At 67.3% G+C, this 57,671-nt stretch carries 45 protein-coding genes and 2 riboswitches (1 of these 47 running past the window's edge); of the genes, 25 read left to right on the top strand and 20 right to left on the bottom strand.

The features are described 5' to 3' along the window. From apbC to dcd, 4 genes are all read left to right on the top strand, one after another. Positions 1–470, top strand: the final stretch of a protein-coding gene (gene apbC / locus DK459_RS18440; protein WP_107316107.1) for an iron-sulfur cluster carrier protein ApbC. The gene continues 619 nt to the left of window position 1, outside the view; 470 of the gene's 1,089 nt are visible here — the last part of the coding sequence; its start codon lies off the left edge, out of view; it ends in the stop codon at positions 468–470. Positions 471–473: 3 nt separating this feature from the next. Then, entirely contained in the window at positions 474–2,366 is a 1,893-nt protein-coding gene (locus DK459_RS18435) for an autotransporter assembly complex family protein (protein ID WP_026384793.1), read from the top strand. A 56-nt stretch (positions 2,367–2,422) separates the two neighbouring features. Then, positions 2,423–6,091: a translocation/assembly module TamB domain-containing protein gene (locus DK459_RS18430; RefSeq protein WP_199234299.1), complete on the top strand. Its 3,669-nt coding sequence runs from the start codon at positions 2,423–2,425 to the stop codon at positions 6,089–6,091. 91 nt (positions 6,092–6,182) lie between these two features. Further along, a complete protein-coding gene (gene dcd / locus DK459_RS18425; protein ID WP_006385856.1) occupies positions 6,183–6,746 on the top strand; it encodes a dCTP deaminase in 564 nt (187 codons plus the stop codon). Positions 6,747–6,789: 43 nt separating this feature from the next. Here dcd and DK459_RS18420 read toward each other — a convergent pair whose 3' ends face one another. Next, positions 6,790–7,641, bottom strand: coding sequence for a VOC family protein (locus DK459_RS18420; protein WP_024070439.1), 852 nt, complete (start codon positions 7,639–7,641; stop codon positions 6,790–6,792). A gap of 160 nt (positions 7,642–7,801) precedes the next feature. On the opposite strand from DK459_RS18420, the gene DK459_RS18415 reads away from it, so the two are divergent. Further along, entirely contained in the window at positions 7,802–9,040 is a 1,239-nt protein-coding gene (locus DK459_RS18415) for a diguanylate cyclase (RefSeq protein ID WP_045953426.1), read from the top strand. Here the strand turns inward: DK459_RS18415 and DK459_RS18410 are convergent. Further along, positions 9,010–9,582: a GNAT family N-acetyltransferase gene (locus tag DK459_RS18410; protein ID WP_054499205.1), complete on the bottom strand. Its 573-nt coding sequence runs from the start codon at positions 9,580–9,582 to the stop codon at positions 9,010–9,012. The two genes, DK459_RS18415 and DK459_RS18410, sit on opposite strands and share 31 nt — an antisense overlap. Positions 9,583–9,698: 116 nt before the next feature. On the opposite strand from DK459_RS18410, the gene DK459_RS18405 reads away from it, so the two are divergent. The 8 genes from DK459_RS18405 (at position 9,699) to gcvP (ending at position 20,574) form a co-directional block, all read left to right on the top strand. Then, positions 9,699–10,151 (top strand): hypothetical protein, encoded by a 453-nt coding sequence (locus tag DK459_RS18405; RefSeq protein ID WP_006385860.1) that lies wholly within the window; start codon positions 9,699–9,701, stop codon positions 10,149–10,151. 254 nt (positions 10,152–10,405) lie between these two features. After that, a complete protein-coding gene (locus tag DK459_RS18400) occupies positions 10,406–12,667 on the top strand; it encodes an arginine/lysine/ornithine decarboxylase (protein WP_006385861.1) in 2,262 nt (753 codons plus the stop codon). Positions 12,668–12,684: 17 nt separating this feature from the next. Beyond that, positions 12,685–13,887 carry an NAD(P)/FAD-dependent oxidoreductase gene (locus DK459_RS18395; RefSeq protein ID WP_110134966.1) on the top strand — a complete coding sequence of 401 codons (1,203 nt, stop codon included), beginning with the start codon at positions 12,685–12,687 and terminating at the stop codon, positions 13,885–13,887. 208 nt (positions 13,888–14,095) lie between these two features. After that, complete coding sequence (locus DK459_RS18390) at positions 14,096–14,710, top strand: superoxide dismutase (RefSeq protein ID WP_020926283.1); 615 nt, start codon at positions 14,096–14,098, stop codon at positions 14,708–14,710. 27 nt (positions 14,711–14,737) lie between these two features. After that, positions 14,738–15,631, top strand: coding sequence for a ZIP family metal transporter (locus DK459_RS18385; RefSeq protein WP_020926284.1), 894 nt, complete (start codon positions 14,738–14,740; stop codon positions 15,629–15,631). Between the two features lie 69 nt (positions 15,632–15,700). Next, positions 15,701–15,793, top strand: a riboswitch (glycine riboswitch). A gap of 33 nt (positions 15,794–15,826) precedes the next feature. After that, positions 15,827–15,949, top strand: a riboswitch (glycine riboswitch). 83 nt (positions 15,950–16,032) lie between these two features. Then, positions 16,033–17,133 (top strand): glycine cleavage system aminomethyltransferase GcvT, encoded by a 1,101-nt coding sequence (gene gcvT, locus DK459_RS18380; protein WP_054517168.1) that lies wholly within the window; start codon positions 16,033–16,035, stop codon positions 17,131–17,133. A gap of 98 nt (positions 17,134–17,231) precedes the next feature. Further along, positions 17,232–17,609 carry a glycine cleavage system protein GcvH gene (gene gcvH / locus DK459_RS18375; protein ID WP_006385867.1) on the top strand — a complete coding sequence of 126 codons (378 nt, stop codon included), beginning with the start codon at positions 17,232–17,234 and terminating at the stop codon, positions 17,607–17,609. Positions 17,610–17,700: 91 nt separating this feature from the next. Further along, positions 17,701–20,574, top strand: coding sequence for an aminomethyl-transferring glycine dehydrogenase (gcvP, locus tag DK459_RS18370; RefSeq protein WP_110134965.1), 2,874 nt, complete (start codon positions 17,701–17,703; stop codon positions 20,572–20,574). 134 nt (positions 20,575–20,708) lie between these two features. On the opposite strand, the gene DK459_RS18365 is transcribed toward gcvP, so the two are convergent. The 4 genes from DK459_RS18365 to DK459_RS30435 all read right to left on the bottom strand — a co-directional run bounded on the left by DK459_RS18365 (position 20,709) and on the right by DK459_RS30435 (position 23,204). Beyond that, positions 20,709–21,380 (bottom strand): C39 family peptidase, encoded by a 672-nt coding sequence (locus DK459_RS18365; RefSeq protein ID WP_232254262.1) that lies wholly within the window; start codon positions 21,378–21,380, stop codon positions 20,709–20,711. An 87-nt stretch (positions 21,381–21,467) separates the two neighbouring features. Continuing rightward, the gene (locus DK459_RS30445) at positions 21,468–21,725 is read right to left on the bottom strand and encodes a hypothetical protein (protein ID WP_131727228.1); all 258 of its coding nucleotides are present in this window, start codon (positions 21,723–21,725) and stop codon (positions 21,468–21,470) included. Between the two features lie 27 nt (positions 21,726–21,752). Then, entirely contained in the window at positions 21,753–22,232 is a 480-nt protein-coding gene (locus tag DK459_RS30440; protein WP_131726752.1) for a hypothetical protein, read from the bottom strand. 57 nt (positions 22,233–22,289) lie between these two features. Next, entirely contained in the window at positions 22,290–23,204 is a 915-nt protein-coding gene (locus tag DK459_RS30435) for a hypothetical protein (protein WP_131727226.1), read from the bottom strand. Positions 23,205–23,431: 227 nt separating this feature from the next. Here DK459_RS30435 and DK459_RS30630 point away from each other — a divergent pair, with 227 nt between their 5' ends. Beyond that, entirely contained in the window at positions 23,432–23,596 is a 165-nt protein-coding gene (locus tag DK459_RS30630) for a hypothetical protein (RefSeq protein WP_155523077.1), read from the top strand. Positions 23,597–23,807: 211 nt separating this feature from the next. Here the strand turns inward: DK459_RS30630 and DK459_RS18360 are convergent, their stop codons facing one another. From DK459_RS18360 to DK459_RS18315, 10 genes are all read right to left on the bottom strand, one after another. Then, on the bottom strand, positions 23,808–25,778 hold the full coding sequence (locus tag DK459_RS18360) for a DUF945 family protein (protein ID WP_058207491.1): 1,971 nt from the start codon (positions 25,776–25,778) through the stop codon (positions 23,808–23,810). A gap of 209 nt (positions 25,779–25,987) precedes the next feature. After that, positions 25,988–27,463 carry a M81 family metallopeptidase gene (locus tag DK459_RS18355; RefSeq protein ID WP_020926288.1) on the bottom strand — a complete coding sequence of 492 codons (1,476 nt, stop codon included), beginning with the start codon at positions 27,461–27,463 and terminating at the stop codon, positions 25,988–25,990. Between the two features lie 52 nt (positions 27,464–27,515). Continuing rightward, a complete protein-coding gene (locus DK459_RS18350; RefSeq protein WP_024070431.1) occupies positions 27,516–28,925 on the bottom strand; it encodes an amidase in 1,410 nt (469 codons plus the stop codon). Between the two features lie 44 nt (positions 28,926–28,969). Beyond that, positions 28,970–30,655 (bottom strand): ABC transporter ATP-binding protein, encoded by a 1,686-nt coding sequence (locus tag DK459_RS18345; protein ID WP_020926290.1) that lies wholly within the window; start codon positions 30,653–30,655, stop codon positions 28,970–28,972. Positions 30,656–30,660: 5 nt separating this feature from the next. Further along, the gene (locus DK459_RS18340; RefSeq protein ID WP_006385876.1) at positions 30,661–31,566 is read right to left on the bottom strand and encodes an ABC transporter permease; all 906 of its coding nucleotides are present in this window, start codon (positions 31,564–31,566) and stop codon (positions 30,661–30,663) included. Between the two features lie 9 nt (positions 31,567–31,575). After that, positions 31,576–32,517: an ABC transporter permease gene (locus tag DK459_RS18335; protein ID WP_006385877.1), complete on the bottom strand. Its 942-nt coding sequence runs from the start codon at positions 32,515–32,517 to the stop codon at positions 31,576–31,578. Positions 32,518–32,543: 26 nt separating this feature from the next. Then, positions 32,544–34,109, bottom strand: a complete 1,566-nt coding sequence (locus tag DK459_RS18330) for an ABC transporter substrate-binding protein (protein WP_006385878.1) — start codon at positions 34,107–34,109, stop codon at positions 32,544–32,546. An 84-nt stretch (positions 34,110–34,193) separates the two neighbouring features. After that, on the bottom strand, positions 34,194–35,699 hold the full coding sequence (locus DK459_RS18325) for a M81 family metallopeptidase (protein ID WP_110134964.1): 1,506 nt from the start codon (positions 35,697–35,699) through the stop codon (positions 34,194–34,196). Positions 35,700–35,777: 78 nt separating this feature from the next. After that, positions 35,778–37,274 (bottom strand): CoA-acylating methylmalonate-semialdehyde dehydrogenase, encoded by a 1,497-nt coding sequence (locus tag DK459_RS18320; protein ID WP_006385880.1) that lies wholly within the window; start codon positions 37,272–37,274, stop codon positions 35,778–35,780. A gap of 98 nt (positions 37,275–37,372) precedes the next feature. Continuing rightward, on the bottom strand, positions 37,373–38,698 hold the full coding sequence (locus DK459_RS18315; protein ID WP_006385881.1) for an aspartate aminotransferase family protein: 1,326 nt from the start codon (positions 38,696–38,698) through the stop codon (positions 37,373–37,375). A 172-nt stretch (positions 38,699–38,870) separates the two neighbouring features. On the opposite strand from DK459_RS18315, the gene DK459_RS18310 reads away from it, so the two are divergent. Beyond that, positions 38,871–40,289 carry a PLP-dependent aminotransferase family protein gene (locus DK459_RS18310; protein WP_024070427.1) on the top strand — a complete coding sequence of 473 codons (1,419 nt, stop codon included), beginning with the start codon at positions 38,871–38,873 and terminating at the stop codon, positions 40,287–40,289. A gap of 67 nt (positions 40,290–40,356) precedes the next feature. On the opposite strand, the gene DK459_RS18305 is transcribed toward DK459_RS18310, so the two are convergent. The 4 genes from DK459_RS18305 to DK459_RS18290 form a co-directional block, all read right to left on the bottom strand. Beyond that, the gene (locus DK459_RS18305) at positions 40,357–40,842 is read right to left on the bottom strand and encodes a dihydrofolate reductase (protein ID WP_020926293.1); all 486 of its coding nucleotides are present in this window, start codon (positions 40,840–40,842) and stop codon (positions 40,357–40,359) included. 114 nt (positions 40,843–40,956) lie between these two features. Next, complete coding sequence (locus tag DK459_RS18300) at positions 40,957–43,020, bottom strand: bifunctional diguanylate cyclase/phosphodiesterase (RefSeq protein WP_006385884.1); 2,064 nt, start codon at positions 43,018–43,020, stop codon at positions 40,957–40,959. A gap of 398 nt (positions 43,021–43,418) precedes the next feature. Then, positions 43,419–44,390 (bottom strand): thymidylate synthase, encoded by a 972-nt coding sequence (locus DK459_RS18295; RefSeq protein WP_024070426.1) that lies wholly within the window; start codon positions 44,388–44,390, stop codon positions 43,419–43,421. 50 nt (positions 44,391–44,440) lie between these two features. Then, the gene (locus DK459_RS18290; protein ID WP_006385886.1) at positions 44,441–44,881 is read right to left on the bottom strand and encodes an OsmC family protein; all 441 of its coding nucleotides are present in this window, start codon (positions 44,879–44,881) and stop codon (positions 44,441–44,443) included. 115 nt (positions 44,882–44,996) lie between these two features. On the opposite strand from DK459_RS18290, the gene coq7 reads away from it, so the two are divergent. The 10 genes from coq7 to DK459_RS18240 form a co-directional block, all read left to right on the top strand. Continuing rightward, a complete protein-coding gene (gene coq7, locus DK459_RS18285) occupies positions 44,997–45,674 on the top strand; it encodes a 2-polyprenyl-3-methyl-6-methoxy-1,4-benzoquinone monooxygenase (RefSeq protein ID WP_006385887.1) in 678 nt (225 codons plus the stop codon). Positions 45,675–46,483: 809 nt separating this feature from the next. After that, a complete protein-coding gene (locus DK459_RS18280; protein ID WP_006385888.1) occupies positions 46,484–47,587 on the top strand; it encodes a glycosyltransferase in 1,104 nt (367 codons plus the stop codon). 97 nt (positions 47,588–47,684) lie between these two features. After that, positions 47,685–48,962: a Vi polysaccharide biosynthesis UDP-N-acetylglucosamine C-6 dehydrogenase TviB gene (gene tviB / locus DK459_RS18275; protein WP_006385889.1), complete on the top strand. Its 1,278-nt coding sequence runs from the start codon at positions 47,685–47,687 to the stop codon at positions 48,960–48,962. 12 nt (positions 48,963–48,974) lie between these two features. Continuing rightward, on the top strand, positions 48,975–50,000 hold the full coding sequence (locus DK459_RS18270) for an SDR family oxidoreductase (RefSeq protein ID WP_006385890.1): 1,026 nt from the start codon (positions 48,975–48,977) through the stop codon (positions 49,998–50,000). A 1-nt stretch (position 50,001) separates the two neighbouring features. Further along, entirely contained in the window at positions 50,002–51,351 is a 1,350-nt protein-coding gene (gene murJ / locus DK459_RS18265) for a murein biosynthesis integral membrane protein MurJ (RefSeq protein ID WP_024070424.1), read from the top strand. Beyond that, entirely contained in the window at positions 51,352–52,497 is a 1,146-nt protein-coding gene (locus DK459_RS18260) for a glycosyltransferase family 4 protein (RefSeq protein ID WP_024070423.1), read from the top strand. A 46-nt stretch (positions 52,498–52,543) separates the two neighbouring features. Next, positions 52,544–54,475 carry an asparagine synthase (glutamine-hydrolyzing) gene (gene asnB, locus DK459_RS18255; RefSeq protein ID WP_006385894.1) on the top strand — a complete coding sequence of 644 codons (1,932 nt, stop codon included), beginning with the start codon at positions 52,544–52,546 and terminating at the stop codon, positions 54,473–54,475. 3 nt (positions 54,476–54,478) lie between these two features. Then, positions 54,479–55,594, top strand: a complete 1,116-nt coding sequence (locus tag DK459_RS18250) for a glycosyltransferase family 4 protein (protein ID WP_006385895.1) — start codon at positions 54,479–54,481, stop codon at positions 55,592–55,594. After that, a complete protein-coding gene (locus tag DK459_RS18245) occupies positions 55,591–56,748 on the top strand; it encodes a glycosyltransferase (protein ID WP_024070421.1) in 1,158 nt (385 codons plus the stop codon). The genes DK459_RS18250 and DK459_RS18245 overlap by 4 nt, the downstream gene beginning before the upstream one ends. After that, the coding region (locus DK459_RS18240) for a glycosyltransferase family 4 protein (RefSeq protein WP_110134993.1) at positions 56,745–57,671 on the top strand (927 nt) is incomplete at its 3' end. The genes DK459_RS18245 and DK459_RS18240, both read left to right, overlap by 4 nt.

Raw genomic sequence — 57,671 nt, 5'->3', positions numbered from 1 at the left:
ACCTGATCGTCGACATGCCGCCGGGCACCGGCGACGTGGCGCTGACGCTGGCGCAGAAGGTGCCGGTGGTGGGCGCGGTCATCGTCACCACGCCACAGGACGTGGCGCTGCTCGACGCGCGCAAGGGCCTGCGCATGTTCCAGAAGGTCGAGGTGCCGATCCTGGGCGTGGTCGAGAACATGGCCATCCACATCTGCTCGCAATGCGGCCACGCCGAGCACATCTTCGGCGAAGGCGGCGGCCAGCGCATGGCCGAGCAGTACGGCACGCCCTGGCTGGGCAGCCTGCCGCTGACGCTGGCGATCCGCGAACAGACCGACGCCGGCACGCCGACCGTGGTGGCTGACCCCGGCAGCGAGGCGGCCGGACTGTATCGCGGCATCGCCAGGAAGCTGGCGGCCGGCGTTGCCGCGCTTCCCCGAGACATGGCCGGGAAATTCCCGTCCATCGTCGTGCAGCAGCCGACCTGACGCATGCGGTGGGCGGCCCGGGCCTTTCTGGCTGGACTTTGCGTAGTGGCGGGCGAGGCTGCGGCCAAGCGCCCGGAAATCATCGTGGACCCGGGCGGCGTGCCGCCGGCCGCGCTGCAGGCGATCACCGAGGCGGTGGGCGCCATCGCGCGCCTGGCTGAAGACCAGGACGGCGGCGAAATCAACCGCCTGCGGCGGCGCGCCCGCGACGCCACGCTGGCGGCGCTGGCCACCCAGGGCTACTTCTCGCCCACCGTCACGCTCGAAGCCGGCACCGATATCGGCGGCGAAACCTGGGATATCGGCATCGTGCCGGGCAAGCGCACCACGGTGTCTTCGGTCGACCTGACCTTCACCGGCCGCATCACGCGGCCGGAATACGCGCAGCGCGTGCAGAAGCTGCGCGAGGACTGGCTGCTCAAGCCGGGCCAGCCTTTCATCAACGCCGACTGGAACAAGGCCAAGTCCTCGCTGCTGGACCAGGTGTCGGAGCGCGATTTCATGCTGGCGCGCATGACGGCTTCCGAAGCCGAGGTGCAGGCCGACAGCGCCGCGGCGGCGCTGCGCGTCACCATCGACAGCGGGCCCCAGGTGCGCATGGGCGAACTCAGCACCGAGGGCCTGGAGCGCGTGCCGCCCAAGCTCATCACCCGTTATGTGCGCTATTCGCCGGGAGCGGCCTACGACCAGAACCGCCTGGATGAATGGCAGCAGGATCTGCAGTCCACGGCGTTTTTCCGCGGCGCCTTCGTGGCGCTGCGCCAGCCTGGCAGCGCGCAGCAGCCTGCGGAGCCGGTTTCGGACCGGGCCCGCGCGCCGGGCGCGGCCAAGGCCGCCGAATCCGCGCCGGCCGGCGATCCGGTGGTATCCGGCGCCGTCGCGCCGCCGCCACCCAAATACGATTCCGATGGCGAAGTGACGCTGCCGGTGCAGGTGCGGGTGGTGGAGGCGCCACCCAAGCGTTTTTCGGCCTCGATCGGCGTCGACGACGAAGCCGGCGTGCGGCTGGAGTCGCTCTACCGCCAGAACGTGGTGTTCGGCCAGCCCGTGACCATGGAATCGGGGTTCAGCGTCGACCGGCTGCAGCAGCGCGTCTACACCGATTTCCTGTTGCCGCCGACCGAGCGCGGCTACAAGGACTCCATTGGCGTGTTGGCCCAGCATTCCGATATCCAGGGCCTGGACGTGACCCGCTATGCCCTGGGCGCCACCCGCAGCCAGGAGCGCAAGGGCGCCGGCGACAGCCGAGTGACCTACGAGACCCGCTGGGGCCTGCTGCTGGCGCACGACGATGTCAAGATCGATGGCGGCGACGAATATTCGCTGCCCACGCTGACCGCCACCGGCGAATGGCTGCGGCGCGACGTGGACAACAAATACGACCCGCGCGAAGGCAACCTGATCGCGCTGGGCGGTGGCGTGGGCGTGACGCTGGACACCGGCGAGCCCTATACCCGGGCCCGCTTCCGCGCGCAGAAATGGTGGCCGATCGGCAAGCTGGACGTGCTGACGGTGCGTGGCGAGGTCGGGCGCGTCTGGGCCAATGGCAATGTGCAGGTTCCGGACGACTTCGGCTTCCGCACCGGCGGCGCGCGCTCGATCCGCGGCTACAAGTACCAGAGCATCGGCCTCAAGCGCGACAAGGCCACCGTGGGGGCGCCCACGCTGGTGGTCGGCAGCATCGAATACGACCATTACTTCAATGAACGTTGGGGCATGGGCGTGTTCGTCGATGCCGGCGATGCCGCCCAATCCTTCGGCGACATGTCGATGGCGGTGGGCTATGGCGTGGGCGCGCGGGTGCGCACGCCGGCCGGCCCGCTGTTTCTGGACGTGGCCTACGGTCAACGCGAGCGCGACCTGCGCCTGCACTTCTCGCTGGGGATCGCATTTTGACCGGGCTGCGCAGATTCCTGCGGCGCCTCCTGGTGTGGTGGCTGCCGGGGCTGGCGATGCTGGCTGTGCTGGCCTGCAGCTTCGTATTCTGGCTGCTGGCCTCGCAGACCGGCACGCGGCTGCTGCTGACCACCGCTGCCCAGCAACTGGACGGCCAGGCGCTGGACGTGCGTGGGTCGATCCTGCGCGGACTGGAAGTGGGTCGGCTGGATCTCGATGTCGGCGGAACCCGCATCGGCATCAGCGACCTGCGGCTGACGGTGCGCTGGCGCGCGCTGGGTGACCGCCTGTTGCACGTGCGCGAGCTTGCCGCCGGCAGCGTCGAGGTCGCGCTGGCCACGGGCGGGGAAACGCCTGCCGACGCCGGCAGCGACGAACCTTTCGCATTGCCCTCCCTGCCGGTGGCGATCGCCGTCGACCGGCTGGCGCTGGGCGAATTCCACCTGTTGCAGGATGGCGAGCCGCTGCCGGTCGAACTCGGCGACCTGAGCGCCACCTTTGCCGCCGGCAGGCAGGGCGCGCAACTGCGCATCGCCAATCTGCGCGTAGGCCACGAAGTTGGACAGGCGCAGGTGAGCGGGCAGGCTGAGCTGCAGGCCTTGGCGGACCCCTGGCCGTTCACCGCGCGCCTGGATGTGATCGCGCGCGGCTCGGGGCCGGATTCGCCGCTGTGCCAGGCCGACCAGTTGAGCGGCAAGTTCGCGCCGCTCGCGCAGGCGCAGGCGCAGACGGAGGCATCCAAGGCGCCGGAGACGGCCAAATCCCGGGCGGGCGCGGGCAAGCCCAAGGCCGCTGCCGCCAAGGCGTCGGCGGAGCCTGTCCAGTCCAAGGACGCCGGCGCGTTCGTCGGCCCGCCTGCGCCCGCCTGCCAGGTGGTGCTGCGCGCGGACGCGGCCGGCTCGCTGGAGGGCATCCAGGCCAAGCTGGACGGCAGCGGCGCCGGCCTGGCGCTGGACGTGATGGCCGACCTGGCGCCACGCACGCCGCTGGTGCTGCGCAGCGCGCGGGCCGATGCGCGCCTGCCGGACAAGTCGACGCTGTCGGCCCGCCTGGACCTGCAGGCGGTGGATGGGCAACCGGGCCGCGATCGCATTGTCGGCAGCCTGGGGGCGCAGCGCCTGAACCTGTCGCCGTGGCTGGGCGACGCGGTTCCGCCGGCGGTGCTCAGCGCCAATGCACAGCTGAGCGCCGAATTCGAGAATCTGAGCCGGTTGCGCCAGGCCGCCATCGACCTGCGTTTCGAGGACGGCACGCGCTGGAACAAGCAAGCGCTCGCCGGCATGGTCAAGGCCCAGGTCGAGGTCGCCGCGCCCGCCGCCAATCCGCCGGCCAGCGCCGATGCCGCCGCCGCGGCCAACGCCGCGACCGCCGAGCTGCTGGCCGGCCTGCGTATCCATGGCCTGGACGTGGACCTGAAGCTCGGACCCAACCGGGTGCGGGCGCAGGGTGAAATCGGCGGCGCCGACGGCGCCTTGACGCTGGACGCGCAGGCGCCGCAACTGGACGCGTTCTGGCCCGGCGTGCCGGGCGGCGCGGACGTGAAGGGCAAGCTCGGCGGCACCGTGGCGTCGCATCGCGGCGAGATCAGCGCCGGCTACAACCCGCCCAAGCCGCGTCCCGGCGTATTGGGGCAGTCGCGCGCCGAGGCCGCCATCACGTTTGCCGGAGGCTGGGGCAAAGGCCCGGCTGGCGAGGCCGATGCGGCCCTGACCGGCTGGCGCGGCACGCTCTCGCGCCTGACGGCCGGTAGCGCGGGCTTTACCGTCTCGGCCGACCGGCCGGTGACGCTGTCGTACCTGCCGGCGGCGGTGGCGCCGCAATGGCAGTGGCAGGTAGGCCCGACGGTGCTGGGCGTGGCCCTGCCGGGCAAGGAAAAACTGGCGATCGCGCACAAGGGCTCGCGCGGCGACGCCAAGCGCTGGGAAACCGCCGGCCAGGCCGACAACCTGGTCATCACCGCCGCCATGGCGCGCCAGGTCATCGCCGCCGTCGATCCCGAGGCCGCGGCGAAGATGAAACAGGGCCCCAAGCGCGTCAATGCCACCGTGGCCGAAAGCCAGCGCCGCATTGCGCTGGACGCCTCCTGGGACCTGAAATTCGACGGCCGCCTGGCCGGGCGCGCCCGCATCGCGCGCCGCGACGGCGATCTGCTGATCCCGGGCGACCCGCCGGTGCCGCTGGGCGTGAAGGCGCTGGTGCTGGACCTGACCGCCACGCCCACCGGCCCTAACGCCAGCCGCCTGGACGCCAGGCTGGACCTGGCCACGGACAAGATGGGCAAGATCGCCGGCAACGGCACGGCGGTGCTGGCGGTCGACGCCAAGGGCGGCATGGCGCTGGATCCGCGCCAGCCGATCCGGGCCAGGCTGGACGCCGATATCGCCGACCTGGCGTGGGTCGGCCTGTTCGTCGGCGACTCCATGGAAATCGGCGGCCAGGTCAAGGCCAATCTCGAGGCCCAGGGCACGCTTGCCGGCAAGTGGAGCGCCAGCGGCGCGATCCGTGGCGACAAGCTGCGCGTGGTGCGCATCGACGACGGCGTGCGGCTGATCGACGGCACGCTGGCGGCGCGGCTGGACGGCGACAAGCTGGTGCTCGACAGCCTGCGTTTCCCGGCCTCGCTGCGCGTGATGCCGGCCGAATGGCGCACCAAGGAATGGATCACCACCAACCCCGAGGCCAAGGGCGGCTATGCCGAGGCCAAGGGGCAATGGAACCTGATCGACGGCGGCGGCAACGTGCGCCTGACGCTGTACCGCTTTCCGGCGCTGCAGCGCTCGGACCGCTACGCCATGGTCTCCGGCACCATCGACCTGAACGCGGCGATGCCGCGCATCGACATCGTCGGCGACCTGAAGGCGGACGCCGGCTGGTTCAGCCTGGAGATCCTGCAGGGCGTGCCGTCGCTGGACGACGACGTCAAGGTGCGGCGCGCGGGCGACGACCCCGGCGCCGTGTCGACGCCGCTGCAGACCAGCATGAACCTGAAGTTCGACATGGGGCCGCGCTTCTACATCACGGGCATGGGGCTGGATGCCGGCCTGCTGGGGTCGATCCAGATCCTGCTGAACGACGGCCGCCTGACTGGCGTCGGCGCGCTGCGCACGCGCGGCGGTGGCATCGAGGCCTATGGCCAGAAGCTGCGCCTGCGGCGCGGCACGCTGACTTTCCAGGGGCGCCTGGACAATCCGTTGCTGGACATCGAGGCCCTGCGCACCGGCGAGCAGGTCGAGGCCGGCGTCAAGGTGGTGGGGACCGCGCAGCGCCCGCGCATCGACCTGGTGTCGTACCCGGACGTCAGCGACGTCGAGAAGCTGTCGTGGCTGCTGCTGGGGCGCGGCCCCGACGAAAGCGGCAGCGACGCCGCGCTGCTGCTGTCGGTGGGCACGGCCCTGCTGGGGGGCGGCGAGCCGTTCTACAAGCAGTTCGGGCTGGACGACGTCAGCGTGCGCACCGGCAACCTGGGCAGTTCGGGCAGCATCCTGCCGGACCGCACCGTGGCCGGCGACGTCAACCGCGACAGCGACAGCCAGCTGGCGACGCAATTCCTGGTGGCCAGCAAGTCGTTCGCCAACGGCATCACGCTCAGCGTCGAGCAGGCGCTGGCCGGCAGCGACACCGTCGGCCGGGCCAGCTACCGGCTGGCGCGCGGCCTCTCGCTGGATCTGAAGGGCGGCTCGGTCAACGGCATTGCGCTGGTGTACCGGACCTTCTTCGGCGATTGAGGCCCGTGACCGTTCCGTCCCCGTTCGGGGACGGAACGGCGCGCTCGGGATAAAATGACGCCCATTCCATTCCCCCAAGCACCTTGCCATCATGAGCATCAAAAGCGACCGCTGGATCCGCCGCCAGGCCGAAGCCGGCATGATCGAACCCTTCGAAGCGGGTCAGGTCCGCACGGCCAATGGCGGGCGCATCGTCAGCTACGGCACCAGCAGCTACGGCTACGACGTGCGCTGCGCCGACGAATTCAAGATCTTCACCAACATCAATTCCACCATCGTCGATCCCAAGAACTTCGACGAAGGCTCGTTCGTGGATTTCAAGGGCGACGTCTGCATCATCCCGCCCAACTCGTTCGCGCTGGCCCGCACGGTCGAGTACTTCCGCATCCCGCGCAGCGTCCTGACCATCTGCCTGGGCAAGAGCACCTACGCGCGCTGCGGCATCATCGTCAACGTGACGCCGCTCGAGCCCGAATGGGAAGGCCACGTCACGCTGGAATTCTCGAACACCACGCCGTTGCCGGCCAAGATCTACGCCGGCGAAGGCTGCGCCCAGATGCTGTTCCTGGAAAGCGACGAGATCTGCGAGACTTCGTACGCCGACCGCGGCGGCAAGTACCAGGGTCAGCGCGGCGTGACGCTGCCGCGCACCTGATGCGCCAGGGCCTGTGCGAGGCTCCTTTTAGCCTGAACAGGCCCTAGGCCTGGCGCCCCGGCGCCGGGCGCAGGTAGTCGATGTCCCACTCGCTTTCCGCCACCGGCTCGAAGCCGTGGCGGCGGTAGAAGCGGTTCGAGCCGCTGCCGCGCAGCGCGCCCACGCGCACAGGCAGGCCCCGAAGGTCGGCGTCGCGCAACAGGCGGCCCAGCACCTGGCCGCCCACCCCCAGCCCTTGCGCCGCGGGCACCACATACAGATGATCCAGCCGCAGGCCGTCGCCGTCGGGGCGCAGGGCATAGAAGCCGATGCGCGCGCCGTCGCGTTCGATGAACCAGGTATGGTCGGGACGGAACGTTGCGCGCAATCGTGCCCGGGCCCGCTCGGGGTCGAACCGGCCCAGGCGTTCCAGGCTGTCGCGCATGGCCTCGATGCGGATCGCCAGCAGGGCGTCGAAATCGGCTTCGCCCACGGGCGCGTCGCGTAGCGCGCCCGCCGCCAGGGCATCGTAGCCCCGCCCCAGGAACTGCATGATGCAGATGCCATGGCCGAATGGATCGCTCAGGTGGGCGATCCGGCCCCAGTCATGCGAAACCGCCGGATCTTCGAGCCGCGCACCCGCGGCCACCGCCCGCGCCACCGCGTCATCCACGTCGTCGACCACCACGTCCAGGTGTACCGGCGTCCAGTGGCGGGCGTAGTCGCGCGGCTGGCGCACGGCGCCCGCGGCCGGCGTGCCGGCGGCCTTTTGCAGCAGGTAGATGGGCGCCGGGGCGCCCAGCATCTCGGCGCCGGTCGCGCCCAACCGGCGGTGCAGCGCCAGCCCGAAGGCGCGGCTATAGAAATCGATGGCCGCCTCGAGATCGGGCACGTCGATATTGACCAGGATGCGCATGAGGTTTTTCCAGGGTATCCGAGCGCTCAACATAGCACGGCGCGCACCCCGCGCCGGCCTCGCTAACGCGCTAAAGAACCCGCGCCCGCGACCGTAAAATGACATATGTGTTTGCCGATTTGGCGACGTCATTTCAGCAAGCGTGAGCAAGGCCCTATCCGTGCGTTACCCCCACATCCCCTGGCTGCCCCTGTTGTTCTATCCTGCGCTGCCGGTGATCGCGGCCGCGGGCTTGCTGCTTTGGCGGGACTGGCCGCCGGCCTTGACGCTGGTGGTGCCTTTCGTGCCCTGGGTGATGGCGCTTATCGGGGCGGCGATCTGCCTGATGTACCAGCGTTCGCAGACGCTGGCGCTGATGCTGGCGGTGCTGGCGCCAGCCGCCGCCTGGCCCACGCTGGCCAGCCAGGCGCCGTGGGCGTTGGCGCCGGCGCTGGTGTGGTGGTCGCTGGCCTACACCATCAACGCGTTGTGGCCCGAGCGCGCCGGCATGTTGCGCGACCTGGCGGCGCGCGTCGGCCTGATGGCCCTGGGCGCGGCCGCCATCGCGCTGGCCGGCAAGGAGGGCATGGCGCAGCTGTTCGGCGCCCTGGCGGTACAGGGCGCGCTGGCGCGGCTGGGCCTGCCGTTCGAGGCGCTGGCGGCGCTGTTGCTGACCGGGCTGACACTGACCCTGCTACTGCTGCGCTATGGCCGTCCGCAACAGGCCGGCCAGTGGCTGGGTTTCGTCTGCATGGCCTGGGCGTTGCCGCGTGGGGCCCAGCACGAGATCGAACTGGCCGTGATGGCCGCCGCTGCCTTGACATCGCTGTCGATCTCGCTGGCGCACGAGGGCTATCACATGGCCTTCCGCGACGAGCTGACGGGCCTGCCCGGGCGCCGCGCGCTCAATGAGCGCCTGCAGCGCATGGGCCGCGTCTACACGCTGGCGATGGCCGACGTGGATCATTTCAAGGCCTTCAACGACACCCATGGCCATGACGTGGGCGACCAGGTGCTGCGCATGGTGGCGGCGCAGTTGCGCCGCGTGCCGGGCGGCGGCTACGCCTATCGCTACGGCGGCGAGGAATTCACGCTGGTGTTCCCGGGCAAGACCGCGGTCGAGGCCATGCCGCACCTGGAGACCGTGCGGCGCGCCATCGAGGCCTACCAGATGCGCTTGCGCGACAAGCCGGCGCGTCCCAAGGCCGACCAGATCGGCTTGCGCCGGCGCGGCGCGCGTGGCGGCCGCAATGCGCGCCCGTTGCGGGTGACGGTGAGCATTGGCGTGGCCGAGCGCGGCGAGACCTTGCGCGCGCCGGACGCGGTCATCAAGGCGGCCGACCAGGCGCTCTACAAGGCCAAGGATGGCGGCCGCAACCAGGTGTGCGCCTACGGGTCGCGGCGCCGGGCGGGCGGGTAAGGCCGGCTGGGGCCGGCCTGCGCGCGGTCCAGCGGCAGCGCCATCAGCACTTCGTCGTACAGCACGCCGTTCACGCACAGGGCCTCGCGCTCGTGGCCGTAGGTCTCGAAGCCGAGGCTGGCGTACAACCGGCAGGCCGCGGCGTTGTTGGCGGTGACGCTCAGCTGCACCGTGCGCACGCCGCGCATGATGCCGGCATGTCCGAGGGCGGCCTGCATCAGCTGCCGCGCCAGCCCCTGGCCGCGCCAGGCCGGCGTCACGTAGACGCTCCAGATATGCGCCTTGTGACGCACCTTCAGGCGGCGCTGCCTGGCCACGCCGATGATGCCGGCCAGCGCGCCTTCGGCGAAAACGCCGAACATGGCGCTGTCGTCCGCGGGCGCGATCCAGGCCTGGAAGTCATCCAGTGTCAGCGTATGTTCCTCTTCGTAACTCGATCCGAATGCTTCCGGGGTTTCGCGCAGGGCGTCCAGGCGCAATTGGCGCAGCGCCGGGGCGTCGGAAGGGGTGAGACGTCGGACAAGCGGGGCGGAGGACGGCATCGGGAGCGAGGCAAGTGTTGGGAATAGGGAACGGTCGGGCCGCATTCGGCCAGTATAGGCAGGGTCGCTGCCTATAATGGGGTCAACGCCGCTTGCGGTTTTCAAAGGAGCCAATGATGTTCGGTTTCCTCAAGATAAACCAGGACGCCAAGCGCGACGAAGTCCAGCAAGAGTTCGTGGCGCGCGTGGCCCACGCCGCGCAGGATTTCGTCCAGGCAGCCGGCCCGGACGGGGCCGGACTCGACTACTCCCTGTCGAGCGTCCACGCGCTCGACGACGCGCTCGAAGCCGCGCACCTGGGCACCTTGCCCCTGACCCCCATGCAGACCGTCGGCGCCGCCGCCTACCTTTACGAAGTGGCCCGGCGCGCCCATGGCGGCCTGTACGAGGTCTGCGATGACGAGGACCCGGTGGTGCTGGTCTGCGGCTCGCCCGAGACCGAAGTCTGCTTCGGCGCCATCGCCAAGGTCGAGCGGCGCATCCGCTATGGCGCCGCCGAAGCCATTCCACCTTACTTCGACCGCTTCCTGGCAGCGTTGGACGCCGGCGCGGCCACCACCATCCGCTAGCCGAGGCGAGCCGCGCGGGCGCGCCGGGATGGCGTCGGCAGGGGGCCGCGCGGCGCCTTCGCCGGCGCCCGGCGCGGCCCTTTGGCGCCGTCCTCGGGAAAACCATAGGGCCTGGGGGAAAACGGCCCTACAATTCCGCCATTCCCGCCGCCGGCGGGAACCTCGCGCCCGCCTGTCATCAGACGGTTTTTCACTAGAAGTACACTCGCGTCCGCCAACCCGGTCCGATTCGCCTTGCCCCCAGGAGCGCCTGCATGAAATTCCGCTTCCCCATCTTCATCATCGACGAGGACTACCGTTCCGAGAACGCGTCCGGTCTGGGTATCCGCGCCCTGTCCGCGGCGATCGAGGCCGAGGGCGTCGAGGTGATCGGGGTGACCAGTTACGGCGACCTGAGTTCGTTCGCCCAGCAGCAGAGCCGTGCCAGCGCGTTCATCCTGTCGATCGACGATGAAGAGTTCGACGTGGATTCGCCCGAGGACGTGGCCAGCGCCATCAAGAACCTGCGCACCTTCATCGGCGAACTGCGTTTCCGCAACGCCGACATCCCCATCTACCTGTACGGCGAGACGCGCACCTCGGAACACATTCCGAACGACATCCTGCGCGAGCTGCACGGCTTCATCCACATGTTCGAGGACACCCCCGAATTCGTGGCGCGCCACATCATCCGCGAAGCGCGCAGCTATGTGGACAGCCTGCCGCCGCCGTTCTTCCGCGAGCTGGTCAAGTACGCGCAGGATGGCTCCTATTCCTGGCACTGCCCGGGCCACTCGGGCGGCGTGGCGTTCCTGAAGAGTCCGGTGGGCCAGATGTTCCACCAGTTCTTCGGCGAGAACATGCTGCGCGCCGACGTCTGCAACGCCGTCGACGAACTGGGCCAGCTGCTGGACCATACCGGCCCGGTGGCCGAGTCCGAGCTGAACGCGGCGCGCATCTTCCACGCCGACCACTGCTACTTCGTGACCAACGGCACCTCGACCTCGAACAAGGTGGTGTGGCACGCCAACGTCGCCGCCGGCGACGTGGTGGTGGTGGACCGCAACTGCCACAAGTCGATCCTGCACGCCATCACCATGACGGGCGCGATCCCGGTGTTCCTGCGCCCGACGCGCAACCACCTGGGCATCATCGGCCCTATCCCGCTGGAAGAGTTCCATCCGGACAGCATCCGCAAGAAGATCGAGGCCAACCCGTTCGCGCGCGAAGCCGTGAACAAGAACCCGCGCATCCTGACGCTGACGCAGAGCACCTACGACGGCGTGATCTACAACGTCGAGATGATCAAGAAGGAACTGGGCAGCTACGTCGACACGCTGCACTTTGACGAAGCCTGGCTGCCGCACGCGTCGTTCCACGAGTTCTACCAGGACATGCACGCGATCGGCCAGGACCGTCCGCGCAGCAAGGACGCGATGGTGTTCGCGACCCACTCCACGCACAAGCTGCTGGCCGGCATCTCGCAGGCCTCGCAGATCATCGTGCAGGAATCCGAGACCCGCAAACTGGACCGCAACGTCTTCAACGAAGCCTACCTGATGCATACGTCGACCTCGCCGCAGTACGCGATCATCGCGTCGTGCGACGTGGCCGCGGCCATGATGGAGCCGCCGGGCGGCACCGCGCTGGTCGAGGAAAGCATCCGCGAAGCCATGGATTTCCGCCGCGCCATGCGCAAGGTGGAATCCGAGTTCGGCAAGAACGACTGGTGGTTCAAGGTCTGGGGCCCGAACCGCCTGGTGTCCGAAGGCATCGGCAACCGCGACGAGTGGATCCTGGAGTCGAACGACCACTGGCACGGCTTCGGCGACCTGGCCGAAGGCTTCAACATGCTGGACCCGATCAAGGCCACGGTCATCACGCCGGGGCTGGACATGTCGGGCAGCTTCGGCGAAACCGGCATTCCCGCCGCGCTGGTCTCCAAGTACCTGACCGAGCACGGCGTGGTGGTCGAGAAGACCGGCCTGTATTCGTTCTTCATCCTGTTCACCATCGGCATCACCAAGGGCCGCTGGAACACGCTGCTGACCGCGCTGCAGCAGTTCAAGGACGACTACGACCGCAACCAGCCGCTGTGGCGCATCCTGCCGGAATTCTGCCGCGACCATCGCCGCTACGAGCGCATGGGCCTGCGCGACCTGTGCCAGCAGATCCACGAAGCCTACCGCGAGCGTGACGTGGCCCGCCTGACCACCGAGATGTACCTGAGCGACATGGTGCCGGCGCTCAAGCCGTCCGACGCCTTCGCCCGCATGGCGCACCGCGAGGTCGAGCGTGTCGACATCGACCAGCTCGAAGGCCGCGTCACCGGCGTGCTGCTGACGCCGTATCCTCCGGGCATCCCGCTGCTGATTCCGGGCGAGCGCTTCAACCGCACCATCGTCCAGTACCTGCAGTTCGCGCGCGAGTTCAACGAACGCTTCCCCGGCTTCGAAACCTACATCCACGGCCTGGCCGACGAAGTGGGGCCGGACGGCGAGAAGCGCTACTACGTTGATTGCCTGATCGAAGACTGATCAGGTCCGGAGTCCCGATGTTCGATGTCGCCGTCCTCGGTGCCGGCGCCGCCGGCATGATGTGTGCCGCGGTCGCCGGCCAGCGCGGCTTGCGCGTGGTGCTGGTGGACCACGCCGAGCGCCTGGCCGAGAAGATCCGTATCTCGGGCGGCGGCCGCTGCAACTTCACCAACATCGGCGCGGGACCCGCCAATTTCCTCTCCGACAACCCGCATTTCTGCCGCTCGGCGTTGTCGGGCTACACCCCGCAGGACTTCCTGGCGCTGCTCAAGCGCCACCGCATTGCCTGGCACGAGAAGCATCGCGGCCAGCTGTTCTGCGACGATTCCAGCGAATCCATCATCGAGATGCTGCGCGCCGAATGCGATGCCGGCGGCGTGCAGTGGCGCATGGGCTGCCAGGTGGCCGAGGTGGCCCATGGCGAGGCGGGCTTCGAGCTGCGCACCGGCCAGGGCGCGATCCGCGCGGCCAAGCTGGTGGTGGCCACGGGCGGCATGGCGATCCCGCAGTTGGGCGCCACCGACTTCGGCCTGAAGCTGGCGCGCCAGTTCGGCCTGAAGGTGGTCGAGCCGCGGCCGGCGCTGGTGCCGCTGACCTTCGACGCGGCGCACTGGCAGCCGCTGGCCGAACTGTCCGGCGTGGCGCTGGAGGTCAACCTGGCGACGGGGCAGGGCAAGGCGCGCGGCGAGTTTCTCGAAGACCTGCTGTTCACCCATCGGGGCCTGTCGGGCCCGGCGATCCTGCAGATATCCAGCTACTGGAAGCCGGGCGAGCCCATCGTCATCGACCTGGCGCCGGGGCGCGACCTGGCGGCCGAACTGCTGGCGGCCAAGTCCGGCAACCGGCAGCAAATGCATACGGTGCTGGCCGGCCTGTGGCCCAAGCGCCTGGCCGACCGCTGGCTGCAACTGGCGGAGCAGGCCGGCAAGCCGGGCCTGGCGGCGCTGCGCCTGGCCGATGCGCCGGACAAGACCCTGCGCGCGCTGGCGCAGGACATCCACCAGTGGACCCTGGTGCCCAGCGGCACCGCCGGCTACAAGAAGGCCGAGGTCATGCGCGGCGGCGTCGATACGCGCGGCCTGGACCAGAAATCGATGCAGGCCCGCACCATGCCCGGCCTGTACTTCATCGGTGAGACCGTGGACGTTACCGGCTGGCTGGGCGGCTACAACTTCCAGTGGGCCTGGGCCTCGGGCGTGGCCTGCGGCAAGGCGCTCTAGGCGTTCCTGGCGCTTGATCCAACGCTTTTCCCGTCCGTCGGGCGCGGGCACGCTTCGTGCTGCCCGCCAAGGCCTGCCCGGCCCATAGCCTGACTGCATGACGGGCACTGCAACGTTGTCGTTGTGATATCAAATAAAAATACCTATCATTTGTATTTCATAAATTCGGCCGTGCCGCATCCGGTGGCGCCGCCTGATGGAGACCGCCTTGGCCTATACCTTGCCGCCCCTGCCTTACGCCTATGACGCGCTCGAACCGCACATCGACGCGCTGACGATGGAAATCCATTACAGCAAGCACCACCAGACCTACGTCAACAACCTGAACGCCGCGCTCGAAGGCGCCGGCATCGCCACCGACGAGCCGGTCGAGGCCCTGGTGGCGCGCATCGACCAACTTCCCGAAGCCGTCCGTGGCGCGGTGCGCAACAACGGCGGCGGCCACGCCAACCACAGCCTGTTCTGGTCGGTCATGTCGCCACGGGGCGGGGGCGAGCCCGACGGCGCGCTGGCCCGCGCCATCGACACCGAACTGGGCGGACACGCCGCCTTCCGCGAAGCCTTCACCAAGGCGGCGCTGACGCGCTTCGGCAGCGGCTGGGCCTGGCTCAGCGTGACGCCCGCCGGCAAGCTGGCGGTGGAAAGCAGCGCCAACCAGGACAGCCCGCTGATGCAGGGCAACACGCCGATCCTGGGCCTGGACGTGTGGGAACACGCCTACTATCTCAAGTACCAGAACCGCCGCCCGGAATACATCGGCGCCTTCTACAATGTGATCGATTGGCCCGAGGTGGCGCGCCGCTACGCCGCCGCCGTGGGCTGAGCCGGCATTGCGCGGGGGCAGCGGTCCATGAATACCTTCAGCCGTCATCGCATCCGGCCCGCGGCCACCAGCGTCAGTGTCTGGACGCTGGCGGTGCTGGTCGCCTGCCTGGGCCTGCACCAGATGTGGGTCTATTTCAACGACCACGCGCCGCACGTGGCCGACGCCCTGCTGGGCGGCATGGTCGCCGCGGGCGCCACCGCGGCGGGCACGCTGCCGATCCTGTTCGCGCGCACCATCCCGCAGAAGATGCAGGACAGCATGTTCGGCTTCGGCGCCGGCGTGATGCTGGCCGCCAGCGCCTTCTCGCTGGTGGCGCCGGGCATCGCGGCGGCCGAGGCGCAGGGCGCGGGGCCGTGGGGCGCCGGCCTGACGGTGGGCGCCGCCATCCTGCTGGGGGCGGCGGCGCTGTTGCTGATGGACCGGTTGCTGCCCCACGAGCATTTCATCAAGGGCCGCGAAGGCATCGAGGCCCACCGGCTGCGCCGTACCTGGCTGTTCGTCTTCGCCATCACCCTGCACAACCTGCCCGAAGGCCTGGCCATCGGCGTCGGCTACGCCGGCAACGATCCGGTGCGCGGCACGGCGCTGGCCACCGGCATCGCCATCCAGGACATCCCCGAAGGCCTGGTGGTGGCCGTGGCGTTGATCGCCGCGGGCTACAAGCGCGCGTTCGCGGTGGCACTGGGCATGCTGTCCGGCCTGGTCGAGCCGGTGGGCGCGGTGCTGGGCGCGGCCGTGGTGGGCTGGTCGGCGGCGCTGCTGCCGTGGGGCCTGGGCTTTGCCGCGGGCGCCATGTTGTTCGTGATCAGCCACGAAATCATTCCCGAATCGCACCGCAAGGGGCACGAGGTCTACGCCACCTGCGGGCTGATGCTGGGCTTCGTGCTGATGATGCTGCTGGACACCGCGCTGGGCTGAAGCGGCGCCCGGGCGGCGATCGCGGATCAACAACGGAACCGCGTTTCGCGGTATGCTTTCGGCGCTGTCACGCATGTTGCGGGAGAGAGCGGCCGTTCGCGGCTGCCGCCGAAGGCGCAATTCGCCCGGAATCGCTCAGGTATCCCATACCGCGCATGCTTGCCCTGTCCCGGTTTTCACCGCGCGGACTCGGCAAAGCAGCACTCTGGAGAGACCTGGCGCCGCTGCCCAATCAGGGACATAGCGAGCAGCCCAGGCGCCGAAGGTGCAAACCCGTCACGCGGGGCAACTCTCAGGCAAAAGGACAGAGGGGCGGAAGATTCAGCCGTTGCGTGGGCGCATCCCGTCCGCCGGCGGCATTCCGTAACCCTGGCACCGCTGCCGCTCCGGAGTACCCGCGCATGTCCGCACCCCTCAAACGCACCCCGCTGGCCGAAGAACATATCGCCTCCGGCGCTCGCATGGTCGATTTCGGCGGCTGGGATATGCCCCTGGCCTACGGCTCGCAACTGGAAGAGCACCACGCGGTGCGCCAGGACGCCGGCATGTTCGACGTCTCGCACATGCTCAACGCCGACGTCACGGGCCCCGACGCCTACGCCTTCCTGCAGCGCCTGGTGGCCAACGACGTCGCCAAGCTGACCGTACCGGGCAAGGCGCTCTACACCTGCATGCTGAACCCGCAGGGCGGCGTCATCGACGACCTGATCGTGTACTTCTTCGCGCTCGACGAATGGCGCGTGGTGGTCAACGCCGGCACGGCCGACAAGGACATGGCCTGGATGCAGCGCGTCAAGCAGGCCGGCAAGTTCGACGTCACCATCACGCCGCGCCGCGACCTGGCCATGATCGCCGTGCAGGGCCCCAACGCCCGCGCCAAGGTCTGGGCCGCGCGCCCGGCCTGGCAGGCCGCCAGCGAGCCGCTGACCCCGTTCGTGGCCGCGCGCGTCGGTGACGACACGCTGGTGGCGCGCACCGGTTACACCGGCGAAGACGGCTTCGAAATCGTGCTGCCCGCGGCCGAGGCGGTGCAACTGTGGCGCGACCTGGCGGCCCAGGGCGTGCGTCCGGCGGGCCTGGGCGCGCGCGACACGCTGCGCCTGGAAGCCGGCATGAACCTGTATGGCCAGGACATGGACGAACTGACCCAGCCCGGCGAAGCCGCGCTGACCTGGACGGTGTCCCTGAAGAACCCCGAGCGCCGCTTCATCGGCCGCGACGCGCTGGAGCAGTTCGCCACGCCCGCCGCCTTCGTCGGCCTGAAACTGCAGGAACGCGGCGTGATGCGCGCCCACATGGCGGTGCGCACCAAGAACGGCGTGGGCGAACTCACCAGCGGCACCATGTCGCCGACGCTGGGCGTTTCGATCGGCTTTGCCCGCCTGCCGCAAGGCGTGGTCGCGGGCGACACGGTCGAGGTCGACATCCGCGGCAAGTGGGTGCCCGCCCTGGTCTGCAAGCTGCCGTTTGTCCGTAACGGCAAAGCCGTCGAACACTCGTAAACTCGAAGCTTCGCGCCGGTGGCCGGCCCTGCGGGGCGCGGCCGCCGGCGCGAGGCGCGCAACACCATTTCCTTATCCGAATCCCCCCAGGAGTCCTCATGAGTCTGCCCACCGATCGCAAGTACACCGAGTCCCATGAATGGGTCAAAGCCGAAGGCGACGTGTTCGTCGTCGGCATCACCGATACCGCCCAGGACCAGCTGGGTGACCTGGTCTTCGTCGGCGACGTCAAGGTCGGCGCCAAGCTGAACGCGGGCGAGACCGCCGGCGTGGTCGAGTCGGTCAAGGCCGCCTCCGACATCTACGCGCCCGTGGCCGGCGAAATCGTCGCGTTCAACGACGAGCTGGAAAGCAACCCCAACCTGATCAACGAATCGGCCTTCACCGCCTGGATCTTCAAGATCAAGCCGGTCAACGCCGCCGATGCCGACAAGCTGCTGGACGCCGCCGGCTACGAAGCCGTGGCCAACGGCTAAGCCCGTCAGGGCGGGCGCGGCGCTGGCGCCGCCGCCCGTCCATGCATCACCGTCCGTCCCTTCCGACGACACCGCCATCTCGAGATCCCCCATGTCGCGCGCCCTAGACACCCACACCGACTTCATCCCCCGCCACATCGGCCCCTCCGACGCCGACCAGGCCGCCATGCTCGCCGCCATCGGCAGCCCCAGCCTGGACGCCCTGATCGAAGAAGTCGTGCCGCCCAAGATCCGCAGCCAGGCGCCGCTGGCGCTGCCGCCGTCGCGCAGCGAAGCCGACGTGCTGGCCGAGTTGAAGCAGATCGCCGGCCGCAACAAGGTCTTTCGCAACTACATCGGCCAGGGGTACTACGGCACGCAGACGCCCAACGTGGTGTTGCGCAACATTCTCGAGAATCCCGCCTGGTACACGGCCTACACGCCGTACCAGCCCGAGATCTCGCAGGGCCGCCTGGAGGCCCTGCTGAACTACCAGACCATGGTCGCCGACCTGACCGGGCTGGACATCTCCAACGCCTCGCTGCTCGATGAAAGCACCGCCGCCGCCGAAGCCATGACGCTGGCGCGCCGCAGCGCCAAGTCGCAAAGCCCGGTGTTCTTCATCTCGCGCCACGTGCATCCGCAGACCATCGAGGTCGTGCGCACGCGCGCCGAGGGCCTGGACATCGAGATCGCCGTCGGCGACGAGGCCGAAGGCCTGCCGGAATGCTTTGGCGTGCTGCTGCAGTACCCGCACAGCACCGGCTCGGTGGCCGACTACCGCAAGCTGGCCGAAACCGCCCACGCGCAAGGCGCGGTGGTGGCCGTGGCCACCGACCTGCTGGCGCTGGCGCTGCTGGCAGCGCCCGGCGAGTGGGGCGCGGACATCGCCATCGGTTCGGCCCAGCGCTTCGGCGTGCCGTTCGGTTTCGGCGGCCCGCACGCCGGCTTCATGGCCTGCAAGGACGCCTTCAAGCGCAACATGGCCGGCCGCCTGGTCGGCGTGTCCAAGGACGCCCAAGGCAACCCGGCGATGCGCCTGGCGCTGCAGACGCGCGAACAGCACATCCGCCGCGAGAAGGCGACCTCGAACATTTGCACCGCGCAGGTGCTGCTGGCCGTGATGGCCGGCATGTACGCCGTCTGGCACGGCCCGGCCGGCATCCGCCGCATCGCCGAGCGCGTGCAGCGCTACACCGCCATCCTGCGCGCCGAACTCGGCAAGCTGGGCATCAAGGTCGCCAACGACACCTTCTTCGACACGCTGCTGCTGGAAACCGGCCCGGCCACGCCCGCCATCATCACCGCCGCCGAGTGCGAGCACATCAACCTGCGCCGCGTCGACGGCGCCCGCCTGGCCGTGTCGCTGGACGAGACCGTCACCGCCGCCGACCTGCAGGCGCTGGTGAACGTGTTCGCCGCCGGCCTGGAACGCGATGACGTCGAACTGGACATCGACGCGCTCGACGCCGCCGCCGCCAGCGGCATCCCCGCCGCGGTGGCCCGTGAAAGCGCCATCCTCAAGCACCCGGTGTTCTCCAGCGTGCAGTCGGAAACCGACATGCTGCGCTACCTGCGCAAGCTGGCCGACAAGGACCTGGCGCTGGACCGCACCATGATCCCGCTGGGTTCGTGCACCATGAAGCTGAACGCCACGACCGAGATGATCCCCATCACCTGGCCCGAGTTCGCGCTGGTGCATCCGTTCGCGCCCGCCTCGCAGAGCAAGGGCTATGACGAGCTGATCACGCGCCTGTCGGCCGCGCTGTGCGAAATCACCGGCTACGACAACATCAGCCTGCAACCCAACTCGGGCGCGCAGGGCGAATACGCCGGCCTGCTGGCGATCCGCGGCTACCACCAGGCCAACGGCCAGCACCAGCGCAACATCTGCCTGATCCCGTCCTCGGCCCACGGCACCAACCCCGCGTCGGCGCAACTGGCCGGCATGGACGTGGTGGTGGTGGCCTCCGACGCCAACGGCAACGTCGACCTGGTCGACCTGCGCGCCAAGATCGAACAGGTCGGCGACAAGCTGGCCGCGCTGATGATCACCTACCCGTCCACGCACGGCGTGTTCGAGGAAGCCGTGACCGAGATCTGCGACCTGGTGCACCAGGCCGGCGGCCAGGTGTACCTGGACGGCGCCAACATGAACGCCATGGTGGGCGTGGCCAAACCGGGCAAGTTCGGCTCGGACGTGTCGCACCTGAACCTGCACAAGACCTTCTGCATCCCGCACGGCGGCGGCGGCCCGGGCGTCGGTCCGGTCGCGGTGCGCGCGCACCTGGCGCCGTACCTGCCGGGCGTGGTCAACGAGCAGGGCAAGCTGCCCGGCGAAGCCAAGGTTGGCCCGGTCTCGGCCGCGCCGTTCGGCTCGGCCGGCATCCTGCCGATCCCGTTCGTGTACATCGCGCTGATGGGCGCCGACGGCCTGCGCCGCGCCACCGAAGTCGCGATCCTGAACGCCAACTACATCGCCACCCGCCTGCGCGACCACTACCCGGTGCTGTACGCGGGCCGCAACGGCCGCGTGGCGCACGAGTGCATCCTGGACGTGCGTCCGCTCAAGGAAACCAGCGGCATCAGCGCCGAGGACATCGCCAAGCGCCTGATGGACTACGGCTTCCATGCCCCCACCATGAGCTTCCCGGTGGCCGGCACGCTGATGGTCGAGCCGACCGAATCCGAAGGCGTGGCCGAGCTGGACCGCTTCATCGACGCGATGATCTCGATCCGCGAGGAAATCGCCCAGGTCGAGCGTGGCGAGCGCGATCGCGAGGACAACGTCCTGAAGAACGCGCCGCACACCGCGCAGATGCTGCTGGCCGAGGAATGGCTGCACGACTACCCGCGCCAGCAGGCCGCCTACCCGGTGGCTTCGCTGCGCGACGCCAAGTACTGGCCGCCGGTGGCGCGCGTGGACAACGCCTATGGCGACCGCAACCTGGTGTGCGCCTGCCTGCCGGTCGAAGCCTACGCCTGATGCCGCTGACGGCTTGGCAATCTGATTGAGTATGGCGGCGTGGCGAGGCTACGCCGCCTAAATGCTCTTACTCTAGGCGAACCTTGGTTTCGTTGGGAGTGGCGGCTACGGGGCGATAGATCCGTTTTGCCTTTTCAACGGAACCTCTTTCGATTTAGTCCGGAAGGGATTTGTATAACGGCAGGGTGTGATTGTCTCTTCGGATCTAAGTCGAAGAATTGCTCGCCATTATCGATACCGGATTTTAACGGTAGTATCGCCAGAAACCGGCCCCGCCTGACTCCGTTGTCGTTCTGTGTTAAGTCAGTTTCCCACATTTCTAAAAACTGGTGGCGGCTTAACGTCTGATTGCCGACACTGGGATCAGCAAGCCAGATCGTATCCTGGTTTATCCCGCGTAGGACAGTGAAGTGATCATATTTTCTGTTCTTCACATAAAGAATTACAGGAATCTTCAAGCTCTTGAGTTGGGAAAACGTGGCCGAATATCCTTGTGCCTGAAATCCGAGCGCCTGTAGCGCTTGTGCCATGTCTTCAAAAGATGCCCTGCCGTTCTGCTTGTCCATCAATTGCAGCAACTGCAACTCAGTAATAGAAAAGCCAAATGCGCCTTGAAGTAGCGTGGCCATTGATGCGGCGCCGCAGGAAAAATCGAAATCTTGCTTGGTGATGTCTCTGTCTCGCTGGCTTTTCCAATCTTGCACTCGTCGGTGGAGATACAGATGCCCGTTCGGGCCGACCAGTAGAATTTCTGCATAAGCCGTACGGCAAGCGATTGCAATAAAAATGATGAGGCAGGCTTTCAAGAATATTGTCTTTGCTGGACATTAATCTGCCGAGGCTGTTGAGGTAGTCTCTGCAGTAATTTTGATGTTGTTGGTTTTCTATGGTGGCTATAATTTTTTTTGCTTTCGCTTTATATTTTCGAAAAATTTTAATGTAAATAAAATTAATATATAAAGTGCGCTTGATATCAATGCGATAATGGAAACGCTTTGGGGGTTGAGGGAGCCGTTCCAGGCATCTTCTAATACGGCAGAAAAAAATAATAGGCCTGCTGCAATGGCTGCCAGGGTGTGGCATCGCATTTGTGGTTTTGAATTCTCCAGTCCGACTAGAAATCCCATGATGGCGGCGATCAGGTCCCCCATAGCCAATTCCCTTTCTATAAGTCCGCGTCAGCAGCGTAGCTTTTGATTGAGGCGGCACTCGCTGCTGCGTAAATACTGATTGGCTCCGAAGTTGGCGAAGGCGCCATTTGCGCGCCACACGTTTGCCCCTGCGGTGAGTCCGCCACCTGCTGCGGCACCAAGCCCTCCCGTCGTCGCGCCAATAAGGGCGCCGCTTGTCATATTCGCTACAAGAGCCCCTGTCGAGTATGGGTATTTATCTCGTGCTACGCCCACCATATATGTCCCCCCGTTTACCAGTGCTCCCAATGCCGCACCAACAATAATGGGAGATACGGCCCCTTCCGTGTCCTTCATCTCCTCTTTGGAAAGCGCTACAAGCTGGCGAAGATCAGCTGATTCGCGAAATAGTCCAAGCTCCTGTGCGTCGGTAAAATTAGACATGCTGGGTGGTGCAGCGTGAGCGGGGAGCGTAAACGCGAACGCTAACGCCAGCGACGCGAGATAACTTGCGGTTCTTGTCTTCATCGTGCTCTTCCAAAAAGTTTGAGGCAAATGATTGCTGTTTGATCACTAAGAAAACTTCTAAAATGCATATGACCAAGCGAGATTCAGGTCGGCCCCTTTTCGACCGGAAATGGCGGATATCATTGATATATTGACTATGCTTTTTGCAGTGACGCCATAGCCCACGCCGAGGAGCAGGTCGGTGCTGGTGGTGCGGAAGCCGCTTTTCTCTCCGGCGACTGAGTCGGGTTGTTTGTTTGTCCATTGCGCTCCGCCGCTGAGGCTGACTCGATCATTTGCAGCAAATGCAACGGAACCGCTGATCAGGAATAGCGATCCGGGGGTATGGCGGTTTTCTCCTTCGCCTCTTGCGGTACTCATGCTTAAAGCGGTGTTCATAGAGAACACAACTGGATCTATAGCTTTGTATGCTGCCAAGCCGATCATTGCTGATTTAAACTGACTGCTCGTATTGTGCGTTTTTTCCATGAGCGCAATTTGAGAGAAGCCTATTAAACCCGGCGACTCATCATCGTCCTTGATCTGGTAGCTGGTTCCAAACCATATGTCTGATAGACCTTTGGAAGAAGCGCTATAGACAGATTCTGCGGCTGCGGATCGCGTGTCGCTCCAAAAGGCACTAGCCCGTACGTAGAGTTCAGTGCGAGTCGTGAGGCCATATCTCAATCCCACAGTCCCAACCACTATGTCAGTGTTTTTCCGTTCTTCGCCTACGTCTGTATATACGGATACAAAAGAGGTTGGGCCGGTTTGTATGATTAAGGGGTTGCCGATTTGCAGCCCCTGATCTTCACGATTCCCGTAAGCTACCGAGGTGTCGAGCTTCCATGTTCCCGCTTCTGGGACCAGACCTTCCACATACAGCGGCCGTTCAGCTAACGTTGGGGAGCAAAACAGCGAAATCAAACTGATAATGGTACTTTTCGCGCAGACGCATAGCGTCTTATGAAAATAAGGTCTGTCATTTTTCATCGAGTTAATGCTGTCTCAATATTATTTTGTGGTAATTTTTTGGCGATTCTATCAGCCGGATTTCGTTGTGCGCGCGTTGCTCGAAAAATAGGAATCGTCCTAGTTGTCGTGGGAGAGGAGGGGGCCAACGTGTGCCGGGAATACCCAAACTGATGGTGCTAGGCCTAGGGCTTTCTCAACTTTGGGAATGGATTCGAGCGAATCGGGTGCGATATCGGAGCGCGGCAATGACACAGGACAAGCAGACTGCTGCTAGTCAGAAAGAGTCCAGTGGTGTAGCCGAATTCCGTGCGTGTGACGAACGGCTGTGTCTGCCGCTCATCAGGACTATCCAAAAATGGATATTTCGCAATGGGAAAGAGCAGCCGCTGGCTGCTGTTTCTACAGGTTGACGGCATGTTGAAGAGGGCGCTGGCCCGGCTCAGGCCAACATGCCGTCCCATATTCCAGACCGCACAGGCTTGGCTGTATTAACAGGCCCGTACTGTTAGATTAAATAAAAGGCCTGAGTCCGGTGTTGAACCGAGCTCAGGCCTTTTGACTGCGGACTGTACGATTTGGGACGTCAGTTCATAAGATGAGGGGTGTTTTTGCGCGGCCGCCTTACTTCCTGGCCGGCGCCGCCGTGATGGCGGTGGCGAATTCCTCGGTGATGCTGAAGTAGGTGTTCAGCAGGATCTGCAGGTTCTTCTTGCCAATGCCGCCTTCGGCGTTCATGTCCATCTGCAGCACGGCCTGGTTCTTGTCGTCCAGGTAGGCGCGGGTCCAGCGGTATTGCTGGTTCCAGGCGTTGATGGCCTTGAGCGTGGCCGGCTTCTTGCCGGCGTAGGTGGCGGTGGCGACCAGGTCGTAGCACTTCTCGGAGAAGTCGTTGCACAGGAATTCCAGGCGCAGGTCGGTGGCGCCGGTGTTGCTGGCATCCAGGATCAGCACCGGGCCTTCATCGCCGTCGGTCTTGCGCGTGGTGTAGCCCATGTCGTCCAGCATGCCGACGACCATGTCGACGTCGAACTCGTTGACCACGTCGGCATTGCTGGTGGCGGCCATGTCGTCGTCCATGGCGGTGGCGCCGACGGCCGGCTCGGCTTCGTCTTCATCGTCCATCATGTCCTCGTCCATGCCGGTCGCGCCCAGCAGGCCCGAGAACAGTTCGTCGGCGGGGATCTTCTTGCCGTTCAGGTCGCCCATGCCGTCGGCGAAGTGGAACTTGCCGACGATGTTGTCGCCGTCATTCTTGCCGACGTTGAACATTTCGGCCATGCCGGACATGCTGCGGATGTTGTCGGCGGCCTCGGCTTCGGCCTTGTCGGCGGGCATGCCGTCCTTCTTGATGGCGTACTGCACCATCAGGTCCTGCACCATCGGCTTGGAGATCACCAGCGTGGCGTCGATCTGCTTGATGGCCTTGACCACGATTTCCTGCGGCGTCAGGTCCTTGACGTTGGGAGGATTGGCCAGGTCCAGCGTGACGTTCAGCTTGCTTTCGCCCTTGGCGGTCTTCCAGCTGATCGGGTCGATGCTGAACGACGGATTGCCGGCCAGCAGCTTGCCGGCGTTATCCAGCAGCACCTGGAACTGTTCGTCGTTCAGGCCCTCGTCGTGGGCATCGGCCATGTATTGGCGTATCAGCTGGTTGTAGGTATCGGACAACTGCTTGACCGCGGCGCCGTCCAGCCGGGCCAGCTTGATGACGGCCTGGCCGTTGCCCAGCGGCACGTCGTTGACGTTGATGTCGCCGGTCTGATAGGCGGCCTGGATGTTGATGTTCTTGTCGTCCTCGGCCAGCTTGACGGTGTAGCTGAAGTTGTCGAGGATCACCTTGGCGTCGGCGTCCGGCTTGATCACTTCGATGCGCTTGATCTTGATGCCCGAGTCGCCGACCGACAGGCCGAACTTGCCCATGCGGCTGTCGACGTCCATGGTCAGGCCGGACATCGCCATCTTGATCGGATCGCTGCCCTTGGTGCCGTCCACCGCCAGGATGTCGGTCTTGGCATTGGCGGTGATGGCGGCCAGGCCGCGGTCGAACGTGCCGGTGATTTCCATGCCGCTGAAATCGACCGAATTGCCTTCATGCGTCACCTTCACCGGCGCGATGCGGGCGGTCGATGCCGTGCTGCCGCCAAAGCTGACCATGGCATCGGTGACCAGGGGCGAGACGTCCTTGGTCAGCTCGAACACCGGCTTGACGTTGTCCGTCTTGGCCATTTCGGTGTGGACGAAAGCCAGCTTGGGCGCGATGGCGCCGCGCGCCAGCGCGCTCTTGGGGAACGGGCCGTGCTCGATTTGGGCATCGAATTCCAACATGCCGTCCGGCATGTCGCTCAGGCTCTTGTCGCTCTTGACGAACGACACGCCGTAGCGCGCCTGCGTCGAGAACAGGCCGCGTTCGTATTTGATCTGGTCGATGCGCAGGCCGAACAAAGGCGTGATCTTGGCCAGCTTCTCGTTGGCCTCGGCCAGGCGGCGCTGCGCGCCTTCCTCGATGCGCTTGCCGGTGTACCAGGTAGCACCCACCCAGCTTCCCGCTCCCACTATGACCACGGCTAAGGTGATCGCTACGCTCTTTTTCATGTTTTGCTTTGTCGTTGATTGTCGAGTCTTGTCCCTGCGGCGCGGCGCCGTCGAGCGGCGCGGGCAATGGGACATATTCATCGGCCTGTCAGGACCCGCGGCGAGTATACCGAGGCGGGGTAGCCAGTTGCAGTGCGCGCCGTTACCGAAGATTTCAAAATGAAAGCCGGCGCCCTCGGGCGCCGGCCATATTGTCGACAACGCGTGTTTTACAGGGGATCGAGCGGGTAGATCGGCCGGCGCACATGCTTGAAGTCAAGCTGGCCGTAGTCGGAGGTGGTGACGCCCACGCCGGTGCACTCGATGATCTCGGTGGCCATCTCGGAGAAGCCGGCGCGCCAGTGGACCCGGCTCTTGAGCACCACATAGCGCTTTTGCAGCGGATCGATGCCGGCCGACAGCAGGCAATTGATGTCGAAGGGCTCCTGGTGGCGCGACACCACCACGATCTCGACCCGTCCGGTATCGATCACCACCGTCAGGCCGGTGTCATTGCGCACGCCCCGATACATGGGGCCGCGGTTCAGGTAGACACCGTCGAACACCAGCTTGACCCGGCCGGTCACCGTCAGCGGCTCGCCGGCCCGCTTGATGGCGGGCATGTCCACCTTGCCGCCCAGGGGCAGGGTGACGGTGCTGCCCACGCCCGCCGTGGCGGCCTCGCGCGCCGCCTGGGGATCGCAGATGGCGTAGAACACCACGTCGTCCAATTCCTGGCGCAGCACCTCGGCCAGCACCGCGGTGGTGTCCATGGTGCCGCCGGAGCCGGTGTTGTCGTAGTGGTCCAGCAACACCACCGGGCCTTGCTCGATGGCCTTGGCCCGGGCGATGGTGGGCGCCAGCGGCTCGGAATGGAACACCCATTTCGCCCGGTCGTTCCAGGCGCGCTCCAGCAGTTCGTCGCGGTATTGCTGCGCCTGGGCCAGGTTGGCGTCCGTACAGACCACGGCGCTAAGGCCCGCCTCGCGGATGTCGGCGTGGGGGAAACCCACGAACACCGAGGCCGCCAGAACGCCATCGGCCTCCAGCTGGCGGCAGCGCTCCTGCAGCGATTTGTTGGGATCGGCGTGGGTGCCCTGGCACATGACGTGCGGCAGCATGGGCTTGCCGCCCCAGGTCATCACGGGCTTGATCTCGCCCTTGAGCGTGCGCACGATGACGTTGGCCGCGCGCACGCCGGCCTCGCGGATGTCCACGTGCGGATAGGTATGGAAGCCGCTGATGACGGTGGCGTTGTCGACGATGTCGGCGTAGATGTTGGCGTGCATGTCCAGCGTCACCGCCACCGGCGTCTTGGGATCGATCTCGCGCAGGCGGCGCAGCAGGTCGCCCTCGGCGTCTTCCACGCCCTCGGCCACCATGGCGCCGTGCAGGTCCAGCAGGATGGCGTCGTAGCCGCCCTTGCGGACCTCGTCCAGCACCCGCTTGCACAGCAGCTCGTGGGTCTCGGCGCTGGCCGGGCCGCTGGGCCAGGATTCGGCGGCCACCGGCACCACGATCTCGGCGCCGACGCGGCGCGCCACCTCGATGTAGCCGCCCAGGCCGCTGTCGGTGTTCTCGTAGGCGCGGATGGCGCGGTCGCCGGCCAGGATTTCAGGATTGCCGCGGAAAAAGCGCGCGAGCGGGGTCGGCACGGGCGAGAAGGTGTTCGTCTCGTGCTTGATCATTGCCAGAAGCCAACGCATGGGAATTCCTGTGGTTGCCAAAGGGGAAGGGGATCGGGCCGGTCAGCGCGGGTTAGACGGCCCGGGGCGGCTGCGGCCAGGGCTGCTGGGCCGGGCGCATGCGTTCCCAGGCGCGGGCCACGCGCAGCACGCCCAGATCGTCGAAGCGCGCGCCGGCGATCTGCAGGCCGATCGGCAGGCCTGCCCGGGTATAACCGCAATTGACCGAGGCGGCCGGCTGCTCGCTCATGTTGTAGGGCAAGGTGTAGCCGATGTGGTGCATGGTCGTGGCGACCTCGTTGGTAGGCGCGGCCCACTCGGCGTTGTAGGCCACCACCGGCGCCACCGGCGACAGCACGTAGTCGTAGGGGGCGGTGGCGGCCACGGTCTTGGCGCGCACGTTCAGGGTTTCGTAGTAGCTGCGGAACACGGCCTCGCCGGATTGGCCGCCGCCGCTTTCGGCCCAGGCGCGGATGAACGGCAGGATCTTGTCGCGGCGCGCTTGCGGCAGGGCCCCCAGGTCGATGGCCGAGCGGGTGCGCCAGAAACGGTCGACGCCGTCCAGCATCTCCGGCGTCATCCACGGCTTGAGCGGCGTGACGATGGCGCCGGCCGACTCGAACAGTCGGGCCGCGGCTTCGACGGCGGCGCGGATCTCCGGGTCCAGCGGCAGGCCGCAGCCGGCTTCGAGCTGCAGGCCGATGCGCAGGCCGCGCACGTCGATATCCAGGTTGAGCCAGTCGAAGTCCTGGAACGGCAGGCTCATGTGATCGCGCGCGTCGGGCTGCGACAGCACGCCCATCATCAGCGCGGCGTCAGTGATGTCGCGGGTCATGGGGCCGGCGCAGCGGCCCATGAAGGGAGGGTCGATGGGGATGCGGCCCAGGCTGGGCTTGAGCGTGGCGATGCCGCACCAGGCGGCCGGCAGGCGCACCGAGCCGCCGATGTCGGTGCCGATGTGCAGCGGGCCGTAGCCCGCCGCCGCCGCCGCTCCGGCGCCGGCGCTGGAGCCGCCCGGGTTTTTGCTCAGGTCCCAGGGGTTGCGCGTCAGCGCATGGAAACTCGACAGTCCCGAGGACAGCATGCCGTAGTCGGGCATGGTGGTCTTGCCCAGCACTACCGCGCCGGCCTCGCGCATGCGCGCCGCCGGCGGGGCGTCGGCCGCGGCCGGCGTCAAGTCGGTGGCGGCCGTGCCCAGCGGCACCGGCACGCCGCGGGTGGCGATGTTTTCCTTGATGGTGGCGGGCACGCCGTCCAGCGAGTAGCCGCCGCAAGCCTGCGGCTCGCCCTTCATCCAGCGCGCCTCGGAAGCGCGCGCCTGCGCCAGCGCCTGGTCGGGATCGAGCGCATAGGTGGCGTGGATGTGCGGTTCCCAGCGCGCGATGTGGTCGAGCACCGAGCGGGTCGCCTCGACCGGCGACAGGGTCTTGTTACGGTAGGCGGCCAGCAGCTCCTGGGCCGAGAGTTCATGCGGTTGCGACATGGCGGATTCCGATTGCGTGGGATGCCTGGGTTGATTGGGACGCCTCAGGCGGCGGGGGCCGCCAGCCCGGCCGCCACGGGCCGGAAGTTGCGGAAGTCCCAGTCGCGCCCGGGCGCCGCGTCGATCAGGGCGCGGGTGTACTCGTGGCGGGGATCGGTCAGCACGGCCTGGGCGGCGCCGGTCTCGACGACCTTGCCGCGCTGCATGACCATGATGGTGTCGCAGATCTGCGCGGCCACGCGCAGGTCATGCGTGATGAACAGCACGCCCACGCCGGTGCGCTCGCGCACCTGCTCGAGCAGTTCCAGCACCTGCGCCTGCACCGACACGTCCAGCGCCGACACGGCTTCGTCGGCCACCAGGATCTCGGGGTCCATCACCAGCGCGCGGGCGATGCAGATGCGCTGGCGCTGGCCGCCTGAGAACTGGTGCGGGTAGCGTCGCATGGCGTCGGGGCTCAGCCCGACCACCGACAGCGTCTCGCCGGCACGTTGCAGCGCCTGCTCGCGCGGCACGCCGAAGTTGAGCAGGCCTTCGATGATGGACTCGCCCACGGTGCGGCGCGGGTTGAGCGAGCGGTAAGGATCCTGGAACACGATCTGGATGCGGCGCCGCACCGGGCGCAGGGCCGCGCCGGACAGCGTGCTGAGGTCTTCGCCGCCCATCATCATGTGGCCGGCGGTGGGTTCGATCAGGCGCACGATGCAGCGCGCCACGGTCGACTTGCCCGAGCCGGACTCGCCCACGATGCCGAGGATTTCGCCCTTGCGCAGCGTCAGGTTGACGTCTGCTGCCGCGATCACGTTGCGCGGCGCGCTGCGCGAGAACAGCGAGCGCTTGCCGCCGTAGGTGCGCCCCAGGCCCTTGACGTGCAGCACCGGCACGCCCGCGGGCGCTTCGCGGTGCAACGGCACCAGGCTGGGCACCGACGACACCAGGCGCCGCGTGTACGACTGCTTGGGTTCGGCCAGGATCTCGTCGCGGGTGCCGCTTTCGATCAGGTCGCCGCGGTTCATCACCACGATTCGGTCGGCGATCTCGGCCACCACGCCGAAGTCGTGCGTGATGAACAGCACGGCGGTCTGGTGCTTGACCTGCAGTTCCTTGATCAGCAGCAGGATCTGCTTCTGCGTGGTGACGTCCAGCGCCGTGGTCGGCTCGTCGGCGATCAGCAGCTTGGGCTCCAGGATCAGCGCCATCGCGATCACGATGCGCTGGCGCTGGCCGCCCGAGAGCTGGTGCGGATAGGCATCGTAGATGCGCTCGACGTCGGGCAGGTGCACCGAGCGGAACATGTCCAGTACCTTGGCGCGGCGTTCGGCGGCCGACATGCGGCGATGCAGGCGCAGCACTTCGTCGACCTGCTTGCCGACGGTGTGCACGGGGTTCAGCGCCGTCATGGGTTCCTGGAACACCATGGCCATGCGGGTGGCGCGCAGTTCGCGCAGGCGCCGCGGCGTGGCGTTGGCCACGTCCTCGCCTTCGACGCGGATCGAGCCCGCGCTGATGCGCAGCACGCCGGCCGGCAACAGGCCCATGACGGCCAGCGATGTGACCGACTTGCCCGAGCCGGACTCGCCGACCACGCACACGGTTTCGCCGGCGTGCACGTCCAGGCTCAGGTTGCGCACCACGCGGTTGCCGGCGCCGCCGACCTCCACCGACAGGTTGCGGATCGCCAGCACGGCGGACGAGGTATCGCCCGCGGGGGGAGTGGGAGAGTAGGTCATCGGCATCAGATCCTGCGCACCATTTTCGGATCGAGGGCGTCGCGCAGCGCGTCGCCCAGGATGTTCACGCTGAGCACGGTCAGCGACAGGAACAGCCCCGGGAACAGGATCAGGCCAGGCAGCATGCGGAAGTACATGCGGCCTTCGGACATGATGTTGCCCCAGGAGGCGATCTCGGGCGGGATGCCCGCGCCCAGGAAGCTGAGGATGGCCTCGGTCAGCATGGCCGAAGCGAACACATACGTGCCCTGCACGGTCAGCGGCGCGATGGTGCTGGGCACCATGTGGCGCCACAGCAGCAGCGGCAGCGGCGTGCCCAGCGCCAGCGCCGCTTCGACGTAGGGCTCGCCGCGAACGGTCAGGATCTGGCCGCGCACCAGGCGCACCACCCGTGGAATCTCGGGGATGGTGATGGCCACCAGCACCGTCATCAGGCTGGCACCGGTGACCGACACCAGGGCAATCGCCAACAGGATGCCGGGGATCGCCATGATGGCGTCCATGGTGCGCATGATGATGCCGTCGAGCGAGCGGAACCAGCCGGCGATGACGCCGACCACCAGCCCGATGGTGACGCTGATGACCGCCGCGCCCAGCCCCGCGATCAGCGAGACGCGCGCGCCGTAGGCCACGCGCGACCAGACGTCGCGGCCGAAGGCGTCGGTGCCGAACAGGTAATCGGTGAACGGCTGCTTCAGGCGCGCGCCGGGATTGATGGACGTCGGGTCGACCGTGCCCAGCAGCGGGGCGAACAGGGCGATGGCGACAATGATGAGCAGCACCACCAGGGCCAGCATCACCGGCCAGCTTTTGAGGCCCTGGCGGATCTGGCGCCAGGCGGTGACGTGGGGCGTGCCGCCGCCGGGAAGATCGGCGGCCGCTTGCGCGGCGGCGTCGGTTGGCGTTTGCATGGCGTGGCCTCAGTATCGGATACGGGGGTCGAACACCGTGTAGGCGCAATCGACAACCAGATTGATGAACACGTAGACGAAGGCGAAGAACAGCGTCAGGCCCTGGATCACGGGGTAGTCGCGCGCCAGCACGGCTTCGACCACCAGCCGGCCCAGGCCGGGGATGTTGAACACCGATTCGGTCACCACCACGCCGCTGATCAGCAGCGCGATGCCCAGGCCCACCACCGTGGCGATGGGCACCGCGGCATTGCGCAACGCGTGGCCCAGCAGCACGCCGGTCTCGGTCAGCCCCTTGGAGCGCGCGGTGCGGATGAAGTCCTCGCCCATCACCTCGATGACGCTGGTGCGCGTGATGCGCGCGATCAGGGCGATGTACACGGTGGACAGCGCCAGCGACGGCAGGATCAGCCGATGCAGGAACAACCAGAAGCCATTGGCCAGCGGCGTGTAGCCCTGCACGTTGAACCAGCCCAGCTTGATGGCGAAGGCCCAGATCAGCAGGTAGCCGGTGACGAACACCGGCACCGAGAAGCCCAGCACCGAAAAGCCCATGACCGCGCGGTCCAGCAGCCGGCCCTGGCGCCAGGCCGCCAGCACGCCCAGCGGGATCGCCACGATCAGCGTGAAGACCAGCGTCAACAGCGCCAGGCTCAACGACGGTTCGAGGCGCTGGCCGATGAGCTGGGTGACCGGCACGCCGGACATCAGCGAGGTGCCCAGGTCACCCTGAAGCAGCTTGCCGCCCCAGATGAAGAACTGCCTGGCCATCGGCTGGTCCAGGCCCATCGTCTGGCGGATCTGTTCGATCCGCTCGGGAGTGGCGCCGTCGCCGGCCATGATGATGGCCGGATCACCCGGGCTCAAACGCAATATCGCAAAGACCACCACCGCGACCATCACCAGAACGGGGATGGTCGCGAGGAGCCGGCGTGAGACGAATGCCAGCATGTATTTCCCCCTGAACTACTTGCCCGTCAAGGGGCTTTTTTCACATTCCAGAACGCGAACACCGGCGCATGCACCAGGCCCGAGAGCTTGGCCGTATACACGGTGGGCACCGACATCTGGCCCAGCGGCACGTACAGGCCCTCGTCGATGCCGATGCGCTGCAATTCATCGGCGATCTTCTTCTGCTCGGCCGGATCGGAGGTCAGCGCGAACTTGGTGCGCAGTTCCTCGACCTGGGGGAAGTCGGGCCAGCCGAACCAGGCGTTGTCGCCGTTGGCCGCGGCCGGGGCCGAGCGCACCGGGTCCATCACGTCGGTGGCGTACCAGTTGGTGTTGTGGATGTTCCAGCCGCCTTCGGCCGGCGCCGCCTTGGAGGCGCGGCGGGTCGCCACGCTCTGCCAGTCCATCGCCGCCAGGTTGACGTTGAAGCCGGCCTTGCGCAGGGCCTGGGCCATCACCACCGGCTGGGCCGACAGCGTGCCGACGTCGGTGGCGTGCATCACCAGGATCGGGGTGTTGTCATAGCCGGCTTCCTTCAGCAGGGCCTTGGCCTTCTCGATGTTCGAGGGCACCACCACGTCCTTGCCGATGTCCGATTCCAGCGGCGTGCCGCAGCCCCACAGCGAGGCGCAGGTCTTCCAGTACTTGGGATTGCCCACCAGCGCCTTCATCACGTCTTCCTGGCCGATGGCGTACATCGCGGCCTGGCGGATCTTCTTGTTGTTGAAGGGCGGGTACTTGAAGTTGAAGCGGTACATCGTGAAGTAGCCGACCGGGCTGAGCGACTCTTCCTTCAGGTCCTTGTTGCCTTCGATCATCGGCAGCAGGTCATAGGGGAACTGCTCGACGAAGTCGATTTCGCCGCCCAGCAGGGCGTTGGCGGTGGTCAGGGCGTCGGGCATCACATCCCATTGCACCTTGTCCACGTTCACCACCTTGCCGCCGGCCAGGCCGCTGGCGGGTTCCTTGCGCGGCACGTAGTCGGCGTTCTTGGCGTAGACGGTCTTCACGCCTGGCTTGAACTCGATGACCTTGAACGGGCCCGAGCCGGTCATGTCGGTGATCGGCTGGCCGATGGGCAGTTCGGCGATGCGCTTGGGCATCATGAACGGCGCGGTGCCGGTCGGCTTGGACAGGGCGCGCAGCGCCAGGTCCGTGGGTTCCTTCATGACGATGCGGAAGCTGTTGTCGTCGATGACTTCGATCTTGTCGGTGAATTTCAGCAGCGTGCGGCCCATGCCGTCGCCGGCGGCCCAGCGCTTGATCGACGCGACGCAGTCCTCGGCCGTGACCGGCTTGCCGTCATGCCATTTCTGGCCCGGGCGCAGCGTCATGGTGTAGGTCTTGCCGTCGGCCGAGACATCCCACTTTTCCAGCATCTGCGGCTGGATCTTGTTGTCGGCGTCGGTGGCCAGCAGGGTGTCGTAGATCATGTAGCCGTGCCACGTGGTGATGTACGCGGTGGTGGCGTGCGGATCGGTCAGGCGCAGCGGCGAATGCATCACCGCCTTGATGACGGTGTCGGCGTAGGCGCCATGGGCCATCAGCAGGGTGGCGCCGGCGAACGCGGCCGCGCGGACGAACTTGAGCATGAAATTCCCCTTTTATGCGTAGTGAGCGGCGCGGATTGCCGCTACGTCGTTGACGCGCCGCGCCCCGGGCGCGGCGTGCGAGGGTCAGTCGCTTGCGGCGCTGGAAAAAACCGGGCCGCAAGGCGCCATTCTGATGCCGGGACGCAACCGTGTCCATGGTTGTTTTGCCGCATCCATCAGCATCGATCCCGGCGCGGCGCAAACCAGGATGGCGTGGGCGATGGGGGTGAAGTCGGCGCGGAAATGCGCCGAGCTTTTCACCGCCAGGATGGCCGCGCGGCGCGGCTCGATGCCGGCGAAACGGAACATTTCCTGGTCCGCCATCTGCACCTTGTTGGACGCCACCACGATGCGCACGCCGCCGATGCGCAGGCAGGCGCTGGGGCCCAGGTCCATATGGAAGCCGCGGTAGAACGCGCCATGCGTATCGAAGCGCCCATCCGAAGTTTTCTCCACGATGAACTCGGCGTCCAGCGGTTCGTCGTCGGGAATACCCGAATGTCCACCCAATGCAATGCGGACCGATTTACCCACGCCGGCGCGGTGCGCGGCCAGCGCCGCTTCCGGATCGACGATCAATCCGATGGCGGCATCGCGCGCCTGGTGGCGGATCAGGGCGCGCAGCAGGCCCGTGGTGTCGGAACTGCCGCCGGCGCCGGGGTTGTCCTGCGCGTCGGCGATGACCACCGGCGCGTTGGCCTCGCGCGCCAGTCGCATGGCGGTGGTGACCGCGTCATCGGGTGAATACAGGGTGCCGCCAAAATCCCGTTCGGCATCGAGCACCGCGCGCGCCAGCGTGTCGGCGGCCGCGTCGGCCTCGGCCTGGGTGGCGCCGTAGGCCCATACCGCGGGCAGGCAATCGGGGAAATCCGCCGCCGGAAAACCGGTGGCCAGCGACACGCTCTGGGCGCCGCGCGCCTCGATGTCGCCCACCATCTGGTACAGGCTGCGCGCCGGCTCGATGTCGGTCGATTGCCAGCACAGCGGAATCAGGTAGGGCAACTGTCGCAGGGCCACGCAGGGACGGGGCGCGCCGGCCAGGCGCCGCGCCAGCAGCGCGGCGGCGCGCTGGCCGGTCTCGGCCATGTCGATGTGCGGATAGGTGCGGTAGCAGACCAGCGCGTCGGCGTGGCGCACCATCGCCGCTGTCATGTTGGCGTGCAGGTCCGGGCTGGCCACCACCGGCACGTCGGGGCCGACCAGCGCGCGCACGCGCTTGAGCAGTTCGCCTTCGCCGTCGTCCAGGTGCTCGGTGACCATGGCGCCGTGCAGGTCCAGGTACACGCCGTCCAGCGGCAGGGCCGCTTGCAGGCCCTGCAGGATCAGGGCGCTGATGCGTTCGAAGGCATCCTCGGTGACTGGACCGGAAGGGCTGGCCGCGGCCCACGTGGCCGGCAGCAGCGTGTGCTGTTGCATGGCCTCGATGAAGCCGGCCACGGGAATGTTGGCGCCGGCCACGGCCTGGAACATCGCCGGACCGCTGACCAGCTTCGGCCAGCCGCCGCCCTTGTCGGCAAAGTCTTCCCACGCCGCGCGCGAAGGCGCGAAGGTATTGGTTTCATGCTGAAAGCCGCCGATCCCGATGCGCATCAGGATTCCCCTTGTTGTGTGTCTTTCGGCAAAACCCCGGCCGCCTGGCGGCTCGGGGCGGTGAACGCGTCTACATGGTCACTTGGCCACCGGCATGGTGAATTCCGCGCCCTTGGCGATGCTGTCCGGCCAGCGCTGCATCACGCTCTTGTAGCGTGAGTAGAAGCGGATGCCTTCTTCGCCGTAGGCATGGTGGTCGCCGAACAGCGAACGCTTCCAGCCGCCGAACGAATGCCAGGCCATCGGCACCGGGATCGGCACGTTGATGCCGACCATGCCCACCTTGATCTGGCGGGCGAAGGCGCGCGCCACGCCGCCATCGGACGTGAAGCAGGCCACGCCGTTGCCGAATTCATGGGCGTTGATCAGCTCGACCGCGGCGGCGAAGTCGGGCACGCGCACCACGCACAGCACCGGTCCGAAGATCTCTTCGCGATAGATGTTCATCGCGGGCTTGACCTTGTCGAACAGCGTGCCGCCCAGGAAGAAGCCTTTTTCGGCGCCCGGCACCTTCAGGCCGCGGCCGTCGACCACCAGCTCCGCGCCGGCGGCGACGCCGTCCTCGATGTAGCCGATGACCTTGTTGCGGTGCTGCGCCGTGACCAGCGGGCCCATTTCGGCGTCGCCCTGCATGCCGTCCTTGACCACCAGCGCCTTGACGCGCGGGACCAGGCGTTCGATGACCTTGTCGGCCACGTCGCCCACCGCCACGGCCACCGAGATCGCCATGCAGCGTTCGCCGGCCGAGCCGTAGGCCGCGCCCATCAGCGCGTCGGTGACCTGGTCGAGGTCGGCGTCGGGCATCACCACCAGGTGGTTCTTGGCGCCGCCCAGGGCCTGCACGCGTTTGCCGCGGCGCGTGCCTTCGGCGTAGATGTATTCGGCGATGGGGGTCGAGCCGACGAACGACAGGGCCTCGACGTCGGGGTGCGCGATCAGCGCGTCCACGGCCTGCTTGTCGCCGTGCACCACGTTGAACACGCCCGGCGGCAGGCCGGCTTCGGTCAGCAGCTCGGCCAGGCGCAGCGAGGCCGAGGGATCGCGTTCGGACGGCTTGAGCACGAAGGTGTTGCCGCAGGCGATGGCCACCGGGAACATCCAGCACGGCACCATCATCGGGAAGTTGAACGGCGTGATGCCGGCCACCACGCCCAGCGCCTGGCGCATGCTCCAGTTGTCGATGCCGCCGCCGATCTGGTCGGAATACTGGCCCTTGAACAGATGAGGAATGCCGCAGGCGAATTCGACGATCTCGATGCCGCGCATCACTTCGCCCTTGGCGTCCGAGAACACCTTGCCGTGCTCGCGCGTGATCAGTTCGGCCAGCTCGTCCTGGTGCTTGTCCAGCAGCGCCTTGAAGTTGAACAGCACCCGGGCGCGCTTGAGCGCGGGGGTTTCCGACCAGGCCGGAAAGGCGGCCTTGGCCGCGGCCACGGCCAGCGCCACTTCGTCGGTGGAAGCCAGCGGCACGGAAGTGATGATCTCGCCGGTGGCCGGGTTGAAACCGTCGGCGTAGCGGTTGCTGCGGCCATCGTAGGGCTGGCCGTTGATGTAGTGCGAGAGGTTCTTCTTCATGGGAAAGCTCGGAGCGGGGTTCTTTGAAAACGCCGGAGGGCGGCCCGGGGCCGCCCGCCGTTGTGTGCGATGCGCGGCGCCTGCGCCGCGCCGGGGGGTTACGCGACTTCCTTGAGCACCTTGCCGATCTGCTCGAAGATCTGGCCGATCTGGGCCTCGTCGATGATCAGCGGCGGCGAGACGGCGATGATGTCGCCGGTGTAGCGCACCATCAGGCCGCTGTCGAAGCACTTCTGGAACACTTCGGCGGCGCGCGCGCCCGGCGCGCCGGCGCGCGGCGCCAGCTCGACGCCGGCTACCAGGCCCAGGTTGCGCACGTCGATCACGTGCGGCGCGCCCTTCAGGCTGTGGGCGGCCTGCTCGAAGGCGCCGGACAGCTTGCGGGCGCGGCCGAACAGGTCTTCGCGGCGGTAGATGTCCAGCGTCGCCAGGATGGCGGCGGCCGCCAGCGGGTGGGCCGAATAGGTGTAGCCGTGGAAGAACTCGATGCCGCCGGCCGGGCCGTTGACGATGGCGTCATGCACCTCGCGGCGCACCGCGACCGCGCCCGCGGGCACGGCGGCGTTGCTGACGCCCTTGGCCATGGCGATCAGGTCCGGCGTCACGCCGAAGAATTCCGACGCGGTGGCCGCGCCGAGGCGGCCGTAGGCGGTGATGACTTCGTCGAAGATCAGCAGGATGCCGTGCTTGGACGTGATCTCGCGCAGCTTTTCCAGGTAGCCCTTGGGCGGGATCAGCACTCCGGTGGAACCGGCCATCGGTTCGACGATGACGGCGGCGATGGTCGAGGCATCGTGCAGCGCGATGATGCGTTCGAGTTCGTCGGCCAACTGCGCGCCCCAGGCCGGCTGGCCCTTGGAATAGGCGTTCTGCTCCAGGTTGTGGGTGTGGGGCAGGTGGTCCACGGCGGGCAGCAGCGCGCCGGAGAAGGTCTTGCGGTTGGTCGAGATGCCGCCGACCGAGATGCCGCCGAAGCCCACGCCGTGGTAGCCGCGCTCGCGGCCGATCAGGCGGGTGCGCTGGCCTTCGCCGCGGGCGCGGTGATAGGCCAGGGCGATCTTCAGCGCGGTGTCGACCGACTCGGAACCCGAGTTGGTGAAGAACACGCGGTCCAGGCCCTGCGGCATGAAGCCGGCGACCGCCGTGGCCGCTTCGAAGGCCAGGGGGTGGCCCAGCTGGAAGCCGGGGGCGTAATCCATGGTGCCGGCCTGGCGCGAGATCGCCTCGACGATCTCCTGGCGGCCGTGGCCGGCGTTGACGCACCACAGGCCGGCGGTGCCGTCCAGCACCTGGCGGCCGTCGACCGAGGTGTAGTACATGCCCTTGGCCGACGCCAGCATGCGGGGATGCGCCTTGAACTGCTTGTTGGCGGTGAAAGGCATCCAGAGATGGGACAGGTCGGGCAACTCGGCGGGGGCGTTCATGGCGGCTCCAGGGGGAAGGACAAGCGCCGGAGCCTGCGCGCGTTTCGGGCGGGCGGCCGGCGGGATGCGATTGATTCTGGTACGTCCGGCCGCGAATGAAAATATACAATCCGTGCAAACCGGGCTAACTGTATAGTTGCAGGCATGACAACTGTACAGATAGCGTAGCGCCGTGATCGATTTCCAGCCCGTGCGGGCCCGTGGCCAGGCGCCGACCCTGGTGGACCAGGTGGTGGCGGCCGTGTTGCGCGCCATCGAAGCCCAGTCGCTGCGTCCGGGTATGTCCCTACCTTCGGTGCGCGACTTCGCGCGCCAGTACCAGGTCAGCACCTTCACCGTGGCCAGCGCCTACAGCCGCCTGGTGTCGCTGGGCTGGCTGGCGGCGCGCCCGGGCGCCGGCTATCGGGTGGCCGCGCCCGACGCGCCGCCGCGCCGGGGCGCGCCGCAATCCTGGGAGCCGCCGCGGCTGAACGCGGCCTGGCTGCTGTCGGATATCTTCGCGGACCATTCCATCCCCATCAAGTCGGGCTGCGGCTGGCTGCCGGGCGAGTGGCTCAACGAGGAAGGGTTGCACATGGCGCTGCGCCACATGGGCCGGGTGCCGGCCATGCGCATCGCCAACTACGGCCATCCCTATGGCTATGCGCCGCTGCGCGAGACCATCGCCGCCACGCTCAGCGCCCAGGGCATGGAAGTCGAAGTGTCGCAGGTGTTGCTGACCCAGGGCGTGACGCACGGCCTGGACATGGTGATCCGCACGCTGCTGCGGCCCGGCGACACCGTGCTGGTCGAGCAACCCGCCTACGCCAATCTGCTGCAGATGCTGCGCCTGGCCGGACTGCGCGTGGTGCCCGTGGCGCGCACGCTGGACGGCCTGGACTGCGAGGCGCTGGAGCAGGCCGCGTCGCAGCACCGGCCGCGCGCGCTGTTCGTCAACACCGCCTTGCAGAATCCATCTGGCGCGAGCATCAGCATGGCCAACGCCTTCCGCATCCTGCAACTGGCCGAGCGCCACGGGCTGTGGGTGGTGGAGGACGACATTTCGCGTGAGCTGGCGCCGGGCGTCACGCCCATGCTGGCGGCGCTCGATGGCGGCCGGCGGGTGGTCTACCTGGGCGGGTATTCCAAGGTCATCAGCCCGTCGGTGCGGGTCGGCTACGTGGTCGCGCACCGCGACCTGGCGCGCGATATCGCCCGCACCAAGATGGCGGTGGGCCTGACCTCGCCGGAAATCATGGAGCGTATCGTCCACCAGGTCATCCGCGAAGGACGCTACCGGGCGCACATCGAGCGCACCCGCGAGCGGCTGGCGCAGGCGCACGCCACGGTGGCCGAATTGATGGCGCAACACGGTTTCGAGATCTACGCGCAGCCCCGGGCCGGGCTGTTCCTATGGGCCAAGGTGGCAGGGCAGTGGCGCGAGCGGGGCGCCAACGGCCTGGCCGGCCTGGCATTGAAGGACGGCATCTGGCTGGCGCCGGGGTCGTACTTTGAAGCGGACGAGGCCGATACGCCCTGGGTGCGCTTCAACGTGGCGTACTCGGAAGCGCCGGCGCTGTGGCGCTTCATGCGCAACGAGGGCGCGGCCTAGCCTGCTGTCAGGGGGGCGGCGCGGCGTTGGCACCGCGATGGCAGCCATCGCGCCCGGGCGGGGCGGCTCAGGCGCGTTCGTACGTCACGAAATCGTAGCGGTAGCCGTTTTCCTCGGGCTGCGCCGCGCGCGCGGTTTCGCGCCACTGGAAGCCGGGCAGCAGGGGGAAGAAGGCGTCGCCCTCGACCTCGGCATGGACCTCGGTGGCAAGGACGCGGCTGGCCAGCGCCAGGGCCTGCGTGTAGATCTGCGCGCCGCCGATGACGAAGGCCTCGGCGCTGTCGCCGCAGGCGGCGATGGCGGCCTCCAGTGTCGGCACCACGGTGGCGCCGGCGGCCTCGAAGGCCGGGTTGCGGCTGACGACGATATTGGCGCGGCCGGGCAGGGGGCGGCCGAGCGAATCCCAGGTCTTGCGGCCCATGATGATCGGATGGCCCAAGGTGCTGCGCTTGAAGTGCGCCAGGTCGCCCGGCAGTTTCCAGGGCAGGGCGTTGTCTCGGCCGATGGCGCGATTGGTGGAATAGGCGACGATCAGGGTCAGGCTGGCGGGCATTCGGACAGGTACGCAAGGAGGCGGCCGGCGGCGCCGGCGGGAAGATTCCAAGCGTAGCAAATTTGGCCGGCGGGGCGGGGATGCGCCCGGCCGCGCGGGTCGGCTGGCGTGGATTCAGCCCGCGGCGTGTTCCAGGAATTCGTCGGCCGGCATCGGTTTGCCCAGCAGGAAGCCCTGCAGTGAATCGCACCCCAGTCCGGTCAGGAACTTCTGCTGGGCCGCGGTCTCCACCCCCTCGGCCACGATGCGTAGATTCAACTGCTGCGCCAGCGCCACGATGGCCGAAACGATGGCAGCGTCCTCGTTGTCGTTTTCCAGCTGGTTGACGAAACCGCGGTCGATTTTCAGTTCGGTCGCGGGAAGTCGCTTGAGGTACAGCAGGCTGGAGTAGCCGGTGCCGAAGTCGTCGATCGAAATGGTCACGCCCAGTCCCGACAGGCGCTTGAGCACTGTCAGGCTGGCTTCGGCGTCGCGCATGGCGGTCGATTCGGTCACTTCCAGCGTCAGGCAGGATGGTGGCACATCGTGCCGCGCCAACGCGGCGCGCACGGTCTCGACCAGGCTGGCGTGGGCGAACTGCAGCGCGGAAATGTTGACCGCGATGGTCCAGTGGCCCTGCCCGGCGTTGATCCATTCGCGCATCTGGCGGCAGGCTTCATTGATGACCCATTCGCCGATCGACAGGATCAGCCCGGTCTTTTCCGCCGTGGGGATGAACTGGTCCGGACCCACCAGGCCGCGCGTCGGGTGGTTCCAGCGCAGCAAGGCCTCGGCGCCCATGATGGGGCCGGCCGGCGCCTCGTACTTGGGCTGGTAGTGCAGCACGAACTGGTCGCGTTCCTGCGCCAGGCGCAGGTCGTGCAGCAGCTCGATCTGTTCATGCGCGTCGGCGTTCATCGACGGCTCGAAGAAGCTGTAGCCCGTGCCGCCCAGGCGCTTGGCGTGGTACATCGCGGCGTCCGCGTTGGTCAGCAGCGCATGGGTGTCCTCGCCGTCATTCGGGTAGATGGCGATGCCGACGCTGGAGGTCACCAGCACCTCGTGGCCGTACACCATCACCGGCCGCGCGATGGCTTCGATCAGGCGGTCGGCCACATTGGCGGCGTCGGTTGGTTCCACCACTTCGCTGAGCACGATGAATTCGTCGCCGCCCAGGCGCGCCACCGTGTCCTGGGTGCGCAGGGTCTGGCGGATGCGCTGGGCCAGGTCGATCAGCAGGGCGTCGCCGGTATGGTGGCCGTAGGCGTCGTTGACCGCCTTGAATCCGTCCAGGTCGAAGAACAGCACGGCGAAATAGCCCTTGCGGCGGCTGGCGCTTTCGATGGCCTGTTCCAGCCGGTCTTCCAGCAGGATGCGGTTGGGCAGCTTGGTCAGCGTGTCGTGCAGCGCCAGCTGCACCAGTTCCTCGTTGGCCTCGGCCAGCGACGAGGCCAACGCCGAGGTGCGGGCTTCGAGGCGGTTGTCCAGCACCGCCACCACCAGGGCGATGGCCAGCACGCTGAGGGTGACGGCGGTGACCGCGATGGCGAGCCAGCCGGCCGAAATGCCGGCGTCCGCGGCCATGCAGATGCTGCCGTCCGGAAAGCCCGCGGCTTCCATGCCGGTGTAGTGCATGCCGACGATCGCCAGCCCCATGACCACGGCCGCCAGCGGCCGCGACAGCGCCACCCGCGGCCCGTCGTGGCGCAGGCGGTAGGTGATCCAGAGCGCCGCGCCCGAGGCCGCCACCGCGATGGCGATGGACAGGGCGAACCAGGCGGGGTCGTAGACGATGCCCGGCATCATGCGCATGGCCGCCATGCCGATATAGTGCATGGCGGCAATCCCCGCGCCCATCAGCAGGGCGCCGCTGAGCAGGCGGGCCCAGGGCAGGTCGTCCTTGCAGACGATCCACAGCGCGAAGGCGGAGCAGCCGATGGCGATGGCCAGCGACAGCACGGTCAGCGGCAGGTCGTAGCCCATGGGAATGGGCAGGTTGAACGCCAGCATGCCGACGAAATGCATGGACCAGATGCCGATGCCCATCGCCAGCGCGCCGCCGCCCAGCCAATAGCGCGCCGCCGGCAGCCCGCTCGCCGCCCGCACGCGGTTGGCCATGCCCAGCGCCGTATACGACGCCAGGATGGCGACCCCTAGGGATACGAGGACGAGCGAAGGGTTATATGTTCCAACGAGCATTTTTGGGGTCCTGTCCTGAGCGCATACAGCCGCCGCGCCGGCCTCAATTCAAATCAATTAGTAGTCAACAGTTGCAACTGGGCCGCAAGGGAATCCTGCTGTCGACGCTGGCGATTCACGTACTCTCTTGTCTGGATGGGGGGTGCGGCGCGGCACTGCAGGCGGGCGGCGGACCGGACGGACTGCCCGGTTACGCGGCGAGGGCCAGGCACGGCGCGGCATGGGCCGTTCGGAAGCAACGGCGCGCAGGGCTTGCTGGACGCGCGTCCGGGGCTAAGGGATGGGTTATACCGAAAACGGGCTTCCAGAAGCTCACCAATCTTCACTTGCGCCGGACGGGGGCGCACCCGGCGCCGGATGGCGGCCGCACGCGACCCGCGAAATGCCGGCGGTGGGTTCTAGACGGCCATCGGCGCCGTCAATGGCGCGTGGTGCGTGTATCCGGCCAGCGAAAAATCGCCGGGCTCGACCTTCTCGAGCCATTCCGGCTCGTAACGGCCGGTCTGGGCGAAATCGGGGATGCGGTCGGACAGCACCAGGCGCGGGGCTTCCAGCGGCGTGCGCGTCAGTTGCTCGCGCAGCATCGGCAGGTGGTTTTCGTAGATATGGGCATCGCCGATGAAATACGTGAACCAGCGCGGCGTGTAGCCGGTCAGTCGACCCACCAGGTGCAACAGGGCCGCGCCCTCGGTGAGGTTGAACGGCGTGCCCAGCCCGACGTCATTCGAGCGGATATACAGGCACAGCGAGATTTCGCGGGTGGTCGCGTTCGGCAGGAACTGGTAGAGCAGGTGGCAGGGCGGCAGCGCCATTTCCTCGATCTGCGCCCAGTTCCAGCCGTGGAACAGGATGCGGCGGTCGCCCGGCCGTTCGTGGATGGTGTCCAGGCACTGGCGCAACTGGTCGACCGCCTTGTACAGCAGCACCTTGGACACGCCGCCTTCCTGCAGGTCCGCGACCTTGGTGTAGCCGCGGCCCAGGGCGTCGGCGATCTGGCCGTCGCGACCGGCGTCCAGCAGCTTGTAGGCCGGCCACTGGCGCCATTGCACCCCATAGACCGGGCCCAGGTCGTCCGGGCCTTCGCGGTAGGGGTTGGCCAGCCACTGGGCATTTTCGTTGGCGTTCTGGTCCCAGACCTTGCAACCCAGTTCGCGGAACTCGGCGGCGCTGCGCACGCCACGCAGGAAGCCAACCATTTCGCCGATGGCGGACTTGAAGGCCAGCTTCTTGGTGGTCACGGCCGGAAAGCCCTGCTGCAGGTCGAAGCGCAGTGAGGCGCCCGGCATGCTCAGCGTGCGTATGCCCGTCCGGTTTTCCTGCCACGCGCCGGTGTCCAGGATGGATTGAACGAGGTCCAGGTATTGTTTCATGGGTACAGAATCAGAAAAGGCTGAAATGGCGGCGTGTCGGCCGGGGCGCGCTAGGCAGCGGCGGCGTCCCGGGTGTCGACGATGTCCACCGAAAACGTCAATTCGGCGGTTTTTTCGAGCATCGCGGATGCCGAGCAGTATTTTTCGTGCGACAGCTGCACCGCGCGCTCGACCGCGGCGCGCGGCAGGTCGCGGCCGGTGACCGTGAAGGCAAAGTGGATGCGCGTGAACACCTTGGGGTCGACATCGGCGCGGTCGGCCTGCAGCTTGACGCTGCAGCCGGTCACGGCGTGGCGGCCACGCTTGAGGATCAGCACGACGTCATAGGCGGTGCAGCCGCCGGTGCCGGCCAGCAGCATTTCCATCGGACGCGGCGCCAGGTTGTGGCCGCCGCCGTCCACGGCGCCGTCCATCACGGCCACGTGGCCGCTGCCGGTGCTGGCGGTAAAGAGCATGCCGTTGGGGCCGCCCCAGTCGATCGTGCATTCCATTTGTCAGGTCCTTGTGCTTGAGCGCAGTCAATGGCTGATGATACCCGTTGCGTACAATTCCAGGCACGAGAGTCCCACCCCGGATGAGGGGTGTGTGCCCATTCAGGAGTCGTCTATGTCCCTCACGCTGTCTCGATCCGGTCCCGCTGCCTTCCTGCGCCGCGCCAGCCCGCTGGATGCCCTGCTGGCCGAAGCCGACCGGGCCCTGCGGGTGTTGTCCGGCAGCGCCAGCGCTGGCCGGCCCAATCCAGCCACCGCCGAGGAGGCGCCGGATACCCTGTCGGCGCAGGAAAAGCGTCACGCCGCCGGCTTGATGCGGGTGAACCACGTGGGCGAGGTCTGCGCCCAGGCCCTGTATCGCGGGCAGGCCGCCGTCTGCCGCGAGCCGGGGCCGCGCAACTTGTTGCTGGAGGCCGCCGGCGAGGAAGTCGACCACCTTGTCTGGTGCAACCAGCGCCTGACCGAACTGGGCAGCCGCCCAAGCCTGCTGAACCCGGTCTGGTACGCCGGCTCGTTCGCGCTGGGCTTGTTGGCCGGCTATGCGGGCGCGCCGCGCAACCTGGGCTTCATGGCCGAAACCGAAAAGCAGGTCGAGGCGCACCTGGAAGGGCATTTGCGGACGCTGCCGGAGCAGGACGCCCGTTCCCGCCAGATCGTGCAGAAAATGAAGGACGACGAGGCCCAGCATCGCGCCAGCGCCGAGGCTGCCGGCGGCGTGCCGCTGCCTGGGCCGGTCAAGGCCGCCATGCGCGCCATGTCCAAGGTCATGACCACCACCGCGTACCGGATCTAGGACTGCCCGCGCAGGGCCGGCAAGGCCCGGCATCAGAATGTTGCAGTGCGCAATATTTGCCGCATATTGGTGCCGCATGCACCTTTCCGGTGCAAATCATAGGGCGGGATAACCCGATCGTGGCTAGGGTAATTCCGCAAGGGGTTAACCCGTTCGGCAATAACCCTCCATTTTTGCAACGCATTGCTGGGTGCGGCTTTCCGGGGAGGGAGGCGCGACGTTGCGGCAAAAATGCAACGCAACATCGGACAACGCGACTGCTCAAAAAAAATTCTTGCAACGCACAAAAAAAACCGATACTATGCATCTCATCGGATGTTGAAACGCAGTCGGCGCGGTGCCAAACCCCGACAGCGCAGCGAGCGAAACGCTCCCAACATGCCACGGTTGTCTCCTCCACCCTCCTCCTTTGGTGGATTTAGCCCGAGATCTCACGATCTCGGGCTTTTTTTTGAGCGCATTTGAACTGTCCCTTTTTGTTCGAGGCGTCGGCGCGTGATCCCGCCGGCGGGTGGCCGTAACCCCCGGAAATCGCTCCACCATCGTCTCCGTGTTTTCCCTTGGATATTTCGCGTGTGTCGGGGCGGAAAGCTCTACAATCGATTCATGAATTCGGTCTTTCCGCGCGTCTCCGGTCGCGTTGCTGTCCGGCCCCGTCATAGCGGGGTTCGGCTTGTGCACGGGTCCGGAGCGCGGACGTTACGTTCTGTCCCGGTGAATTGCACTTCCTTATCCCTCCCATATATGGGCGTTACACCTGCCATTGATAATGGCGGGCCTGTCTCGATAGACCAACCCGAGGTGACCCAGTGACCTGGCTGTACATTTGCGTGGTCGCGTTCATGGTGGGGGGACTCATCGTGGCGTCGGAGCGCTGGCATGGCGCCTTCACCGGCGACAGCGATCTGAACAAACCGCAAGCGAATCACTCTCGCGCCACGCCCCGCGTGGGCGGACTGGCCGTGCTGGCGGGCACGCTGATGGGCCTGCTGGTGCTCGGCCCCGACAACATGACCCTGACCTGGCTGTGGCCGGCCTTGTTCGTGTCGGCGTTGCCAGTATTCGTGGCGGGCCTGCTCGAAGACATCACCAAGGATATCGGCGCGAGCAAGCGCCTGCTGGCGGCCTTCGCGTCGGCCGCGATCGCCTGGTGGCTGCTGGGCGGCGTCAGCCGGGTCGGCATGGCGCCCGTGGACTACGTCCTGTCGTATTGGCCCGTTTCTCTGATTTTCACCATGTTCGCCGTGGGTGGCTGTACCCATGCCCTGAACATCGTCGACGGCATGAACGGCCTGGCCGGCATGATCGCCACACTGATGGCGGTGTCCATCAGCCTGGTGGCGCTGCAAGTGGGCGATGTGCCGATCTTCATGGTCGCGGCGGCGCTGGCGTCGGCGACCCTCGGCTTCCTGGTCTGGAATTTCCCGTTCGGGCGCGTTTTCCTGGGCGATGGGGGCGCGTATTTCCTTGGTTTCATGCTGGCTGAACTGGCCGTGCTGCTGGTCGTGCGCAATCCGTCGGTGTCGCCGTTCTACGCGTTGGCGGTGTTGTTCTATCCCGTATTCGAAACCGGCTTTTCCATCTGGCGCCGCCGCTTCAAGCGCGGCGTGCCGGTGGACCAGCCGGACGCCCTGCACCTGCACCAACTGGTCTTTCGCCGCTTGGTGCGCGTCACCTTCAGCCGCGGCCGTCGCCACGCGGTGCCGGCGTTGTGCAACGCCCTGGCGTCGCCCTACATGTGGGTGCTGGCCCTGATCGGCCTGGTGCCGGCCACCATCTGGTGGGACAACGCCTGGGTGCTCAGCGCCAGCCTGGTGGTGTTCGCCAGCGTCTACATCTGGCTGTATGCGCGGCTGGTCTCCTGGCGCCGTCCGGGATGGCTGTTGCTGCCATCCGTGCTGCGGGCAGACTAAGTTTTGGGCGCCCCGGTGATCACCGCCGGGGGCTCGGTTATCCATCACCCCGACCATATTTAAAATGCCGTAATCGTCTTACGGCAAAGGGAGAGTTATGTTGCGTATTCAGGATGTGAAACTCGCAGTCGTCGGCCTGGGCTATGTCGGCCTGCCGCTGGCGGTGGAATTCGGCAAGAAGCGCTCGGTCATCGGCTTCGACATCAACACGCGCCGCATCGAGGCGCTGAAGGCCGGACACGATCACACGCTGGAAGTCAGCGACGCCGAACTGGCCGAAGCCAAGCAACTGACCTATACCGCCGACCGCGCCGAGCTGGGCCAGGCCAACGTCTTCATCGTCACCGTGCCGACGCCGATCGATGAATACAAACAGCCCGACCTGACGCCGCTGGTCAAGGCCAGCGAGACCATCGGCGCGGTGCTCAAGCGCGGCGACATCGTCATCTACGAATCGACCGTCTACCCCGGCGCCACCGAGGAAGACTGCGTGCCCGTGCTGGAGCGCGTGTCGGGCCTGAAGTTCAACGTTGACTTCTATGCCGGCTACAGTCCCGAGCGTATCAACCCGGGCGACAAGGCTCACCGCGTCAGCACCATCAAGAAGGTCACCTCGGGTTCGACGCCGGAAGTGGCCGAACTGGTCGACCAGCTCTACAAGCAGATCATCACCGCCGGCACTCACAAGGCCTCCAGCATCCGCGTGGCCGAAGCGGCCAAGGTGATCGAGAACACCCAGCGCGACGTCAACATCGCCCTGATCAACGAACTGGCGCTGATCTTCAACAAGATGGGCATCGACACCGAAGCGGTGCTGCAGGCCGCCGGCACCAAGTGGAACTTCCTGCCGTTCCGCCCGGGCCTGGTGGGCGGGCACTGCATCGGCGTCGATCCGTACTACCTGACGCACAAGGCGCAGTCGATCGGCTACCACCCCGAGATCATCCTGGCGGGCCGCCGCCTGAACGACTCGATGGGCGGCTACGTGGTGTCGCAGCTGGTCAAGGCCATGACCAAGCGCCGCATCCACGTGCAGGGCGCGCGCGTGCTGGTGATGGGCCTGGCGTTCAAGGAAAACTGCCCCGACCTGCGCAACACCCGCATCGTCGACATCGTCAAGGAATTGGGCGACTACAACGTTGAAGTCGACGTATACGATCCCTGGGTCGACGCGGAAGAAGCCGTGCACGAATACGGCATCACGCCGGTCGCCAAACTCGAGGAAGGCAAGTACGACGCCGTGATCCTGGGCGTCGCGCACCATCAATTCGCAGACCTGGGTGCCGCCGGCATCCGCAAGCTGGGCAAGCCGGAACACATTCTTTATGACCTGAAGTACGTGTTGTCGCCCGCCGAATCCGATCTGCGCCTGTAAGGAGGACGTTGCATGACTACACGCTTCGAGACCGTCACCCAGGAACTGGCCGCCGCGCCGCGCAAATGGCTGGTGACCGGCTGCGCCGGCTTCATCGGCTCCAACCTGCTGGAAACGCTGCTGAAGTTGAACCAGACCGTCACCGGCCTGGACAACTTCGCCACCGGCCATCAGCACAACCTGGACGAAGTGAAGGCCTCCGTCACGCCCGAGCAGTGGGCGCGGCTGACCTTCATCGAGGGGGACATCCGTGACCTGGATGCCTGCCGCCGCGCGGTGCAGGGCGTGGACTTCGTGCTGCATCAGGCTGCCCTGGGTTCGGTGCCGCGTTCGCTCAAGGACCCGATCACCACCAACGAGGTGAACATCGGCGGCTTTCTGAATATGCTGGTGGCGGCGCGCGATGCCGGCGTGAAGTCATTCGTGTATGCGGCTTCCAGCTCGACCTACGGCGACCACCCGGCCTTGCCGAAGGTTGAGGAGAACATCGGCAAACCGCTCTCGCCATACGCCGTGACCAAGTTCGTCAATGAGTTGTACGCCGACGTGTTCGCGCGCTCCTACGGTTTCGAAACCGTGGGGTTGCGCTATTTCAACGTGTTCGGCAAGCGCCAGGATCCCAACGGCGCCTATGCGGCCGTGATCCCGAAGTGGACCGCCGCCATGATTCAGGGCGAGGACGTCACCATCAACGGCGATGGCGAGACCAGCCGCGATTTCTGCTTCGTCGACAACGCTGTGCAGGCCAACATCCTGGCCGCCATGGCGCCGGCCGAGGGCCGCAACCAGGTGTACAACGTGGCGGTCAGCGGCCGCAGCACCCTGAACCAGCTGTTCGAATTCCTCGTGAAGGCGCTGGGCAACCAGGGCGTGGTTTATGCCAAGAAGCCGGTCTACGCCGACTTCCGCGCCGGCGACGTGCGCCATTCGCAGGCGGACGTCAGCAAGGCCGGCCGCCTGCTGGGCTACCAGCCCACGCACACGGTGCTGCAGGGCCTGGAAGTGGCGATGCCCTGGTACACGCAATTCCTGCGTTGATTTGAAAGCACTTATCCGCAAACTCGGCAGCATCCACCCGGACCACCAGCGCATCTTCAAAGGCGCGTTCCGGGTGGCGGTGTTCCTGCTGCTGGGCAAGGCCGCCGGCGCCATCAAGGAGATGGCGGTGGCGTACCGCTACGGCGTCAGCGACGCCGTCGATGCCTACCAGTTCACGATGACCATGGCCACCTGGCTGCCGGTCACCATCGTGGGCGTGCTGTCGGTGGTGCTGATTCCGGTGCTGGTGCGGCTGCGCCGCGCCGAGGACGCCGAACGCGAGCAGTTCATCCGTGAGTTGCAGGGCTGGGTGGCGGCGGGGGGTGTTGCGCTGGCCGCGCTGACCTGGTTCGCCTGGCCCCACGTGCTTGGCGCGCTGGGGCAAGGCCTGTCGGCGCGCGTCGGCGAGATGACCGGCGAGCTGCTGCTGGCCTTCGCGCCGGTGGCGGCGTTGCTGCTCGTCGCCGGCATCAGCGCCGCGCGGCTGCGCTCGCACGAGCGTCACGTCAATACCTTGCTGGACAGCGTGCCGGCCGTGGCCACCTTGGCATGGGTGATGCTGGCGGCCAGCGCCGAGAGCGTCGGGCCGCTGCTGTGGGGCACGCTGGTCGGCTACGCGATCCAGACCGTTTGGCTGGCCTGGCTGGCGGCGCGCGCCGACGGCGGTTTCTGGGGCGCGCCCAGGCTGACCCTGCAATCGCCGCACTGGCCCGAACTGATGAGCGCCGCCGGCGTGATGCTGATCGGCCAGGTGGCCATGAGCTTCGTCGGCCCGCTGGACCAATACGCCGCCGCCAACCTGGGCGCCAATGCCAACGCCACGCTGGGCTACGCCAGCCGGCTGCTGTCGCTGTTGCTGGGCATCGGCGCGGTGTCGGTGGGCCGCGCGGCGCTGCCGGTGCTGGCCGACGTGCAGGCACGCGGCGACACGGCGCGCGCGCGGGGCATGGCGCTGAAATGGTCGGTGCTGATGGTGGCGGCGGGCGCCGCCGCGGTGGCGGTGGGCTGGGTGCTGGCGCCGTGGGGCGTATCGGTGTTGTTCCAGCGTGGCGCCTTCACCGCCGAGAACACCGAGGCCGTGGCGCACGTGCTGCGCTGGGGCCTGCTGCAGTTGCCGTTCTATTTCGGCGTTCTGATCCTGGTGCAACTGCTGGCCAGCCAGAACCGCTATCGCATCATGGCCGCCATCGCGGTCGGGAATTTTGCGCTGAAGGCGGCGCTCAACACCGTCCTGGCGCCCCGGATGGGGGCCGCCGGCATCATGCTGGCCACCAGCCTGATGTACGTGCTGTCCTATGCCTGCTACCTGGTGGTGGCCCTGCGCCGCGCCGAACCCAAAGAGGCCGACTGAATGCCCGCCGCTTCCGACTCCGGCCGCCCGTTGCGCGTGCTGCTGTTCATCCATTCGCTGCATGGCGGCGGCGCCGAACGGGTCGCCGCCGACCTGAGCGCGCATTGGGCCGGCATGGGGCGCGAGGTCATGGTGGTGACGCAGGCGAGCGCCGACGGCGATGTCTACACGCTGCACCCCAAGGTGCGGCGCGAGGTGCTGCATACCGCGGGCGAGGGCGGCGGGCTGCGCGGCATCTGGAGCAATGTGCAGCGGGTGCGCGCGCTGCGGCGCGTGATCAAGGCGTTCCGGCCCGATATCGTGCTGGGCATGATGACCACGGCGTCCGTGCTGTCGGTACTGGCGTCCACCGGCCTGGCGTGCCGCGTCATCGCCACGGAACATACCCATCCGCCGTCGCAGACTTTGTCGGGCTTCTGGCAGCGCCTGCGCCGCCTGACCTATCCCCGCGCCGCGCGCGTGGTGGCCCTGACCCGCGGCACCGCGCAATGGATCGAACAGCATGTGCCGGGATCGCGGCTGGCGGTGATCCCCAACCCGGTGCATTGGCCGTTGCCCAAGGGCGAACCCGTGCTGGCGCCGGCTTCGAACGATGGCCGCCGGCGCCTGCTGGCGGTGGGGCGGCTGCACGCGGACAAGGGCTTCGACCTGCTGCTGCAGGCATATGCCCGGCTGGCCCCGTCGCATCCGGACTGGGATCTGGTTATCCTGGGCGAGGGCGGCGAACGCCGCGCGCTGCAAGCGCAGGTGCGAGAGGCCGGCCTGCAGGACCGGGTCAGCCTGCCGGGGCGCGCGGGCAACGTGGGCGATTGGTACCAGAGCGCCGACCTGTACGTGCTGACGTCGCGCTTCGAGGGGCTGTCCAATACGCTGCTGGAATCGATGGCCAGCGGGCTGGCCGCGGTGGCATTCGATTGCGATACCGGGCCGCGCGAAATCGTGCGCGAAGGGGTGGACGGCGTGCTGGTGCGGCCCAACGGCGATGTCGACGCGCTGTGCCGCGAGCTGGGTGCGGTGATGGGCGACGAGGCCGTCCGCCTGCGCATGGCCGAGGCGGCCACGGCGGTGCGCGAGCGCTTTTCCGCCGAGCGGGTGCTGGGCCTATGGGAAGAACTTTTTGACGGTGTGCGCGGATCGGGCCGCTAGGCCGCGCGCCACACCGTTGCTGCGGTGACCACGAGAACCTGAAATCATGTGTGGAATTGTCGGAATTTGGGGCCCCCTGGGCGATAAGGCGCAAGTGCTGGCGGAAAGCTGCCGCCGCATCCGCCACCGCGGGCCGGACAGCAATGGCTTCTGGGAAGACACCGGCGCCGAACTGGCGCTGGCGCACGTGCGCCTGGCGATCCAGGACCTGACCGAGGCCGGCCACCAGCCGATGGTGTCGGCCTGCGGCCGCTACGTCATGGTGTTCAACGGCGAGATCTACAACCACATGGACATGCGCCAGCAGCTCGAGGCATCGGGCCTGGCGCCGTCCTGGCGCGGCCATTCCGATACCGAGACGCTGCTGGCCGGCTTCACCGCGCTGGGCATCGAAGCCACGCTGCAAGCGGCGGTCGGCATGTTCGCCATCGCCCTGTGGGACCGCGCCTCGCGCAAACTGGTGCTGGCGCGCGACCGCATGGGCGAAAAACCGCTGTACTACGGTTATTCCGGCGCCGAGCTGGTGTTCGCCTCGGAACTCAAGGGGCTGACGCCGATTCCCGGATTCGGTCGCAACCTGAACCGCAACGCGTTGGCGTCGTTCATGCGGCACAACTACATTCCGGCGCCGCAATCCATCTACGAAGGCATCGCCAAGCTGCCCCCGGGCACCTGGATCGAGTTCACCGCCGATGACACCCGCAGCCGCCGCATGCCCGAGCCCCGCGTGTACTGGTCGGCGCGGGAAGCGGCCGATACCGCGGCGCAATCGTTGCTGTCGTTCGACTCGGACGCGCAGGCGACCGATGCGCTGGAAGGCGTGCTGTCCAAGGCCGTGGGCGGCCAGATGCTGTCGGACGTGGCCCTGGGCGCCTTCCTGTCGGGCGGCATCGATTCGTCCACCATCGTCTCGCTGATGCAGGCCCAGAGTTCGCAACCGGTGCGCACCTTCGCCATCGGCTTCCATGAAAAGGGCTACGACGAGGCGCAACACGCCAAGGCGGTTGCGACGCACCTGGGCACCGACCATACCGAGCTTTACGTCACCGCGGAAGATGCGCTGGCGGTCGTGCCCGGCCTGGCCGACATGTACGACGAGCCGTTCGCCGATTCATCGCAGATCCCGACCTCGCTGGTGACGCGCATGGCGCGCCAGCATGTCACGGTGGCCTTGTCCGGCGACGGCGGCGATGAGCTCTTCGGCGGCTATTCGCGCTATTTCCGCGTCAACAACTGGTGGCAGAAGTGCGAACGTATTCCGTCGCTGCTGCGTACGCCGGCCGGCGCGCTGCTCAGCGCCTCGACCCATCTGCCGGGACGCGGCGCCTGGCGCGGCAAGGTCGGCAAGCTGGGCGAGCTGCTGCGCGCCGACTCGCGCGGCGATTTCTACCGCCTGTTCGTGTCGTACTGGTCGGATCCGGCCCGGGTGGTCAAGGGCGGCGTGGAGCCGGTGTCCGAATTCGCGCGGGCGATGCGCGGGTCCACCTTCGAGTCCATGATGAAGCTCGATACCGTGACCTACCTGCCGGACGACATCCTGGTCAAGGTCGATCGCGCCGCCATGGCGGTGAGCCTGGAAACCCGCGTGCCGTTGATCGATCACCGCGTCTATGAATTCGCCTGGAGCCTGCCGCACCACTACAAGGTGCGCGGCGCCACCGGCAAGTGGCTGTTGCGGCAGGTGCTGTACCGCCATGTGCCGCAGGCGCTGGTGGACCGGCCCAAGCGCGGCTTTGCGGTGCCGCTGGCGGCCTGGCTGCGCGGACCGCTGCGCGACTGGGCCGAAGCGCTGCTGGACCCGGCGCGCCTGCGCCAGGAAGGCTGGTTCGAGCCCGAGCCCATCCTGCGCAAGTGGCGCGAGCACGTGTCCGGACATCGCAATTGGGACAGCCACCTGTGGGGGGTGCTGATGATGCAGGCCTGGCTGGACCGCTATCGCGCGGGCGCTGAACAGGGAGGAACGGTTGGGAGTCGCTGACGAATGAAGATACTGATGCTGGTCAGTTCCATGCATGCCGGGGGCGCCGAGCGCGTGGCCGCCACGCTGGTCAACGCGTGGGCCGAACGCGGTGACGACGTCACCCTGACGCCGACCTATTCGTCCAAGGGCACCTGCTTCTACCCGCTGTCGGACAAGGTCAAATTGGACTGGCTGGCGGACCTGGCGGGCACGCGCGTGTCGGGGCCGATGGCCGCGTTCAAGCGCCTGCTGGCCCTGCGCAGGCATATCCGCGATACCGCGCCCGACGTGGTGGTGTCGTTCCTGACCAACGTCAACGTGGCCGCCATTCTGGCCACCCGCGGCCTGCGCGCCCCTTTGATCGTCTGCGAGCGCACCAACCCGGTGGCCGAGACCACCACGGGCACGGTCTGGCGCAGGCTGCGCCGCCTGCTGTATCCACGCGCCGACATGGTCACGGTGCAGGCGGCCGATACGGCCGGCCCGTTCTCGCGGCAGGTGCCGGGCATCAAGCGCCTGGCGGTGATTCCCAATCCGCTGCCCGCGCCGTTGCTGGATGCGCCGCGGGTCGTCCAGCGTGAAGACGCCGGGCCGCGCACCTTGCTGGCGATGGGACGGCTGGTGACGGACAAGCAGTTCGATCTGTTGATCGACGTGTTCGCGCAGCTGGCGCCCGAGTTCCCGGATTGGAACCTGCGTATCTGGGGCGAAGGCCCCGAGCGCGGCGCGCTGGAACGCCAGGTCGAGCGCCTGGGGCTGCGCGAGCGGGTCAGCCTGCCGGGCCGCACCGAAGCGCCCTGGGAAGAACTGGCTCAGGGCCAGGCCTTCGTGCTCAGTTCGCTGGTGGAAGGTTTTCCCAATGTGCTCCTGGAAGCGATGGCGCTGGGCCTGCCCTGCGCCGCCTTCGACTGCCCCAGCGGTCCGCGCGAGATGACGCGCGATGGCCAGGACGCCCTGCTGGTGCCGGCCGGCAATCGCGATGCCTTGCGCGAGGCGCTGCGCCGCCTGCTGGGCGACGCGGGATTGCGCCGGCAGCTGGGCGAGCGCGGCGCCGACGCGGTGCGCCAGCGCTATGCGCTGGCCAGCGTGCTGGCCGAATGGGACCAGTTGTTCGAGGCCGTGAGGGAAGGGCGATGAGCGCCGCCGCATTGCGCGTCGTGCACGTGATCACCGGCCTGGGCCAGGGCGGCGCCGAATCCGTGCTGTGGCGGCTGGCCACCTTCCCCGGACAGGACGTCGAGCACATCGTGGTGTCGCTGACCGACGACGGCCTCTATGGCGAGCGGCTGCGGGCCGCCGGCATCACCGTGCATACGCTCGGCATGCCGCGCGGCCGCATCACGCTGCGGGGCTTCATGGGCCTGCGTCGCCTGATCGCCGGCGCCAGGCCTTGCGCGGTGCAGACCTGGATGTACCACGCCGACCTGATCGGCGGCCTGGCGGCCCGCCTGGCGGGCGTGCGCGCCGTCGCCTGGGGCATTCGCAATTCCGGCGCCCACCTCGAGCGCAGCAGCCGCTCCGCCCGCATGGTGCTGCGCGCCTGCGCGCTGCTGTCGGGCGTGCTGCCCGGCGCGATCGTGTGCGCGGCGCAGGACGCGGCGGAGCGCCATGCCGCAAAGGGCTATCGCCGCGACCGCATGGTGGTGATCCCGAACGGCTACGACTTGTCGCGCTATGCGCCCGACGCGGCCGCGCGCGCGCGCGTGCGCGCCCAATGGGGCCTGGACGGCGATGTGCCGGTGATCGGCTGCGTGGCGCGCTGGGATCCCTTGAAGGACCACGGCAATCTGTTGCGCGCCGTGGCCGCGCTGGTGCGCGATGGACGCGACGCGGGGCTGCGCTGCGTGCTGGTGGGGCGCGGCATGACGGCCGACAATCCGGAGCTGATGGCGCTGGTCGACAAGCTCGGCCTGCGGGAACGCCTGGTGCTGGCCGGCCCCAGCGATGAGGTGCCCGCCGTGATGAATGGCCTGGACCTGCACGTGCTGTCGAGCTGCGCCGAAGGATTTCCCAACGTCGTGGCCGAGGCCATGGCTTGCGGCGTCTATTGCGTGGCGACCGACGTGGGCGACGCCGCCTATATCATCGGAGACACCGGTGTGGTGGTGCCCCCCGAACAGCCCGAGGCATTGGCGCGCGGCATCGAGACCGCGCTGCGCGACGTGGCGTCGCGCGGCCAGGGCCGCGCCGGCGAGGCGGGCCGCGCCCGGGTGCTGGAGAACTTCGACCTGGGACGCATGGTGCAAAGCTATACCGCGGTGTGGCGCCGCCTTTCCGGAGGCCCGGCATGAGCGCGGCCCGTCGCTTGCTGTTCGTGGTCAACAACCCGGCGTTCTTCATGTCGCACCGGGTACCCGTGGCGCTGGCCGCGCAGCGCGCTGGATACGACGTGCACGTGGCCACGATGGATGGCCCCGCGGTCGCCGACATCGAGGCGCTGGGCATGACCCATCATGCCATTCCGATGACGCGCAGCGGCAAGCATCCGTTGCAGGAACTGGGCACTTTGCTGGCGCTGCTGCGACTGTTCCGGCGCTTGCGGCCACAGGTAGTGCACCTGGTGACCATCAAGCCGGTGCTGTATGGCGGCATCGCCGCGCGGCTGGCGCGTGTGCCGGGCATGGTGGCCGCGATTTCCGGGCTGGGCTTCGTGTTCCTGTCGAACTCGTTGAAGATGCGCCTGGTGCGCGCCGTGGTGGCGCGGTTGTACCGCCTGGCGCTGGGCCATCGCAATAGTCGGGTGATCTTCCAGAATGGCGCTGACCGCGATCTGCTCAAGTCATTGGGCGCGGTGCGCGATGAGCAGGTGGTGCTCATCCGCGGGGCCGGCGTCGATCTGGACTTGTGCCGGGCGCTGCCCGAACCGCCGGCGCCGCCGGTGGTGGTGACGATGGTGGCGCGCTTGTTGCGCGACAAGGGCGTGCAGGAATTCGTGCAGGCCGCGCGCCTGTTGCGCGAGCGTGGCGTGCCCGTGACGATGCGGCTGGTGGGCGGCGTGGATGCCGGCAATCCGGCTTCCGCCACGCCGGCCGAGGTCGAAGCCTGGCAGCGCGAAGGATGCGTCCAGGCGCTGGGCGAACGCGCCGACGTGCCGCAACTGTACGCGGACTCGCATATCGCGGTGCTGCCTTCCTATCGCGAAGGGTTGCCCAAATCGCTGATCGAAGCGGCTGCCTGCGGCCGGGCCGTGGTCACGACCGACGTGCCGGGCTGC

The organism is Achromobacter sp. RW408 (assembly GCF_003184165.1).
GTDB classification, from domain to species: domain Bacteria; phylum Pseudomonadota; class Gammaproteobacteria; order Burkholderiales; family Burkholderiaceae_B; genus Achromobacter; species Achromobacter xylosoxidans.
This window is presented reverse-complemented; position numbering and strand designations above follow the sequence as displayed.

Excerpts from the sequence above, each read along its gene's own strand:
- DK459_RS30435 (WP_131727226.1), bottom strand. The coding sequence starts at position 23,204 with ATGAAAAATGACAGACCTTATTTTCATAAGACGCTATGCGTCTGCGCG.
- DK459_RS18245 (WP_024070421.1), top strand. The coding sequence starts at position 55,591 with ATGAGCGCCGCCGCATTGCGCGTCGTGCACGTGATCACCGGCCTGGGC.
- DK459_RS30440 (WP_131726752.1), bottom strand. The coding sequence starts at position 22,232 with ATGAAGACAAGAACCGCAAGTTATCTCGCGTCGCTGGCGTTAGCGTTC.
- DK459_RS18250 (WP_006385895.1), top strand. The coding sequence starts at position 54,479 with ATGAAGATACTGATGCTGGTCAGTTCCATGCATGCCGGGGGCGCCGAG.
- DK459_RS18325 (WP_110134964.1), bottom strand. The coding sequence starts at position 35,699 with ATGCGCATCGGGATCGGCGGCTTTCAGCATGAAACCAATACCTTCGCG.
- DK459_RS18395 (WP_110134966.1), top strand. The coding sequence starts at position 12,685 with ATGTTCGATGTCGCCGTCCTCGGTGCCGGCGCCGCCGGCATGATGTGT.
- asnB (WP_006385894.1), top strand. The coding sequence starts at position 52,544 with ATGTGTGGAATTGTCGGAATTTGGGGCCCCCTGGGCGATAAGGCGCAA.
- gcvT (WP_054517168.1), top strand. The coding sequence starts at position 16,033 with ATGTCCGCACCCCTCAAACGCACCCCGCTGGCCGAAGAACATATCGCC.
- DK459_RS18405 (WP_006385860.1), top strand. The coding sequence starts at position 9,699 with ATGTTCGGTTTCCTCAAGATAAACCAGGACGCCAAGCGCGACGAAGTC.
- DK459_RS18385 (WP_020926284.1), top strand. The coding sequence starts at position 14,738 with ATGAATACCTTCAGCCGTCATCGCATCCGGCCCGCGGCCACCAGCGTC.
- DK459_RS18305 (WP_020926293.1), bottom strand. The coding sequence starts at position 40,842 with ATGCCCGCCAGCCTGACCCTGATCGTCGCCTATTCCACCAATCGCGCC.
- DK459_RS18350 (WP_024070431.1), bottom strand. The coding sequence starts at position 28,925 with ATGTCGCAACCGCATGAACTCTCGGCCCAGGAGCTGCTGGCCGCCTAC.
- DK459_RS30630 (WP_155523077.1), top strand. The coding sequence starts at position 23,432 with ATGACACAGGACAAGCAGACTGCTGCTAGTCAGAAAGAGTCCAGTGGT.
- DK459_RS18270 (WP_006385890.1), top strand. The coding sequence starts at position 48,975 with ATGACTACACGCTTCGAGACCGTCACCCAGGAACTGGCCGCCGCGCCG.
- DK459_RS18355 (WP_020926288.1), bottom strand. The coding sequence starts at position 27,463 with ATGCGTTGGCTTCTGGCAATGATCAAGCACGAGACGAACACCTTCTCG.
- gcvH (WP_006385867.1), top strand. The coding sequence starts at position 17,232 with ATGAGTCTGCCCACCGATCGCAAGTACACCGAGTCCCATGAATGGGTC.
- dcd (WP_006385856.1), top strand. The coding sequence starts at position 6,183 with ATGAGCATCAAAAGCGACCGCTGGATCCGCCGCCAGGCCGAAGCCGGC.
- DK459_RS18400 (WP_006385861.1), top strand. The coding sequence starts at position 10,406 with ATGAAATTCCGCTTCCCCATCTTCATCATCGACGAGGACTACCGTTCC.
- DK459_RS18300 (WP_006385884.1), bottom strand. The coding sequence starts at position 43,020 with ATGCTCGTTGGAACATATAACCCTTCGCTCGTCCTCGTATCCCTAGGG.
- DK459_RS18340 (WP_006385876.1), bottom strand. The coding sequence starts at position 31,566 with ATGCAAACGCCAACCGACGCCGCCGCGCAAGCGGCCGCCGATCTTCCC.
- DK459_RS18315 (WP_006385881.1), bottom strand. The coding sequence starts at position 38,698 with ATGAACGCCCCCGCCGAGTTGCCCGACCTGTCCCATCTCTGGATGCCT.
- DK459_RS18330 (WP_006385878.1), bottom strand. The coding sequence starts at position 34,109 with ATGCTCAAGTTCGTCCGCGCGGCCGCGTTCGCCGGCGCCACCCTGCTG.
- tviB (WP_006385889.1), top strand. The coding sequence starts at position 47,685 with ATGTTGCGTATTCAGGATGTGAAACTCGCAGTCGTCGGCCTGGGCTAT.
- DK459_RS30445 (WP_131727228.1), bottom strand. The coding sequence starts at position 21,725 with ATGGGGGACCTGATCGCCGCCATCATGGGATTTCTAGTCGGACTGGAG.
- coq7 (WP_006385887.1), top strand. The coding sequence starts at position 44,997 with ATGTCCCTCACGCTGTCTCGATCCGGTCCCGCTGCCTTCCTGCGCCGC.
- DK459_RS18410 (WP_054499205.1), bottom strand. The coding sequence starts at position 9,582 with ATGCCGTCCTCCGCCCCGCTTGTCCGACGTCTCACCCCTTCCGACGCC.
- DK459_RS18345 (WP_020926290.1), bottom strand. The coding sequence starts at position 30,655 with ATGACCTACTCTCCCACTCCCCCCGCGGGCGATACCTCGTCCGCCGTG.
- DK459_RS18420 (WP_024070439.1), bottom strand. The coding sequence starts at position 7,641 with ATGCGCATCCTGGTCAATATCGACGTGCCCGATCTCGAGGCGGCCATC.
- gcvP (WP_110134965.1), top strand. The coding sequence starts at position 17,701 with ATGTCGCGCGCCCTAGACACCCACACCGACTTCATCCCCCGCCACATC.
- DK459_RS18435 (WP_026384793.1), top strand. The coding sequence starts at position 474 with ATGCGGTGGGCGGCCCGGGCCTTTCTGGCTGGACTTTGCGTAGTGGCG.
- DK459_RS18290 (WP_006385886.1), bottom strand. The coding sequence starts at position 44,881 with ATGGAATGCACGATCGACTGGGGCGGCCCCAACGGCATGCTCTTTACC.
- DK459_RS18335 (WP_006385877.1), bottom strand. The coding sequence starts at position 32,517 with ATGCTGGCATTCGTCTCACGCCGGCTCCTCGCGACCATCCCCGTTCTG.
- DK459_RS18320 (WP_006385880.1), bottom strand. The coding sequence starts at position 37,274 with ATGAAGAAGAACCTCTCGCACTACATCAACGGCCAGCCCTACGATGGC.
- DK459_RS18295 (WP_024070426.1), bottom strand. The coding sequence starts at position 44,390 with ATGAAACAATACCTGGACCTCGTTCAATCCATCCTGGACACCGGCGCG.
- DK459_RS18430 (WP_199234299.1), top strand. The coding sequence starts at position 2,423 with ATGCTGGCTGTGCTGGCCTGCAGCTTCGTATTCTGGCTGCTGGCCTCG.
- DK459_RS18360 (WP_058207491.1), bottom strand. The coding sequence starts at position 25,778 with ATGAAAAAGAGCGTAGCGATCACCTTAGCCGTGGTCATAGTGGGAGCG.
- DK459_RS18260 (WP_024070423.1), top strand. The coding sequence starts at position 51,352 with ATGCCCGCCGCTTCCGACTCCGGCCGCCCGTTGCGCGTGCTGCTGTTC.